Annotated in this window: 39 protein-coding genes, 1 tRNA gene and 1 riboswitch; of the genes, 29 read left to right on the top strand and 11 right to left on the bottom strand. The window is 43.9% G+C overall.

Translation table 11 applies throughout. From position 1 onward, the window contains the following. Window positions 1-74 precede the first annotated feature (74 nt). Window positions 75-149 (top strand) — tRNA-Gly (locus AC1DPK_RS29850). Between the two features lie 81 nt (window positions 150-230). Beyond that, window positions 231-827, top strand: a complete 597-nt coding sequence (locus AC1DPK_RS29845; protein ID WP_477512509.1) for a P-loop nucleotide/nucleoside kinase family protein — start codon at window positions 231-233, stop codon at window positions 825-827. 38 nt (window positions 828-865) lie between these two features. Here AC1DPK_RS29845 and AC1DPK_RS29840 read toward each other — a convergent pair whose 3' ends face one another. Together AC1DPK_RS29840 and AC1DPK_RS29835 are read right to left on the bottom strand one after the other, a co-directional pair. Then, window positions 866-2,248 (bottom strand): DUF5808 domain-containing protein, encoded by a 1,383-nt coding sequence (locus AC1DPK_RS29840; protein WP_441877559.1) that lies wholly within the window; start codon window positions 2,246-2,248, stop codon window positions 866-868. 10 nt (window positions 2,249-2,258) lie between these two features. Further along, on the bottom strand, window positions 2,259-2,654 hold the full coding sequence (locus AC1DPK_RS29835; RefSeq protein WP_441877556.1) for a GntR family transcriptional regulator: 396 nt from the start codon (window positions 2,652-2,654) through the stop codon (window positions 2,259-2,261). A gap of 196 nt (window positions 2,655-2,850) precedes the next feature. Between AC1DPK_RS29835 and AC1DPK_RS29830 the strand changes: the two genes are divergently transcribed. From AC1DPK_RS29830 to AC1DPK_RS29780, 11 genes are all read left to right on the top strand, one after another. Continuing rightward, window positions 2,851-3,846, top strand: a complete 996-nt coding sequence (locus AC1DPK_RS29830) for a Gfo/Idh/MocA family protein (protein ID WP_430057112.1) — start codon at window positions 2,851-2,853, stop codon at window positions 3,844-3,846. 105 nt (window positions 3,847-3,951) lie between these two features. Continuing rightward, window positions 3,952-4,764, top strand: coding sequence for an NUDIX domain-containing protein (locus tag AC1DPK_RS29825; protein ID WP_441877552.1), 813 nt, complete (start codon window positions 3,952-3,954; stop codon window positions 4,762-4,764). 23 nt (window positions 4,765-4,787) lie between these two features. Further along, window positions 4,788-5,597: a ribose-phosphate pyrophosphokinase gene (locus tag AC1DPK_RS29820; protein ID WP_441877549.1), complete on the top strand. Its 810-nt coding sequence runs from the start codon at window positions 4,788-4,790 to the stop codon at window positions 5,595-5,597. Window position 5,598: 1 nt separating this feature from the next. After that, on the top strand, window positions 5,599-7,083 hold the full coding sequence (locus AC1DPK_RS29815; protein WP_477512508.1) for a nicotinate phosphoribosyltransferase: 1,485 nt from the start codon (window positions 5,599-5,601) through the stop codon (window positions 7,081-7,083). A gap of 333 nt (window positions 7,084-7,416) precedes the next feature. Further along, on the top strand, window positions 7,417-8,835 hold the full coding sequence (locus AC1DPK_RS29810; RefSeq protein ID WP_441877543.1) for an RtcB family protein: 1,419 nt from the start codon (window positions 7,417-7,419) through the stop codon (window positions 8,833-8,835). Between the two features lie 203 nt (window positions 8,836-9,038). Further along, on the top strand, window positions 9,039-9,884 hold the full coding sequence (locus AC1DPK_RS29805; protein WP_441877540.1) for a nucleotidyltransferase domain-containing protein: 846 nt from the start codon (window positions 9,039-9,041) through the stop codon (window positions 9,882-9,884). Between the two features lie 40 nt (window positions 9,885-9,924). Next, complete coding sequence (locus AC1DPK_RS29800; RefSeq protein WP_441877537.1) at window positions 9,925-11,190, top strand: methyltransferase domain-containing protein; 1,266 nt, start codon at window positions 9,925-9,927, stop codon at window positions 11,188-11,190. A 5-nt stretch (window positions 11,191-11,195) separates the two neighbouring features. Then, window positions 11,196-13,781 (top strand): metallophosphoesterase, encoded by a 2,586-nt coding sequence (locus AC1DPK_RS29795; RefSeq protein ID WP_441877534.1) that lies wholly within the window; start codon window positions 11,196-11,198, stop codon window positions 13,779-13,781. 116 nt (window positions 13,782-13,897) lie between these two features. Continuing rightward, window positions 13,898-13,983: riboswitch (cyclic di-GMP riboswitch) on the top strand. 84 nt (window positions 13,984-14,067) lie between these two features. Further along, a complete protein-coding gene (locus AC1DPK_RS29790; RefSeq protein ID WP_477512507.1) occupies window positions 14,068-16,980 on the top strand; it encodes an EAL domain-containing protein in 2,913 nt (970 codons plus the stop codon). Window positions 16,981-17,114: 134 nt separating this feature from the next. Continuing rightward, window positions 17,115-17,924 (top strand): adenosylmethionine decarboxylase, encoded by an 810-nt coding sequence (gene speD, locus AC1DPK_RS29785; protein ID WP_076271701.1) that lies wholly within the window; start codon window positions 17,115-17,117, stop codon window positions 17,922-17,924. Window positions 17,925-17,931: 7 nt separating this feature from the next. Beyond that, window positions 17,932-18,801 carry an SDR family oxidoreductase gene (locus AC1DPK_RS29780; protein WP_441877528.1) on the top strand — a complete coding sequence of 290 codons (870 nt, stop codon included), beginning with the start codon at window positions 17,932-17,934 and terminating at the stop codon, window positions 18,799-18,801. An 8-nt stretch (window positions 18,802-18,809) separates the two neighbouring features. Here AC1DPK_RS29780 and AC1DPK_RS29775 read toward each other — a convergent pair whose 3' ends face one another. Continuing rightward, a complete protein-coding gene (locus AC1DPK_RS29775) occupies window positions 18,810-19,694 on the bottom strand; it encodes an SDR family oxidoreductase (RefSeq protein WP_477512506.1) in 885 nt (294 codons plus the stop codon). A 128-nt stretch (window positions 19,695-19,822) separates the two neighbouring features. On the opposite strand from AC1DPK_RS29775, the gene AC1DPK_RS29770 reads away from it, so the two are divergent. Beyond that, window positions 19,823-20,779 carry a helix-turn-helix transcriptional regulator gene (locus AC1DPK_RS29770; RefSeq protein ID WP_477512505.1) on the top strand — a complete coding sequence of 319 codons (957 nt, stop codon included), beginning with the start codon at window positions 19,823-19,825 and terminating at the stop codon, window positions 20,777-20,779. Between the two features lie 63 nt (window positions 20,780-20,842). On the opposite strand, the gene AC1DPK_RS29765 is transcribed toward AC1DPK_RS29770, so the two are convergent. After that, entirely contained in the window at window positions 20,843-21,655 is an 813-nt protein-coding gene (locus AC1DPK_RS29765) for an ABC transporter permease subunit (RefSeq protein ID WP_477512504.1), read from the bottom strand. Beyond that, complete coding sequence (locus AC1DPK_RS29760) at window positions 21,655-22,542, bottom strand: ABC transporter ATP-binding protein (protein ID WP_477512503.1); 888 nt, start codon at window positions 22,540-22,542, stop codon at window positions 21,655-21,657. Before AC1DPK_RS29760 ends, AC1DPK_RS29765 begins: the two co-directional genes overlap by 1 nt. Window positions 22,543-22,698: 156 nt before the next feature. Between AC1DPK_RS29760 and AC1DPK_RS29755 the strand changes: the two genes are divergently transcribed. From AC1DPK_RS29755 to AC1DPK_RS29725, 7 genes are all read left to right on the top strand, one after another. Next, window positions 22,699-23,304 carry a TetR/AcrR family transcriptional regulator gene (locus AC1DPK_RS29755; RefSeq protein ID WP_477512502.1) on the top strand — a complete coding sequence of 202 codons (606 nt, stop codon included), beginning with the start codon at window positions 22,699-22,701 and terminating at the stop codon, window positions 23,302-23,304. Between the two features lie 96 nt (window positions 23,305-23,400). After that, window positions 23,401-24,633, top strand: a complete 1,233-nt coding sequence (locus AC1DPK_RS29750) for an aminopeptidase (protein WP_477512501.1) — start codon at window positions 23,401-23,403, stop codon at window positions 24,631-24,633. Window positions 24,634-24,877: 244 nt separating this feature from the next. Further along, window positions 24,878-25,933 (top strand): Delta(5) desaturase DesA, encoded by a 1,056-nt coding sequence (gene desA / locus AC1DPK_RS29745; protein ID WP_441877510.1) that lies wholly within the window; start codon window positions 24,878-24,880, stop codon window positions 25,931-25,933. Between the two features lie 155 nt (window positions 25,934-26,088). After that, a complete protein-coding gene (locus AC1DPK_RS29740) occupies window positions 26,089-27,207 on the top strand; it encodes a sensor histidine kinase (protein ID WP_477512500.1) in 1,119 nt (372 codons plus the stop codon). A gap of 31 nt (window positions 27,208-27,238) precedes the next feature. Continuing rightward, entirely contained in the window at window positions 27,239-27,838 is a 600-nt protein-coding gene (locus AC1DPK_RS29735; RefSeq protein WP_441877504.1) for a response regulator, read from the top strand. Window positions 27,839-27,976: 138 nt separating this feature from the next. Continuing rightward, entirely contained in the window at window positions 27,977-29,419 is a 1,443-nt protein-coding gene (locus AC1DPK_RS29730; RefSeq protein WP_477512499.1) for a nicotinate phosphoribosyltransferase, read from the top strand. A gap of 165 nt (window positions 29,420-29,584) precedes the next feature. Continuing rightward, the gene (locus AC1DPK_RS29725; protein ID WP_477512498.1) at window positions 29,585-30,607 is read left to right on the top strand and encodes an S-layer homology domain-containing protein; all 1,023 of its coding nucleotides are present in this window, start codon (window positions 29,585-29,587) and stop codon (window positions 30,605-30,607) included. A 49-nt stretch (window positions 30,608-30,656) separates the two neighbouring features. On the opposite strand, the gene AC1DPK_RS29720 is transcribed toward AC1DPK_RS29725, so the two are convergent. The 4 genes from AC1DPK_RS29720 to AC1DPK_RS29705 all read right to left on the bottom strand — a co-directional run bounded on the left by AC1DPK_RS29720 (window position 30,657) and on the right by AC1DPK_RS29705 (window position 33,706). Further along, window positions 30,657-31,535: a tetratricopeptide repeat protein gene (locus tag AC1DPK_RS29720; protein WP_441877495.1), complete on the bottom strand. Its 879-nt coding sequence runs from the start codon at window positions 31,533-31,535 to the stop codon at window positions 30,657-30,659. A 27-nt stretch (window positions 31,536-31,562) separates the two neighbouring features. After that, window positions 31,563-32,528 carry an ATP-binding protein gene (locus tag AC1DPK_RS29715; RefSeq protein WP_477512497.1) on the bottom strand — a complete coding sequence of 322 codons (966 nt, stop codon included), beginning with the start codon at window positions 32,526-32,528 and terminating at the stop codon, window positions 31,563-31,565. A gap of 429 nt (window positions 32,529-32,957) precedes the next feature. Then, the gene (locus AC1DPK_RS29710; protein ID WP_477512496.1) at window positions 32,958-33,293 is read right to left on the bottom strand and encodes a hypothetical protein; all 336 of its coding nucleotides are present in this window, start codon (window positions 33,291-33,293) and stop codon (window positions 32,958-32,960) included. Further along, window positions 33,293-33,706 (bottom strand): hypothetical protein, encoded by a 414-nt coding sequence (locus AC1DPK_RS29705; RefSeq protein ID WP_477512495.1) that lies wholly within the window; start codon window positions 33,704-33,706, stop codon window positions 33,293-33,295. The genes AC1DPK_RS29710 and AC1DPK_RS29705 overlap by 1 nt, the downstream gene beginning before the upstream one ends. Window positions 33,707-34,000: 294 nt before the next feature. On the opposite strand from AC1DPK_RS29705, the gene AC1DPK_RS29700 reads away from it, so the two are divergent. The 6 genes from AC1DPK_RS29700 to AC1DPK_RS29675 all read left to right on the top strand — a co-directional run bounded on the left by AC1DPK_RS29700 (window position 34,001) and on the right by AC1DPK_RS29675 (window position 39,999). Continuing rightward, a complete protein-coding gene (locus tag AC1DPK_RS29700) occupies window positions 34,001-34,912 on the top strand; it encodes a Gfo/Idh/MocA family protein (protein ID WP_477512494.1) in 912 nt (303 codons plus the stop codon). Window positions 34,913-34,926: 14 nt separating this feature from the next. Continuing rightward, entirely contained in the window at window positions 34,927-35,721 is a 795-nt protein-coding gene (locus AC1DPK_RS29695; protein WP_477512493.1) for an alpha/beta hydrolase, read from the top strand. Window positions 35,722-35,937: 216 nt separating this feature from the next. After that, on the top strand, window positions 35,938-36,306 hold the full coding sequence (locus tag AC1DPK_RS29690; protein ID WP_076271901.1) for a GntR family transcriptional regulator: 369 nt from the start codon (window positions 35,938-35,940) through the stop codon (window positions 36,304-36,306). After that, entirely contained in the window at window positions 36,303-37,181 is an 879-nt protein-coding gene (locus tag AC1DPK_RS29685; RefSeq protein ID WP_477512492.1) for an ATP-binding cassette domain-containing protein, read from the top strand. Before AC1DPK_RS29690 ends, AC1DPK_RS29685 begins: the two co-directional genes overlap by 4 nt. Then, window positions 37,181-37,927 (top strand): hypothetical protein, encoded by a 747-nt coding sequence (locus AC1DPK_RS29680; RefSeq protein WP_477512491.1) that lies wholly within the window; start codon window positions 37,181-37,183, stop codon window positions 37,925-37,927. The genes AC1DPK_RS29685 and AC1DPK_RS29680 overlap by 1 nt, the downstream gene beginning before the upstream one ends. A 152-nt stretch (window positions 37,928-38,079) precedes the next feature. Beyond that, a complete protein-coding gene (locus tag AC1DPK_RS29675) occupies window positions 38,080-39,999 on the top strand; it encodes an ATP-binding protein (RefSeq protein ID WP_477512490.1) in 1,920 nt (639 codons plus the stop codon). 41 nt (window positions 40,000-40,040) lie between these two features. Here the strand turns inward: AC1DPK_RS29675 and AC1DPK_RS29670 are convergent, their stop codons facing one another. After that, complete coding sequence (locus AC1DPK_RS29670; RefSeq protein WP_477512489.1) at window positions 40,041-40,286, bottom strand: NHLP leader peptide family RiPP precursor; 246 nt, start codon at window positions 40,284-40,286, stop codon at window positions 40,041-40,043. A gap of 115 nt (window positions 40,287-40,401) precedes the next feature. Continuing rightward, the gene (locus tag AC1DPK_RS29665; RefSeq protein ID WP_477512488.1) at window positions 40,402-41,334 is read right to left on the bottom strand and encodes a hypothetical protein; all 933 of its coding nucleotides are present in this window, start codon (window positions 41,332-41,334) and stop codon (window positions 40,402-40,404) included. Between the two features lie 373 nt (window positions 41,335-41,707). Between AC1DPK_RS29665 and AC1DPK_RS29660 the strand changes: the two genes are divergently transcribed. Then, complete coding sequence (locus AC1DPK_RS29660; protein WP_076269627.1) at window positions 41,708-42,277, top strand: C40 family peptidase; 570 nt, start codon at window positions 41,708-41,710, stop codon at window positions 42,275-42,277. Window positions 42,278-42,362: 85 nt separating this feature from the next. Continuing rightward, the gene (locus AC1DPK_RS29655) at window positions 42,363-43,445 is read left to right on the top strand and encodes a Gfo/Idh/MocA family protein (protein ID WP_477512487.1); all 1,083 of its coding nucleotides are present in this window, start codon (window positions 42,363-42,365) and stop codon (window positions 43,443-43,445) included. The last annotated feature ends 231 nt before the right edge of the window (window positions 43,446-43,676 follow it).

Genomic DNA, 43,676 nt, shown 5'->3' with positions numbered 1-43,676 from the left:
AGCCAAGCGGTAAGGCAACGGACTTTGACTCCGTCATTCTCAGGTTCGATCCCTGAATCCCCAGCCATTTATATGCGGAAGTGGCTCAGCGGTAGAGCATCGCCTTGCCAAGGCGAGGGTCGCGGGTTCGATTCCCGTCTTCCGCTCCAATTTTACACATCCAAAACACCTTGCAATGCAGGGTGTTTTTTTGTTATGAATAAGACATTAATAATGATGAGGGGTTCGCCATGCGCAAATTAGTATTTTTTGTAGGCGGTGCAGGAGCAGGCAAGACGACATTAGCGAAAGCGCTGGCGAAGAGGCGCAGTGTGGCCATTATTGATATGGATACAGTGCTTAGACCGGCAGCTGTTGCGCTTATGACGCAGGCAGGACTTGATCCGAATGACCGGGATTCAAGTCTCTATAAGAAACTGTGCCGCGATTTAGGTTATCGCATTACGATGGATGCTGCACTTGAGAATATTGCTAATGACGGCGATATATTTGTAATTGGGCCCTTCACGAAAGAAACAGAGACCCCGGACTGGATTGAGCAGGAGCTCTTCGCAATCGGGGCCTCTTTATCAGACGTTGAGGTAAAGGTCGTATTCGTTTATCTCCGTGACGACAAGGTGCATTATGAACGAATTGTGCAAAGGGGATCTATACTCGATCAGTATAAGCTGGACAACTGGAGCGAGTTTAGTCCGTCTTTAGTGAGGAGAGAGCTGAAATGGAACATTCCAGCATCCTCAGTGCTTTATTTTGACAACTCCACGCCTCTAAACGAGCAGTCTTTAGCATCTCTGGATCAATTCGTGTATGGTGGAGACGCGTTCTAAAAGCACGAACATAACAGCAGTTGAGTACCGTATTAGCATTAAAGCTTGCTAGCCGTTAGTTGTTCGAAAAGCTCCTTCGTTCTGGCGGCGTCTTTCTCATTGAAAATAACGGTTAAACCGTCAAGCTGCATGGTAATGTACGGCGGTGAGTTTTTAAATACATATAGCTTGGCAGCACCCAGCTTCTCTAAGGAAAAGTTGCCACGGGCATATTCCGCTGTCGCTGTGCCATTTGTTCTAAATCCGCTTGGGAGCGTCTCTTCAAGCGTAATTCCCTTAACGTCACTTAAATTAAAGCTGTAATCATATAAAGGGTAATCGATGGACACGATGCCGTCCTCTTTAATAGTTAGAGTAGGAGCCGTATTGTCAGATTGCACAATAAAAGCAGTCAAAGGAATGACGATCACAAGGACAAGCACGATGCCGCCGTATTGAATCCATTTTCCGGCCCGGGTTGCCATATTGACCGTTGTTCCAATTCCAACACGTTTAGGAACCATGATCGTTTGATCATCCGGGTTGTAGTAAGTAGAGCCATTAATCCAGTAGTGGTCGTCATCGGCAACAATACTTTGGCCGTCTGTTTCGGCAAGGCTTTCTTCAACCGCCTGTATCTTGTTATGTACAAAAAAGATGCTGCACAGCGGCAAGAGGGATACCATGACAATACCAATCATCCACTGCGTAAAGCTCAGCGAGCTCCCCTGTGTTAAAATCATATAAGCAACAAAAGCATTAATGCTCTCAAAAACAGCAAGGCTAGGCCAAAGCATGGACCAATAACGACGTGCTGCGCGGTTAATAGCGGCGTTGATGTCGTGGTTTTTGCTGTATACCTTCGTCTTCATTTTGCCAAAGGCAGTGTAAATGACGAATAAGATCGCTGTCATCGCGAGTGAGGCAATCCCAGTCATTTTTAAGAGAACGTCGCTGTTAAACAAGGAAACGATAATTGGGACGACAGATAAAAGAGCAGGAATTAGGAACCAATAGGGAGAAACAAGCATCGATTTTTTGAGCTGCGTTACTTTGGTATCGATACGGATCACTCGTTTTTCTCCGACAAACCATTGTTTATCCCGTTTGAGAGCAGCGGCTTTATGATGGATTTTGTTGAAAGGAAGTTTGGATGTATACAAAAAAATTGCAAACCAAAGCAGCATGTAAGTAAAGGCCAGTGAAAAGTATTTATCGAGCAGGAAAAAAGGCACTAAGGTTATTAACGTAATGCCAGCATACACAAAATATGATTTTTTATATTTTTCTTGAAGCTGCTTCATTTCTGCATCCTCGAAGGCATGTGCAGGAAACGTAACGCCAAACAATATATGATTGCTTGGTAAGGCTTGCTTCAAAAAAATAACAAGAATAGTGATGTAGGCAATAGCTGCTGGAACGATTAAAATAATATTGTTCATGAAAGGTCTCCTATTCTGGCAGGGGATGATTTTTGCTCATTGCGGCTTTAAAGATGTTCGAGCAAATGTGCATAAATTGTTCTTGCTCGATACCTTTAAGACTAGCCTCAGAAATAACAAGCTTTAATTCATACTCCAGCTTTTGGCTAAAATCGGGTTGCTTGCTCCATTCGGTGCGTACCTTGGCCCCATGACGGCGATCAATAGAAATGTATCCCTCGTTTTTGAGAAGGGCATAGGCTTTGTTCACGGTCATGGCATTTACCCCTAAATCATCAGCGAGCTGTCTTACCGTTGGCAATTTCTCCCCATAATTGAGTCCGCCTACGCCAATTCCGATGACAATTTGGTTGCGGAGCTGGACGTAGATCGGTATATCACTGTTGTAGTCGAGCGTCATAATCATCGGATCACCCCTAGCAATAAAGTATCATTTGTATTAGAGATGTTAATACAGATTATACAAAATGTCAAAATGCAGCTGAATCATTTGGACAGGCAGTCCTTGGCATGGCTATAATAAACAGAAGAAGATTTTCCTCATTTCATAAAAATATAATAAGCGATTAGCCAATAAAATTATTACTCAAGGAGAGACGATTATGATCAGATTCGGCGTTATCGGTACAAACTGGATTACAGAGTCATTTATTTCTGCGGCGAGCGAGGTTGAAGATTTCAAACTAGCTGCTGTCTATTCGCGTTCGATAGAAACAGCGAGTACATTTGCGGAGAAACATAGTATTGCTGCTACATTTACGGATATCGAAGAGATGGCGGCAAGTGGACAAATTGATGCGGTATACATTGCTAGTCCAAACTCATTTCATGCCGCTCATGCGATTGCTTGTATGAAACATGGCATTCATGTGCTCTGCGAGAAGCCGATCGCTTCGAATGCGCATGAGCTGCGCCAGATGATTGCGGCTGCGAAGGAAAACGGCGTGCTGCTCATGGAGGCGTTAAAGTCGACGATGCTGCCAGGGTTTAAGGCTGTTCAAGACAACATCGACAAGCTTGGAACGATACGGCGTTATTTTGCGAGCTATTGCCAGTATTCGTCTAGGTACGATGCCTATAAGGCGGGTACGGTGCTTAATGCTTTTAATCCTGTATTCTCAAACGGAGCGCTTATGGATCTTGGCATTTATTGCGTCTACCCGCTTGTAGCCTTATTTGGCAAGCCGGATGTGATTAAAGCGACTGGTGTCATGCTGGATTCTGGCGTGGATGGGGAAGGAAGCATCGTTCTTCAGTATGAGAGCATGGATGCGGTCATCATGTATTCCAAAATTACACATTCATCGCTGCCATCGGAGATTCAAGGGGAGAACGGCAGTATCGTAATCGATAAGATCAGTGAAATAGGGAAGGTTGAAATCCAATACCGCAACGGAACAAGCGAAGATATTTCGCAGCCTTCAAATAGCAAGTCGATGTACTATGAAGCGAAGGAATTTATCGAGCTGATTAAAGCTGGACGTACGGAGTCATCCATTAACACGTTTGCAAATTCACTCGTGACGCTGGAGATTATGGATGAGGCAAGAAAGCAGATTGGACTCGTCTACCCTGCTGATGCTATAGAAACGAAATAATATAACAGGAGCGGCGTGCAGCCGCTTCTTTTTTTATATACTTATTCGTGACTAATTGCCTATTTTTCACAGCAGCCGTTGACAAAGGGATTTAATAATGTCATTATGATAATATCAAATCGAATAAATGATATGGATCGGAGTGCAGCAGCAATGGTCGAAAATGAATCCAATTACGCAGCAGATCATTACCGATCACCTGATGGCGCGCCAGCAGATATCGTCATCTTTACGATCGTAACGACTGAAAGGCAAACGCCTAAGAAGGCGCTGCCTACGAGGGAGCTGCAGGTGCTGCTGATCAAGCGGAACATATGGCCCTTTGAAGGGCAGTGGGCGCTGCCAGGCGGCTTTACGATGGAAAATGAGACGGTATATGACTGTGCTATACGCGAGCTGCAAGAAGAGACAGCGGTTGAGGACGTGCATATTGAATATTTTAACGTGTATAGCACGCCTGGCCGTGATCCAAGGGGCTGGATTATCTCGCATGCTTTTCTAGCGCTCGTAAACGAATGTACACTTGAACAAAGGGCTGCGGCTGTAGATGCATCGGATGTACAATTGTTTACAGTCGAAGAAGCGCTTCAAATGGATTTGGCGTTTGACCATAAGCAAATCTTGATCGACGCGCTGCAAGAGATTCGCAAGAAAATGCTGACTACGAAGATAGCAAAGGAGTTTCTGCCAGAGGAGTTTACGCTTAGTGAGCTGTATCAGGTAATAAAAACGGTTGTTCCTGACTTTGAGGAGAAAAATTTCATTCGCAAATTGACCTCAACGAAAAGCCGCAGCACGATTATTGAAGAGGCGACGGATACGAATGGAAATCCGAAGCAATCCAATCAATATTCGCAGCGAGCAGCGCAATTGTACCTTTTTACAAAGGAAGAGCCAAGATTGTCTATTTATAGCTGAACGCTTACGAGGAGAGTGATGTCATGCTGAAGTTTAATGGAGTAGAGCTTGGGTTAAAACAGTTTCCGAATGGGGAGACACTCATAAACGGCGATGAAATTCTAATGCATATGGCGGAATTCAACACGATCGTATGGAAATATGAGAATGATGGCGATCTGGTTAAGCTGATGTTCATCAAGAGCTATCTCGATGATCGGCGCGTTAAATGTACGTTGACCATTTATTATTTGCCGTACAGCCGAATGGATCGAGTCGAAGGTACTTCTGCTTTTACGTTAAAATATACAGCTGCCTTTATCAATAACATGAACTTTGAATCGGTAACGATTATCGAGCCGCATTCCGATGTATCGCTTGCGCTGATCGACCGCAGTATCGGCAAATATCCTACGATTCAGCTGCTTGAGCAAGTCACGAACGAAGTAGGTTTTGATTCGGAGAAGGACTATCTTTTTTTCCCAGATGCAGGGGCGCAGAAACGTTACAGCAAGGTTCAAGGCTACCAGCAGCTGGTAGGCTACAAAGCAAGAGATTTTCAGACCGGCCAAATCAAGAGTTTGGATGTCGTTGGACATACCCCGCGTGAGGGCTTTAAGGCCATCATTGTTGATGATCTTTGTTCGTATGGCGGCACGTTTATGCTTAGCGCAGAGAAGCTGAAGGCACTTGGAGCCACGCATATTTATTTACTGGTAGGACACTGCGAGCATTCGATCTATAAAGGGAAAATATTAGAAACTGATGTTATTGATAAGGTGTATACGACCGATACCATACTTCATCAAGCAGAGCATGACAAAATTCACGTATTCGCAATGGGGGGCCTATAAGATGACGCAAACATTCGTTTATCCAGCTACGCTGCTATGTGACTTTTACAAGGTGAGCCATAAAAATCAGTACCCAAAAGGAACGGAGCTCGTATATTCGACGTGGACCGCTCGCACAAGCCGACTAGATGATATTAACGAGGTTGTCGCTTTTGGCTTCCAGTCGTTTATCAAACAATATCTCATCGATTATTTTAATGAGCACTTCTTTGCAAGAACAAAGGCAGAGGTAGCGMATGAGTACAAGAGGCTCATTCAATATGCGCTTGGAGAAGCGAATCCCGATGCATCGCATATTGAGGAGCTGCACGATCTTGGATATTTGCCGATCAAGATTAAGGCGATTAAAGAAGGTGCATTAGTACCGATAAGAGTACCAATGCTGACTATTGAGAACACGAAGCCTGAATTTTTCTGGCTGACGAACTATTTGGAGACGTTGATGTCGTGCCAGCTATGGATGCCGGCTACGAGCGCTACGCTAGCTTTTGAATATCGCAAAATTTTAGAAGCCTATGCGCTGCAGACGAGCGGCGATACAGCAGGCGTACCGTTCCAAGGCCATGATTTCTCGATGCGTGGCATGGGTGCGCTTGAATCGGCGCTCGGCAGCAGCGCAGGCCATCTCCTATCGTTCACGGGAACAGATACAATACCAGCGATATTGTATTTGGAAAACTATTATAATGCGAATATAGAAAAGGAATTGGTGGGTACGTCGATTCCGGCAACCGAGCATAGCGTTATGTGCGCGCACGGGCGTGACGAGATGGCATCGTACCGCTATTTGATCAAAGAGGTATACCCAAATGGCTTCGTCTCGATCGTATCGGATACTTGGGATTTATGGAGTGTGCTTGACGTAGTCATTCGCGGCTTGAAGGATGACATTATGAGCAGGGACGGCAAGGTAGTCATTCGTCCCGACAGCGGAGATCCGGTCAAAATCATTTGCGGCGACCCGGATGGAGAGAGTGAATTCGAACGTAAAGGCGTTATTGAAATACTCTGGGATATTTTTGGCGGCACGGTTACGGAGAAGGGCTATAAGCAGCTAGATAGCCACATCGGGGCGATCTATGGGGATGCGATTACGATTTCGCGCTGCAAGGAAATTTGCGAGAAGCTGGCAGCAAAAGGTTTTGCATCGACGAATATGGTGTATGGGATCGGATCGTTCACTTACCAGTACAATACGCGGGATACATTTGGCTTCGCATTAAAATCGACGTTTACGATTGTGAATGGCGAGGAGCGCAAAATCTATAAGGACCCCAAAACAGATAATGGCGTGAAGAAGTCGCAGACAGGTCTTGTCCTCGTTACGGAGCAGGACGGGGAATTTGCCTATACTGACAATCTTAGCGCAGAGGAATATGAAGCTCGTAAAGCAGAGGATCAGCTCGAAGTAGTGTTTGAGGATGGGAAGCTAGTTCGAGATTTGACGCTGGCTGAGGTGCGCGCGAACTTATTGGCTCATTTATAAGTTATTTATCCGTGAAAATAAGATGCTCCTTCGAGCATCTTATTTTTGGTTTATTATAAATGTGTTGACAGAAGTTGGGTGATCAGATTATTATGATGTAAATCAAATGAAAGGAGGTCGATGACAATGTTCGGACTAAATTTAGAACGTAATCATGCAACTAAATATAGCAAGTCCATTTCATCGGCCTCTACGGGGCCTGTGACTATTTTCTAAAATCTTGTATGCTGCAAGCTGCAACGATTGGGAAATAAAGGCGCAAGATTAAGCCATGGACTTTTTGGGGTCCATGGCTTTTTTGTGTTCATTTGAATTTTGAGGAGATTATCGGATATGAAAGAAACGTATTATCAGCAAGTAAAGCTGCCTTCGGGGCAGGTGCATGTTTATGCAGGACCAGAGCTATTCGCGTCCTTGGATTATAAAGTGTTTGAAATGGCGAACAACAACTTACAAATACCGAATCAAGTATATATGAGCTATACGCCTGATGTGCATGTTGGCGTGGGAACCTGTATCGGTACAACAGCGGTATGGAATACGAGTGATGGCTACGTATCTCCTTCCATCGTAGGCAGTGATATCGGATGCGGGATGCGCGTACAGCTTACAAATCTGCATAAGGATGATTTGAAGGAAGTAAAGCTGCGGCGCAAGCTGGTTAAGGCTATTGAGAAATATATGCCAGTCGAGGAGCATGCAAGAGGTTACTTCTCAGATATTAGACTTGAGAATATCGTGAAGAAGGGCTTGCACGGCTTGCCGAAAAAATATATTCCTGATGCCTACACGCCGCGCAAAGCTACCTCTTTAACCCATGTGGAGAGCAGCCGCTTTGATTTTGACGAAGAGGCGCTGGATAAGTTTCCTGAAGTTGTCTGGCATCGCGCGCATCGCCAGCTCGGCACACTTGGTGGCGGCAATCATTTTGTAGAAATTCAAACGATTGAAATTGCCGAGAAAAACAGAGAAATTGCCGAAGCATGGGGGCTGTTCGACGGCCAAGTGGTCATTATGATTCATTCCGGCTCACGGGCTTGGGGAGGTGCGGTCAGTCAATATTGCAGCACGGACATTGCCAAAATGATGCGTCAGGAAGGCATAGGCACCGCTGATCCTAAGCTGCTATATGCGCCGTTATCCCATCCGCTCGGCCAAACGTATGTCAACCTCATGTACTCGGCCTTGAATTATGCGGTCGTGAATCGCCACCTGATTGCATACGCTGTCCGGGAGGCGGGCAAGGATGTGTTCGGCTCCAAATTCGAGCTGCGCACATTGTATGATCTCATGCATAACTACGCATGGGAGGAAGATCAAGATGAGCAGTCCTATTTCGTTCATCGCAAGGGTGCAACAAGAGCGCTGCCGGCAGGACATCCGGATAACCCTGAGCCGTATCGGAGCACGGGACATCCGGCGCTTATACCAGGATCGATGGGCACTGCCTCGTATATTATGGTCGGAAGCGCTGAAGGGAAAGCGAATCATTATTCCATCTGTCATGGCGCAGGACGAATCAGGTCACGGAACGCAACGAAGCAGCTCGTATCGGTAGAAGAGGTTGCTATTGCAATGCGTGTAGGCACGGATGATGAAATCGTCGTAAACCAGCGCTCTATGGAGTCGCTGGTCGATGAATCACCGCAGGCATACAAGGATGTAGATCAAATCATTGAGAGTGTAGTCAGAGCCGGGCTTGCGCAGGTCGTAGCAAAATGCAAACCGTTAGCTGCTGTCAAAGGAACCTAAATAAAGGAAAAGAAGGGGGACGAGGAGAATGTTTAACCAATATCTAGAAGTACAGTTAGTTAACGTAAATGATGAACAATCCAATTCTTTTAATTTAAGCAAAGAGAATAGCTCCACTCCTCGGACCCGTTGTTTGGTATTTGAAGGGAAGCGTGTACTGACCTCGTGTTAGCTGCATTGCTGACTATTCTTTTTCCTAGACTATGGACGATCTTGTCCATGGTCTTTTTTTTTGCAAGAAGAAGCTGAGTAAAGGAGTGTCTAGAATGACCAACATACATGAAAATATTTTGCTGGAACTGGGTAAAATCGAGCGGGAGGAACAGGTTCGCATCGTTTACGCGTGTGAATCAGGAAGCAGGGCTTGGGGTTTCCCTTCTAAGGACAGCGATTACGACGTGCGATTTATTTACGTCAGGCCGGTGGAATGGTATTTATCGATATTTGACAAAAGAGATGTAATCGAACGGCCTATAAGTGATCTTCTCGATATTAACGGCTGGGATTTGCGCAAAGCGCTTAATCTGTTTCGCAAGTCGAATCCGCCTCTGCTCGAATGGCTGCAATCACCGATTCCATACTTTACGAAATACTCAGTAGCCAAACAAATCCAAAGTGTCTCTCCGTTATCTTTCTCGCCGAAGTCGTGCATGTACCATTATCTCCATATGGCTAAAGGGAACTACCGAGAGTATCTGCAAGGCGAGCAAGTGAAAATAAAAAAGTATTTTTATGTGTTAAGGCCGATTCTTGCTTGCGGCTGGATTGCGAAGTACAACTCGATGCCTCCAAACGAATTTGATCGTTTAGTAGAGGCGCTTATTCCTGAGCAGAGCGAGCTGAGGGCTACGGTTGAACAATTGCTGCGCAGGAAAAAAGCGGGCGACGAGCTCGATTATGAGCCTAGGCTGCAAGTTATTAACTCCTATTTGGAGGAGCGAATGGTTCATTTTGAACAAATCGCACTCGAAATGGGTCAAGGGGGAACTGCGCAGGACAATCAGCTTGATGACTTGTTCCGCAGAGCATTACAAGAGGTTTGGGATTAAATAGTGTTGCTTTTAATTGATAAGTAAGGGGAAGTTAAGGATGGCTATCGTGCAAGTGAAATCGACGAACCCAAGCTTTTCGTTCGTCATTAGAAAAAACCCGGGGTCAGGCATGCTGCTGCGCGCCGTTCGCAAAGGAATGGCCTACGGCTGGTATACCGATGAAGCAACCTTCAACGTTTATTTTAAGGATGCCGACAATGAGGTTTCATACAAGCAGCATAGGCAGGACCAATTTGAGTACCTCAATGTATCGCGATATAATACGCCGCTCTTTGTACTGGGAGCGATTAATGAATTTTTTGCAGCGCCGCTTAAAGCGCAGCATTCGAGTGACACGGAGCAATACGAGCATACCTTCCATATCAATATGATTCATATTGAGCTCTTGCGTTATATTCATTTTTTTGAGAAGCATCTTACCGACTATACATTTGAAGCAGTACATCTGGCGCATAAGAGCTATTCGCTTACCATTAAGACACATAAATCGTTATATGAGCTTATGCATGTCGTTAGTGTGCTTTGTCTCTTCCTTTCGATGTTCAGCGACGAATACATCGATATTTCTGATGATGTGTTGATTAAATATGTGAAGAGTATCCAAATTATCGACGCGCCCTTTTATATACGAAGCTTGTTTGCCCGCAATTTTCTAGCTTCAAGAGACCGGTTCAAGAAATATAAAGAAGAGCTGGAGAAAACAGATCGTTATGCGGTTCAATTGGCCTTCGGCGGGACGGCTCAGCAGCGGAGAAGCTATATCGGAAGTGTGCTTCCGTTCAATAAGGCCATTCTCGATGTTGGCTGCGGAGAAGGCTTCTATGCGATTCCATTTGCATCCAAAATTGAAGACAGCTACTACGCGGTTGATATCCATGAGCCGCTGCTAGAGGTGGTAGAGCGGAAGGCGAAAGCAAAGGAACTGGACAACATCGCTACCTTTCCTTCCATTGAACATTTTCTAGAGGCTTATAACGGCGAGCAGGTGGATGTCATTTTGACCGAGGTTATTGAGCATATGAGTCTAAATGAGGCAGCTGTTCTGATACGGCAAATATGCGAACATGTTGATTTTGATTATTTTGTGCTGACAACACCTAATGCAGAGTTTAATGCTTATTATGAGCTGGAAGACTTCCGGCATGATGACCATAAATGGGAGCTTGGGCGAGCGGAATTTCAAGAGTGGCTGCTCGAAACGATTAAAGATCAATCCGTGGAAAGCCAATATGTCGCAATCGGCGATGGAGTGAACGGTATACAAACGACGCAGGGTGCGATTTTGCGGAAGAGGAGAGAGTAGCGTCAATGGAAATGAGAACGAGAGTCCATACGATTTTTATGCTGATTGGCACGACGGAATGCGGGAAAACAACCTTTGCAAATGAAGTGCTGATGCCGCAGCTGCGATTTAGGGATGACAGCAAGGGCATGAATGCGAACGTGCAATATATTTCATCCGATAGCATTAGACAAGAGCTTCTAGGCTCTGATTATGATAAATATGATCAAATCATGCTTGAAGCGAGCGATCAGGCTTTCCGCCTTTTGTTCGAGAAGCTGCGGCTGGTCACTACTTTCCCCATCAATGCGGAATTTGTTGTCGTGGATACAACAGGTTTGTCGGAGGATTTCCGGGCGAGAGTGAGGGAGGTTGCAAAGGAAAATAACTACAACCTTGAAGTCGTGCTGTTTGATTACAAGAAGCGGGATGATTATTATTCATCGGAGCGTTCGAAGAAACTGATAACGAGCCACATTAATCGTTTGCGCAAGGACGTGCTTGGTTCGCTCTCGAGGGAGAAATATAGCAAAGTTCATAAGGTGCGGGCTAAAGATTTTTATTCCCCTATGGATAAGGTTGCGAATCCGGATTATAAGATTATAATCGAGGATGCTGCTGAGTATTTGGACGTTTTTTTACCGCTGGACCAGAAGACGATTATCGTCGGTGACGTTCACGAATGTGTGGATGAGCTGAAGGCTTTGCTCGTTAGCCATGGGTTTCAACTAGAGGGCAATGTATTGGTTGAGACAGGAAAGGTCAGCGGTACAAAAGTATTGCTCGTTGGAGATTGGATCGATAAGGGAAGCCGCACTAAGGAAATCATTGATTTCCTATATACGAATCAGGATAAGTTTTTGTTTGTGCTTGGCAATCATGAAAACTTCGTCCATAAATATATGCGTGGTGAAATCAAAGGTGTGGAAGAGGAGCTGCTGCATGCCTACTTCGATTCGACTGAGGTGCTGAGAGGCGATGCTGAGCTGCTTCAGAAGTTTAATCATCTCGTATCGCTGTCGAAGCCTTTCTACAGAATGGTAGGAAAATCAGGACCATCCTATTATGTGACTCACGCGCCATGCGAGAACAAATATATTGGCAAGCTGGATGTGAATTCGATCCGTCATCAGCGCAATTTTAGACTCGACCGATCGGCGCCGATTGAAGCACAGCTTGCGTTTCTGAAGCGGGATGCAGCAGGAAACCAGCCGTATCATGTTTTTGGACATGTGGCTGCTAAACAAACATTTCGGATCAGAAATAAAATCCATTTGGATTCAGGCGCAGTTCACGGCAATCTGCTAACCTCGGTTTCTCTGTCGGTGAAGCCGACTTTCAAATCACAGAAATCGGCAATAGCCGGCATGGAAGGCGAGCTTCCTGCTCTCTTCAAAGAGGAACGCAAAGTATCGCTGCAGGAGCTGGATGATGATGAAGCCCGCAGATTGCAGTATTGCTCGCGCAATAAAATTAACTTTATTTCAGGAACCATGTCTCCTGCAGATAAGGATGAAGCGGCGGGTGAGCTGGAATCGCTGAGGAAAGGGCTGAACTATTTTATGGAGCGCGGTGTTAAAGAGGTCGTGCTGCAGCCCAAATATATGGGATCACGCTGCAATGTTTATTTGCATGCAGATATCGAGCAATGTTTTGCAGTGAGCCGCAATGGGTACAAAATAAATAAGGTTGACCTAACCGCTGTTTATGAGCGACTGCTGCAAAGATTCGGAAGCTACATGAAGGAAAACGATATATCGATGCTTCTGCTGGATGGCGAGCTTTTGCCATGGGAGGCGCTGGGAGAAGGTCTCATCGAAAAGCAGTTTAAGCCAATTGAGAAGGGGCTTGAGACAGAGCTTGCATTCCTGAAGGCGAATGGATTCGAGGAAGCGTTCGGAAAGCTTGCGCATGATTTCAAGGAAAGTGGTTTTGAAAAGGATCAGTTTCACCTTAGCAAAGGGGCTATTAATGAGAAATATGGCCTAGCCGTCTACCAAAACTTTAAACATGTTCATTCTATTCTTGAGAAAAACAGGCCAATTGATGAGCATATCAAAGCATATGAAACGTATAAGAGGCAGCTGGAGCTGTATGCCGAGGCTGGGGAGCTTGAATACAAGCCATTTTCGCTGCTCAAAATCGTATACGTAGACGGAAGCGAGCAGCTGCCAGCGTGGAAAACCTCGGAGATGTATCGTTTCCTCTCTGACGATCCATTCATCACGCTTGTTCTGTCTGATGCGGAGAGCTATGAGCTTGCAGAAAAATATTTCTACACGCTTACGGTAGACAATCATATGGAAGGTGTCGTGATTAAGCCGGAGATGCCTCAGCCGTACACGGTTCCCTATATGAAAGTGCGCAATAAGGAATACATGTCTATTATTTACGGTTATGATTATAGATTTCCGCACAAGTACAATAAGCTCATCAAGCAAAAAAATATTACGCAAAAGCTTCGTACATCATTTAACGAGTACCGGCTAGGACAGCATATGCTGGCGATTCCTTTTGCTGAAATTGCTCCAGAAAACGATGGATATCAAGCGGCTGTTGCGAATCTTTTGTTTGAGGTTGCCAAAGAGAAGGAAATAGATCCTAGATTGTAAATCATCAATATACCAAACCTCCCAAAATGGGAGGTTTTTCTACATCATTCGACCTATTATGAAATTGGTTATGGTATATATCGGAATAATATGGAATACTGGTATATGTAAAAAGTCCTAGTAAAAAGCAAAGTTGTCGAAAGACAATGACGCAAAGCCAACAGGCCTAAAGGAAATTTCCAAAGGTGGCTGGGTTGCCAAAAGGATGAGTGATAACATACCTATATCCTCTCCTTAAAAACTTCAGGTTACCGCCTACGTTATGAATAAGAGGGGATATTTAGCAATGAAACAAATGATTAAACGTTTTAATGGCAATGTTAATGTTGGTAGTTTTAATATTGTTCAAAAGTTAGCTAATTTAGGCTACTGGGAGTTTGACCATATTCGCAGAGAAGCATCCTGGTCGAATCAAATGTTCGAAATATATGGTATGAAATCTGATTTCTCGATGACGATTGAACAATTTTTTGAGTTCGTGCATCCCGAAGATCGTGAGCGCGTTAATGAGCAGTTCCACCTTGCAATTGAATCAAAAAAGGAAAGCGTTTCCGAGTACAGAATCGTTCGTCAGGGCGGTGAAGTTAGACATGTGGTGGAAAACATTACGTTCATACGGAATGCCGAAAACGAGATATTGTTGACGATAGGCATGATTCAGGATGTTACGGAAAATAAAAAAATACAGCATCGCCTCACACTAGAAGAGCAGCTTTATAAATCGATATTTGAAAACAATCCTGATGCTGTCTTTTCTTTAGACGCACAAGGGCGTTTTTTGTCATGCAATTCAGTGCTTGAGCAACTTTTTGGATATACGAAAGAGGAAATTATTAATGATAGTTTTCATAAATTTGTAGATGCCGCAGCGCTGGATAAAACGATTCAATATTTTGAGCAAACGGTCAAGACGCTGAATCCTCAAAACTATGATACGACAGGCATTACGAGAACAGGGCAAACGGTCGAATTTAATGTGACCAATATTCCAATCATTATTAATAAAAAGCTTATCGGTGTCTACGGCATTGCCAAGGATATTACGCAGCAAAAAATGATTGAGCAGTCGTTGACTGAGACCGAATTAAAATACCGCAGTATTGTCGAGCAATCCATTGTCGGTATTTTTGTCGCGCAGAAAAACAACTTCGTTTATTCAAATGATCAGCTCAATAAAATGTTCGGTTATGACTCCTTGATCGGTATGGATATTATACAGACGATTCATCCCTCAGACCGTGAAGCCGTCGTTAATCAGCTAACGAAGTTACAGGAGGGGCAGTCTTTATCTAATTTCTGCCACAGAGCCATTAAACAAGATGGGACGAATATTCATTGCGAAGTGCACTATAATCAAGTGTCAAATATGGGTGAGCAAGCGATCGTTGGCGTAGTCCTTGATATTACGGATCGAAGCAAGGCTGAGGAATTAAATCAATATTTGGCTTACCACGATTATTTAACGGAGATGCCAAATCGCAGAATGTTTGAAGACCAGCTAGATAAGCAGCTAAGGGTAAGCGAGTATTTTAAGCAGAGGCTGGCGATCATGCTGATTGACGTGGATCGTTTCAAATATGTAAATGATACGCTGGGGCATCCGATTGGGGATGAGCTGCTGAAACAAATCGCCTTCCGATTGATGAGCAATTTACGTGATGGCCAAACCGTATTCCGACTTGGCGGAGACGAATTTGCAATTATTATAGCTGATGTAAAGCAGCAAAACGAAATTAAGGATATGGCAGCTACTATTATTRGGCTTATCAATGAGCAATTTTTGATAGAAGGATATGAGCTGAATGTAACTGCAAGTATTGGAATCAGTCAATCGCCTGGCGATGGGAGCTCGGTGGAGCAGTTGATGAAAAATGCGAATGCGGCTCTTTATCATGCGAAGTCCAGAGGCAGCAACCAATCACAGTGCTATTCCGCTTCTTTAAATGTGCAATCATTCAAATTATTTTCACTCAGCAATGATTTGCGTAAAGCGCAGGAAAGAGGAGAGCTGTTCCTTCATTATATGCCTCGCGTACATTCGCAAACGATGGAAATTGTTGGCGTTGAGGCGCTGCTGCGCTGGAATCATCCGGATTGGGGATTGGTTGCTCCGTCTGAATTCATACCGATCGCAGAGGAAACGGGGCTTATTGTATCGATAGGAGAATGGGTGCTTCGCGAAGCCTGTATGCAGCATAAACGGTGGCAGAGCTTAGGCCTGCCTTCGGTTACGCTGTCGGTTAACTTTTCGGTGCAGCAGCTTCTTCAGCAAAATATATTGCATACCATCGATCAGATCATCGAGGAGACAGGAATTTCCCAAGATCGATTGGAAATTGAAATAACGGAAAGCTCCTTTATTAGCAATGAGAATGCGGTGACTGAATTGCTGCTGGAGCTGAAGAAAAGAAAAATCAAAGTATCGCTTGATGATTTTGGAACCGGCTATTCCTCTCTTTATTTATTGAAGCGCTTGGCACTCGATACGATCAAAATTGATCGGTCATTTATCGAGGAGTTGATGACGGATCGTAGAAATAAAAGCATTATTGAATGCATTATTCAATTGGCTGGCGAACTGGGCATGCAGGTGGTGGCCGAAGGTGTTGAAACGAAGGAGCAGTTCAACTATTTACGCGAGCAGCGATGCGATGAAATCCAAGGTTATTATTTCAGTCGTCCAGTAGAGCCGGACAGCATCGTACAACTTTTGAGCCGAAGATCTTGTAAAGAGCCTGCTTTATTTATGCCAAGTAAAGAGGTGCTCGTTAATCGGAGAAAAAGCTTTCGAATCGATTTGAAGCATTGTCTATTGGCAGAGATGACCATTACGATGTTCAAAGGTAGCAGTGTGAAGCTTGGGAGTACAGAGGTGTTTGTTCGAAACATCGGACCAGGCGGGCTCCGGTTTATTGTTGGTGTGAAGTTGCCCGTTAACAGCGATATTCTCTTGATGTTTAAGACGAAAATTCTTAATCAAATGTATGTGCTATTCGGATTTATCGTCTGGTACAATGAACTGGGCAAAGACATTTATGAATATGGTGTGCAATTTCAATTAAAAGAAAAGCAGCAGGATGAGCTCGTCAATACGCTTAATTTCCTAGCCATTAAGCAGCGTGATGGCATGCTTCCTCAAACACAGGTGTATGTGGGAGATCCGATACTCCGGATTAAGGAATTGAAAAAACATAATTAAAAATGAGATGGAAAAAGCATTTTACATTCGGTAAAACCGGGGCGTGAAATGCTTTTTTTGTGCAACATAAAAGTTTTGCCGCATCGGTCTTTGGGTAAAAGGAAATAGTAGTTATTGAAAAGGAGGATGTGCGCTTGAAACTTACACCGGAACAAAGAATTCAGCTGCATGGCTTTAATAATTTAACGAAGTCACTCAGCTTCAATATGTATGATGTGTGTTATACAAGAACGAAAGAAGAGCGTGAAGCATATATCGCCTATATAGACGAACAATATAATTCGGATAGGCTGACGAATATTTTGGAAACGGTATCGGATATTATTGGAGCGCATGTGCTTAATATTGCAAAGCAGGATTATGAGCCGCAGGGTGCCAGCGTTACTTTGCTCGTATCGGAAGGGCCGGTAATTGGCGGACCCAATGAGTCGTTTGAAGAATCGCCGGGTCCCTTGCCTGATTCCGTAGTGATGCATTTGGATAAAAGCCATATAACGGTTCATACGTATCCGGAGTATCATCCGAACGAAGGGATAAGCACGTTCCGCGCAGATATTGATGTATCGACCTGCGGCGAGATCTCACCGCTTAAAGCGCTGAACTATCTGATCCATTCATTTGATACCGATATTATGACACTGGATTATCGTGTGAGAGGTTTCACGCGCGACATTAATGGTTATAAACTTTTTATTGATCATGATATTAACTCGATTCAGAACTACATACCGAAGAAGGAATCTCTTTTGTATGACATGATCGACGTTAATATTTATCAAGAAAATGTGTTTCATACCAAATGCAAGCTGAAGCAATTTGATTTGAACAACTATTTGTTCGGCTATACGAAGGATTCGTTGTCAACCATAGAGCAAGAGGAAATTACGAGAAGATTAAAGACCGAGATGGATGAAATCTTTTATGGAAAAAATATAAGGAGCTGATTTTCTCATGTCTAAATCGTCATCACAAAAAAATATTAACCCGCCGCAGCACCAAAACCGTCAACCGGGCATTGAATCCGAGATGAAGCCGCTGCCGATTTTTGAATCGGATTCATATAAAGCGGCAGGCAAGCTGAAAGGGAAGACAGCTATTATTACGGGTGGAGATAGCGGCATTGGCCGCGCGGTAGCCGTTGCTTTTGCCAAAGAGGGCGCGGATTTAGCGATCGTATATTTGAATGAGCATGGCGATGCAGAGAAGACGAAGGAAGTTGTAGAGAAAGCTGGCGTGAAATGTTTGCTTATTGCTGGCGACGTCGGCGAAGAGGATTTTTGCAAAAGTGTCATCGAGCAGACGATTAAGGAGTATGGCAAGCTGGATATTTTGGTGAATAACGCAGCAGAGCAGCATGTGCAGCAGAAGCTTGAGGATATTACGTCGGATCAGCTGGTGGCTACGTTCCGAACGAATGTGTTCAGCATGTTCTATTTGACGATCGTCGCTTTGCCGCACTTGAAGGCATCCAGCTCCATTATCAATACGGCATCTATAACGGCATACAAAGGCAATCCGACGTTAATTGATTACTCCGCTACAAAAGGAGCAATCGTTTCCTTTACGCGCGCATTGTCAGTAAATTTGGCTGAGCAAGGCATTCGTGTTAACGGTGTAGCTCCCGGACCGATCTGGACGCCGCTTATTCCAGCGACATTCGATGAGCAGTCCGTAGCCACTTTTGGCTCAGATACACCGATGAAACGACCAGGACAGCCGCATGAGTTAGCAGCTGCCTATGTCTACCTAGCTTGTGATGATTCCAGTTATATGTCAGGCCAGATGCTGCATATTAACGGCGGAGAAGTTGTAAACGGGTAAAGTAGGTATTACAAGAAACCATGCTGCTTCGCATAATTTCCCCAGTGCGGCTGTCTGCCATCGACGTCGGTTATGCCGAACTCATCAGACAGCTGCCAGCTCGGGAATACTTGTCCGGATCTTTCAAGCAAATCGCTGCTTGCTGCAAGAGCTGCGATTCCGCGTCCAACAAAATATGGCGTTTCCGATTGGCTGAAATGCTCGGCATCTGGCTTGCCGCCATGCACAGCATCAAGCCACGTTTCTTCCGTTACTTCAAAATGCTCAAGCATTTCCTCAGAACGAAGGAAGCCGGGGGTTACAGCAACAGCCGTTACTTCATGGGGCTTAAGGTCAGCTGCCATTGCCGCGGCAAGATGTATAGGCGAAATTTTGGCCAAGCTATAAAACAAGCTTCCGCGATAACGGTAATCGATTCCGTCCGTTACTTCAATAATTAGTCCCTTTCTCCGTTTCACCAGCAATGGAGCCCCATAATGACTCGTAATGAGATGAGCTTTTACGGCACGTTCTTGCATTAGCAGGCCCTTGCTTAACGAATGCTCCCAAAATGGCTTTCCCCATTCTGTTAATTTTTCTCCTCCCCAAATGTTATTGAYCAGCACATCCAGTTGTCCATTTTGCTCCTTGTTGATTTTCTCGAACAAAGCCTGAACGTCCGCTTCAACTGTATGGTCCACTCTAACCGGGATGCCCACGCCTCCTCGTGCAGTGACCAATTCGGCTGTTTCTTCAATCGTTTCCGCTCTGTTCAAATCGGAGGCTTGGCCGCGAATGCTTCTTCCTGTGCAGTAAACGGTGGCTCCTGCTTCTCCAAGACTTACTGCAATACCGCGTCCAGCTCCTCGTGTAGCTCCAGCAACGACTGCGATTTTTCCCTCTAATGGTTTCATTGTATCTCTCCATTCCGATTTCTATGGTTTACTCTTTGTCAGTTTAGCAAACGATATACGACAGCTACTGTCATATATTCATGCTACAATGAAAAAAACGAATGAGAACGGCACAGGAGGCCTAGCATATGAGAGCAGGACGGTTAATTGCCATCCTATTATTGATGCAAAACAGCGGGAAATTGACGTCAAAAGAACTTGCGGAAAAGCTGGAGGTATCCGAGCGTACCATCATTCGTGATATGGAGTCGCTTAGTGAAGCGGGCATTCCGGTTTATGCGGAGAGGGGAGTGCACGGAGGATGGGTTTTATCCGAGGGGTATCGAACCAATCTAACGGGTATGCATGCGGATGAATTAGTGTCTGTTATTGTGGGCAGTCCATCTTCTTTGCTGAGCGATCTAGGAATTGCGAGTCATTATGAAGCGGCTGTTCAAAAAATACTGGCTGCCTCTCCTGCTGAAGTGAGCAAAGGGGCAGCTCTTATGAAGCAAAAGATTCATATTGATGGAGCGGGCTGGCATCAGATGGAAGAGTTAATGCCATTCTTGTCGATTGTGCAGGAAGCCGTTTGGGAAGAACGATTATTGAAGATTCGCTATCATCGCGAGGACGGTATCGCCGAGCGAATCGTCTCTCCGCTTGGACTCGTTGCTAAGCGCAACGTTTGGTATTTGATTGGCGAAGTGAACGGGGAGAAACGGACCTACCGAATCTCAAGATTATTGGATGCCCTTATGCTGGAGGAGCGTTTCGAACGCCCAGCAGACTTTGATCTGGCTCAGTACTGGGAACAGTCCATGGGTGAATTTAAGCAGAGACTGCCGCAATATCCAGCTGTTATTACTTTTCATGATACGGTGCTCTCTCGGCTATCCAAAGAACGATATGTGAAAATCGTAGAAAGCAGCCCTTCGCTGAAAACGAGTTGGTCATCGGCGCGAGTTGAATTTCAAGGATTGGAATCGGCGTGCGAAATTATTTTAAGTTATGGTTCACGAATAGAAGCGGTTGAGCCTGCAGAGCTGCGGCAAAAAGTGATGGCTGAGGCAATGGCCATCAACCGTCTATATATCGAATTGTAAAAAAAGAGGATGCCCGACGATGGGCTTCCTCTTTTTTGGCGTGTCACGATACTTATTAAGGCATTACAACGGCAGGTCTCGTTTGCTGAAAGTGAGGATACCCGCCATAAAGCCAGCAAGACCGATCAAGAAGAGTATGACCAAAGCGAGTACCGGGTCGCTGCTGCCGCTTGCGATTTCGCTTGGCCTATATAATGAAAAGAGGGAGAAATACTTTAACCAGTTTATATTCGCGCTTATTTTGCCGAGCATATCGAGTCCGAACATGCCGAATGTAATGACCCCTGAGATGCCTAGTGCTTTCTTTTCATCGCTAGAGAAGGCAGAGATGAAGAAGGAAATTCCCCCTACTGCAAAAAATAACATCCATGCAATCACATTCAATAAAATGAAGCGGGAACCGTCAAATTCGTATCGATCACCGATAAACAAGACATAGCCAATAAAACCTGCAGCTGTCGTAACGATCATAATCAGCAGCAGCCCAGCGATGAGCACACTCGCTTGCGTTGCGGCGATACGCTGTCGAGACGTCGGTGTGGACAGCAGATAAGCCATGGAGCCTTGATCCACCAGCCTTGCCATTAGGCCCGTCGACAGCATGATGCTGAAAATAGAGAGCAGGAGAGGCAAAATGAGTCCGTAATACTCTCCCGAGATGAAGGCCTCCATGCTGCCGAAGCCGGCTTGGACGCCGAAAGCATTCATAAGCCCTTCGGGCAGAGCCGACATAAGCTCGTTAAGTGCTCCTGTGTTTTGCGCGATGCCGGGATACAGCCAAAACATGAGCAAAATGTAGAAGGCCGAGCCGAAGGCGTAGTTGCTTATTCCTTTAAGATTGATCTTCATCATTTGTTTGAAAAGGGGAGCATTCATCAGACGAGCTCCTTCCGGTCATAATAGTGCATGAATACGTCCTCAAGATTTTGTGCGGTGATATCGAGGCTGCGAATAGGGTATTTGGCCGTCTCTCGAATCAGCTCGTTATAATTGCCCTGCACGGCGACTGTGACCCGTCTGCCATCGTGTGATTCGATAGGCACTGTGCCCGATAACACGAACAGATGAGCATCTGTGGCTTGCTCGAAAACAATCTCAACCAGCTTGCGCTGCATGGACTGAAGCTCATGTATGTTTTTGACGGTCATCACTTTCCCGTCCTTTATTATGGCGGCGCGGTCGCAGGTTCGCTCGATTTCGGTAAAGCTATGGGAAGACATCAGAAAGGTCGTTCCTTTCGCCTTCTCTTCGAGAACAAGCTCAATAAATGTCTGCTGCATGAGAGGATCGAGACCGGAGGTAGGTTCATCGAGAATGATTAATTCGGGATCATGCATGAATGCGGCGACAATTCCGACTTTTTGCTTCATGCCTTTGGACATCTTCCGAATCGGCGTGTTGACGTCGAATTGCAGCCGTTCAATTAGGCTCCGGCGCTTGGCTGAGCTGTCCATTCTCTGCATAGAGGAGAGAAATTCAAGAAAAGCTTTTCCTGTCATTCCTTCGATAAAAGCGATTTCCCCAGGCAAATAGCCAACAAACTTCTGCACGGTTCCTTGTTTCGCCCAGGTATCGAGTCCCTTTATGGATACGCGTCCATGATCCGGCTTCATAAAACCCATGATGTGACGAATAGTCGTCGATTTGCCTGCACCATTAGGCCCCAAAAAACCGAACACTTCACCTTTGTTTACCGTGAATGACACATCTGTAATGCCGCGGCCATTCCGAAAAAGCTTAGTCAGCCCCTTAACGATTAACATATTCCGCTGCACCCCGCATTTATAATTATGAAATTATTTTATTATTTGATTTCATTATTTATGATAATTTCGTTAGGATTAGAAGTCAATGGGTTATGAAATATAGATGTGCTATAATTTCATTAAATTAAAATAGACGTGATTGCAGGAGGCAGTATGAACGGTTTCGAGAGAAGGAAGGAATTAATCAAGGAGAAGATTAAGAAGACGGTTTTAGACATGCTCAAGACGTGGGAGCCCAAAAAAATACGAATCGCGGATATTGCAGCGGAAGCTGAAGTATCTCAAGTGACGATTTACAATTATTTCGGCAGTAAGGAAGCACTGCTTAGCGAGGTATTCAAACAATTTATTGATAAGAGCATTACCGATTTTGAAACATTCATTCAAGGTGATCACTCTTTAAAGGAGATCATTCAATATATCGTGTTTGTAGATAAGAAAGCTTATCGCGCCTTTACTCCTGAATTTTTCACACAGTTCCTGATTGATGACGAAACGAATCAATATATTGAAGAGCTTTATCGAACAAAGGGAATGCCGCTCGTCGTACAATTTGTAGAAGAAGGGAAAAGGAAGGGCGAGATCTCGAAGAAGGTATCGACTCCGACCATTATCGCTTATATCAATATGCTAAAAGAGCAATCCCACATGTTCCTAGATTTGGCGAAGCAAAGCGAACAAGTAGATGATTTTCTTGATGAGTTTATTCATCTCTTCTTTTATGGTATTTGCAGCTCTGGACCAGAGTCTAATTCGTAGGTCCATGTTATTTGACTATGGGCTTGTATATTCGATACAATTTAGGCTGCAGCATGTTTGTACATAGAGGTATTAATGAAGGGAGAATACGAGATCATGAGTGGATTTGAACATCATTTAGATACGTATGCAGAGTTGATTGTAAAAATTGGAGTGAACGTACAGCAGGGCCAAGAGGTATTCGTTACAGGAGCTGTCGATCAAGCAGCACTCGTTAGACTTGTAGCCGGCAAAGCCTATGAAGCAGGCGCGAGCAACGTCCATGTGGAGTGGACTGACGATTCATTGTCCAGATTAAAATATGAGCAAGCAGCAGACGAAGTATTTGCACGTTACCCCGAATGGGAAACGGCAAAACGCAACTCGTTTGTGGAACGCGGAGCAGCGTTTATCTCCATCGTTTCATCAAGCCCAGATTTGCTGAAAGGCATCGATTCAGGACGTATTTCCAGCTTCCAGAAAGCTTCTGGCCAAGGCTTGCAGGAGTTCCGCAGAGCCATTCAATCGGATAAAGTAAGCTGGACAGTAGTTGCGGCAGCGAGCAAGCAATGGGCAGCGAAGGTATTCCCGGAAGCAGGGGAAGAGGAAGCGGCCCAAAAGCTGTGGACAGCTATTTTTGAATCGGTTCGTTTGCATGCTGAGAACCCTGTCAAAGCGTGGGAAGAGCATAATGCGAATCTTCACAGCAAGGGCGAGACGCTCAACCAGAACCGTTTTCATAAATTGCATTATACGGCTCCTGGCACGGATCTTACGATTGAATTGCCGGAGAAGCATATTTGGGTCGCTGCAGGCAGCACGAACATTAACAACATTCCTTTCATGGCGAATATGCCGACCGAGGAAGTGTTTACAGTTCCGCTAAAAACAGGCGCAAACGGTTATGTATCCAGTACGAAGCCGCTAAGCTATGGCGGCAACATTATCGATCGTTTCAAGCTGACGTTTGAAGCCGGACGTATTGTGAAGGTAGAGGCTGAAGAAGGCCAAGACATTCTGCAGAAGCTTGTAGACATTGACGATGGCGCGCATTACCTAGGCGAGGTTGCACTCGTTCCGCATGAGTCACCGATTTCACAGTCGAACATCTTGTTCTATAATACGTTGTTTGATGAGAATGCATCTAATCACCTGGCAATCGGCAGCGGTTATGCTTTCAATATCGAGGGCGGCAAGTCGATGTCACCAGAAGAGCTTGCTGAGAATGGCGTAAATGCCAGCATCACGCATAATGATTTTATGATCGGCTCAGCTGAAATGGATATCGATGGCATCACGAAGGATGGAAAGGTTGTCCCTATCTTCCGTAAAGGAAATTGGGCAATTTAATTAGGGTTAGCAAATAAAGAGCTATCTGGAAGAGGCGAATGCTTCTTTTGGGTAGCTTTTTTCTGATTTATGGGTTCTTTTACATAAATAAGACAACTTCCCAGATGGCTATATGACAAATGTCATGCCATCGTATTGACGTTTATGACTACAATGACCTGACAGTTTTCTTTACAATAAAGTTAGAATACTGCGTTAGACGTCCGGGATACTCTCCAAGCGTCATATTGAGGAGGAAAATGCGATGACAGAGCTTAAACATGCTCACTTGAAAAAAGAAGTTGCCCCATTTGAGAAAACGGATTTAAAGTCGAGTATCAGACAGCTTATTAACACCTTAGTGCCACTCGTTCTGCTCTGGTATGCCTCTTACTATAGTCTTTCCATATCGTACTGGCTTACTGCTCCGTTGGTGGTGCTTACTTCTGGTTTCGTCATTCGTACCTTCATCATCTTTCATGACTGCTGTCACGGATCGTTTTTCAAAAGCAAAAAAGCAAACGATATCATAGGTACAATTACAGGCGTTATTACGCTTGTCCCTTATAGACAGTGGAAAAATTCACATTCTATCCATCATGCAACAAGCAGCAACCTCGATAAACGGGGCGTTGGCGATTTGTGGATTTTAACGGTGGAAGAATACGCAGCAGCGCCGCTTATGCGCCGGTTTGCCTATCGTATGTATCGTCATCCGCTAGTTATGTTTGGACTTGGTCCAATCGGTGTTTTTCTTATTCAATACCGCTTTAATGTTAAAGGTGCTAGACGCAAGGAACGGATGAACACTTATTTAACAAATGCTTTGATCGTAGGCTCTTACGCGCTTCTGATCTGGGCAATCGGTTGGCAAGCATTCCTGCTTGTTCAAGGTCCTGTGTTTTTTGTATCGGGTCTGCTCGGCATATGGTTGTTTTATGTACAGCATCAATTTGAGGATTCTTATTTTGAGAATGAAGACGAGTGGAGTTATGTGAAAGCTGCCGTTGACGGAAGCTCTTACTACAAGCTGCCTAAAGTGCTGCAATGGATTACAGGCAACATCGGCTTCCACCACGTTCATCATTTGAGCCCAAAGGTTCCGAACTATAACTTGGAAAAAGCGCATAATGCAACGCCGCCGCTTCACAAAGCGACGACGATTACGATCAGCGAAAGCTTAGAATCGCTCCAGTTCCGTCTTTGGGATGAATCAGACAAAAAATTTGTCAGCTTCAAAGGGATCAAGCATCGTCTTCGTAAAGCAAAAGCATCATCTGAGAAAATAAAAGCGACACAAGCAAGCTTGAAATTTAAATAACTCCATTTAAACATACACCAGAAGCCACGCCCTTACAGGCTGGCTTCTAGTGCATATAGCATCAAGGAAAATAAATACTTGAAATGTTGTATATGCTAAAATGATTATAAAATAATCATAACCATCGTATGGCATGGGAAAAAGGATGGACGACCATGAACAAGTGGTATCAGATTTTTCAGAAAAACACAGGTCTAAGCCCATATGTTTGGGTCGTCTTCTGTATTTTGCCTTTTTATTTTATTTTTCGATCGTCTTCCCCTTATGAAGCCGTATCCGGTATCATCATGATTATTTTATTTTTTATTTGTTACCGGCTATCGTTTGTGTCTAAGGGCTGGCTAGTGTATTTCTGGACCAGTGTGCAAATTATTATATCGATTGCGATGACCTTATTGTTCAGTTATGTTTATTTTTCGATATTTCTAGCTTTTTTTATCGGACATATTCAGAATCGAGCTGGATTTTTTACTTTGTATACGATTCATATTGTCAGTACGTTCGTAACGGTGAATTACGGATTTGCTACACAGAACACGTTGTTTTTTACACAGTTTCCGTTCATACTCATCAGTCTCATCGTCGTTATTCTGCTTCCCTTCAACACGTACAACAAAAACAAGCAGGGGCAGCTCGAAGGGCAGCTTGAGGACGCGAATAAGCGGATATCGGAACTTGTAAAGCTTGAGGAGAGGCAGCGAATCGCACGTGATTTGCATGATACACTGGGACAGAAGCTGTCGCTAATCGGTTTGAAGAGTGACCTCGCCGGCAAGCTGATGGTTAAGAACCCAGCGCAAGCCCAAGCGGAAATCAATGATGTTCGCCAGACGGCGAGAACCGCGCTTAAAGAAGTGCGGGAAATGGTTACACAGATGCGCGGGACGAGAATTGAGGATGAAATGTTTCGGGTAAAGCAGATTTTGAAGGCAGCCGAAATTGAATTCGAGCTCGTGGGAGAATTGAAGCTTGGTACTGCGAATTTGCTCACTGAAAATGTTCTCAGCATGTGTTTGAAGGAAGCGGTAACGAATGTTGTCAAGCACAGCGGAGCAACGACGTGCACCGTAACGATCCAATCATCGCGTACAGAGCTGTCACTGAAGGTGCAGGACAATGGTGTAGGAATTCCTGAGGAAGCTAGAAACTGCGGAGGCCATGGTCTTCAAGGCATGAAGGAGCGTCTTGAGTTCGTGAATGGAAGCCTAGATATCATTTCGAATGATGGTGCGACGCTCATTATTAAGGTGCCAAACGTTATTAAACAAATGTAATGATAAGCTGAAAAGGGAATTGAGGGATAATATGATCAGAATCGTCATTGCCGAGGATCAGCGTATGCTGCTGGGCGCCCTCGCTTCCTTGCTTGACTTGGAAGAGGATATGAAGGTCGTCGGAAGAGCAAGCAATGGAGAAGATGCCATAAGTCTTGTGCATGAGCATAAGCCTGATATTTGCATTATGGATATTGAAATGCCGGCCAAGACAGGGCTTGATGCTGCTGAGGAGCTGAAGGGACAGGGCTGCAAGGTCATTATTTTGACGACATTTGCAAGATCCGGTTACTTTGAGCGTGCTCTCAAAGCGGGAGTTAGCGGCTATTTGCTTAAGGACAGCCCAAGCGAGGAGCTTGCCAATTCGATTCGCAGCGTCATGGCTGGACGACGGATCTTCGCATCGGAGCTTGTAGATGAGGCATACGGACAAGAAAATCCGTTAACAGAGCGCGAGAAGGAAGTGCTTGTGCTCGTAGCAGATGGGAAAAACACGAAGGAAATTGCAAGCGAGCTGTTTATTACGACGGGTACCGTTCGCAACTATATATCTGTCATTCTTGATAAGCTTGACGTCAGCAACCGCATCGAGGCGATTACTCGGTTTAAAGAAAAGGGCTGGTTCAAATAATGTACCGGTACAAGAGCACCGAAGTGAAAATATGATGCGTTATTGAGCGGAGCTATTCGATCTCAACGGCGCTTTTTTTGTTTTCAAGAGTTAAAGGAACGGGTATTGGAGAGAGTACTAGGGAAGGGAGTTAATGGGATGAGTTATACAAATTTGACACTTCATACAGATAAGTACCAAATAAATATGATGTACGCGCATTGGCTGCAAGGAAGCAAAGATGAGAGGGTCGTATTTGAGGCGTATTTCCGCAAGCTTCCCTTTAATAACGGCTTTGCTGTATTCGCAGGTTTGGAGAGAATTGTGGAATACATTCAATCGCTTCATTTCGGAGAAGAGGAAATTACATATTTGCGTACGCAAGAAGAGAACTACAAAGAGGAGTTTCTTGATGAGCTGCGCAGCTTTCGGTTTACAGGCAATATTTATTCGGTAGAGGAAGGAACGCTCGTTTTTGCGAATGAACCATTGTTCTGCGTTGAGGCACGCGTATTTGAAGCACAGCTCATAGAAACGGCTATCCTCAATATGATGAACTATCAGACGTTGATCGCGACAAAGGCTGCTCGAATTAAGCAGGTTGCTCCAGATGACGTATTGCTTGAGTTCGGAACGAGGCGTGCGCAAGAGGCAGATGCAGCGGTTTGGGGAGCAAGAGCTACTTATATTGCGGGCTTCCATGCGACGTCTAATATGAGGGCTGGCATGCTGTTTGGCATTCCTGCCAAAGGCACGCATGCTCATTCTTGGGTGCAGGGGCATGATACGGAGGAGGAAGCATTTCGAGCTTATGCGGAATCGCTGCCTGACTATGTAACTCTACTGGTAGATACGTACAACACGCTCAAAAGCGGAGTTCCCAACGCGATTAAGATCGCCCATATGCTAGAGAGCCAGGGTAAACGAATGAATGCGATCCGCCTTGATAGCGGCGATTTGGCGTATTTATCACAAATGGCGCGGAAAATGCTCGATGAAGCTGGCCTGCCTTATGTGAATATCGTTGCCTCCAGTGACTTGGACGAAGCTATTATTTCTAACCTAAAGTCGCAAGGCGCAAAGATTGATGTATGGGGTATCGGTACGAAGCTGATTACCGCAGCGGATCAGCCTTCACTCGGTGGTGTGTACAAGCTTGTCGCGCGCGAGAAAAACGGGAGCTACGAGCCGGTTATCAAAATTTCAGCTAATCCAGAGAAGATATCCACACCGGGGTTCAAGCAGCTTTACCGTATCATTAACACATCAACTGGAAAAGCAGAAGCGGATTATATTACGCTGAGGGATGAGCAGCATGTAAACAGGGGAGAGCGAATTAAACTGTTTGACCCGGTTCATTCTTATATCCATAAATTTATTACTCATTATGAGGCGATAACATTATTAAAGCCGATTTTTACAGATGGCGAATTAGTATATAATATGCCGAGCTTAGATCAAATTCGAAGCTATCATAAGGGACAATTTGAACTATTTTGGCCGCAATATTTGCGTAAGCTCAATGCGGAAGCGTACCGCGTTAATTTAAGTGAAGCGACGTGGGAGCTAAAGCGGGAATTGATACAGAAGCATCAACAATAGCAACAGTATGAATAAAGGACATTTGCCGCACTGAAAGTGCACAAATGTCTTTTGCTATTTATTGTATAGGTTTTATAAGCAGCGGTTTTGTCGAAAATGAAGGGAAATCCACTGGTATTGTTGAATTAATAGCAGATACATTTCATTAAACATGGAGGTACTGGTATGAAAAGAAGGGAAAAAGCTGTTTTGATATGGCTGACAATCTGCTTAATGACGTTTTCATTCGTAATGCCAGCTGCTGCAGCTGAGATTTCGAAGGATAAGTATACATATTCGATTTCGAAGAAATCGGGCGAAGTGAAAGAGACGCTAACGTTCAATGATCTAGGAGATGTATATAAGGATGTTACAATTACTTCGATACTCGTTCCAGAAAAAGCAGTTCTGAGCTATACAGCAAAGGTTGATACTAGCGTTGTTGTATTTGGTTATAGCTTGGTAAATGGTGTTTTGGTTTCGAGTCCAGTACCTTGGACGATAAACGGCAAGAAGGAGCTCGTTAATGCTTTACCAGCTAATACGACGGGAACAGTAACCTTTGATTATGGCGTTCCCTATTATGAATTGTTCATCTTAGATGAGGCAACAGGCGACAGGGCAAGCTACTTCTTTAAGATTGACACGAGTGCAGCCGTAGGCGATCAACCTGATGCTTGGGCAAAGATAGAGGTAGATGAAGCGATATCAGCCGGGCTTATTCCAGCGGAGCTGCAAAACAACTACAAGAAGCTAATCACACGTGCAGATTTTGCGAAAATTATTATTAAACTGCTTGAAGTGGAGAAAAGCCAGACGATTGATGAGATTTTAGCAGAAAAACAAGTTGTCCTGAGCGATAATCCATTTACGGATACGAAGGTTAAAGAAGTAGTAGCTGCTTATTTGATGGGTATTGTCAAAGGTAAAGGAAATGGTAAGTTTGATCCAAGCGGAAGCATCACGAGGCAAGAAGCAGCGGTCATGCTTACGAACACAGCTAAGGTGCTTGGTTATAAGGTTCCAGCTGACGCTTCAGTATTTGCAGACAACAGCATCATAGCAAGCTGGGCTAAGCCGAGCGTTGATTTTGTGTCGATGCATGATGTCATGAAAGGCATTGGAAACAATAAATTCAGCCCAAAAGGCACGTATACGCGTCAACAAGCTTATATAACGATTATGCGGCTGGATATAGTGCTTAAATAATATAGGCATGGAATCGAGTTGAGAAAAAAAGAAGGTGAGCACAAGCTGCTCACCTTCTTCGTTTCCAGCCAAACACTTTTACATGCACGAGCAGCCTTGTAATCCAGTGCGTCGCGACATAAAGAATAATAAATAATATAACGAGCGGCTTAAAGACAATCCAAATCACAATCCAAATGAGAAGAACCTGCCAGGGCTTTAGCTTTTTCAAGAGATTTCCCGGCAAAAGCATGATCCGATAAAATTTATAATTTTTTTGCAGTCCTTCGAGAAACTCCTGACGAATTTGTTTGTCTTCAGGATCTAATCTAATCGCGTTCTTGAGCATGAGCAGATAATCATCGTAATCGTTCCGTCTTTCTGCTGACCATGCCAAATATAAGTAAACCATATCAGACTCAACATCAAGCCGCAAAGCTTGATTAGCCAGCATTTTTGATTCGGCAAAATGATTCAACAACGCTTCGTTATAGCTTAAGTTAGCGAGATACAATGAATTTTCAGGAGAGATTTCAAGTCCTTTCAATAGCAAATCCCGGGCTTCTTCATACCTTCTCGTTTTATTGTATATGTTAGCCAGCAAGAAATAATAATGTGGTTCATAAGGATCAATTCGCTGTCCTTCGGCAATCGATTCCAAGGCTGCTTTCCAATTTTCCATCGAATAAAAAGCATTGCTGCGAACAAACCAGGCTAATTCATTTTCCGGGTCGCGTTGAAGCGATTGTTCGGTCCAGTGAAGGGCTTGATCCAGATTATCCATGTATAGACTAACTTGCCCGAACAGTGCATAGGCATAGGGGTCCTCGGGAGTATCCTGAATTAGCGCAAGCGCCTCAACAGAAGCTTCCTTAAACTTTTTCCAACCCATGAGCTGTTGTATTCGCTCGTACCGTTTACTGGTCATTTCCTCTTCTATTTCCATCATAACTATGTCTACCTCGCTATATCGGATTTATTTCAAACCGCTTTGTTTCATATAATCGAGAACGATTTGATAGTCCTGATTAATATCGCTGAACGTAGCATAGTTTTTGGCTGTGGCAAACCAATCGAGAGTAGTCGCCTTTCGGTTTTTCGCAGCTTTTTTCAAATCGTCCTGCGATATGGGCTGAATTTCTCCAATATCGAGTGTACGCTCCAGTGCGCTCTCTACGGCATCCTTCACGATTTGCTCCAGATCCGCTCCTGAGTAATGTTTGGTCTCCTTCGAGATTTTATTTAAATCAAGCGAGGAAAGCGGCTTTCCAGCTAGCTTTAGCTGCAGGATGGTTGTACGCTCCGATTCTTCAGGCGGCGGTACAAAAATCATATGGTTAAACCTTCCTGGTCTGCGCAGTGCGGAATCAAGGTACCAAGGCGTATTCGTCGCTCCGATGACAAATACTTGATCATTGAACGTACGAAGTCCATCGAGCTCCATTAGAAGCTGATTGACAAGTATGCGGTCATGATGCTGACGCATCTGATTGCGGCTGCCGCCCATCGCGTCAAGCTCATCAATAAAGATGACGCACGGTTTATTTTCCCGAGCTTTCTCAAAAATGTCATGCAAATTGTTTTCGCTTTGACCGACGTACATGCCTAGAATAGCTTGCAGCTCAATGTGCATGAAATTAGCATCTATTTCTCCAGCAACCGCTCGTGCAAGAAAGGTTTTGCCGCAGCCTGGAGGCCCGTAGAGCAGAAGGCTGCCGCCCGCTTCTTTGCCGTAGGCTGCAAACAGCTCAGGCTGCTTCAATGGCAATATGAAATTCATGCGTATTTTTTTCTTAACATCCTCAAGCCCGCCTACGTCCGCAAAGGTTTCCTCAGGCTTTTCGGATTCAACTAAATCTTTACCGTTATTATCAAATCGAAGCACCTTCAGCTTACTGCGGCGTCGATCAGCAAGATCATCACGGTCGTTATGGTCGGACATGGTCATCATCCTTTTTAAAACAAATTTGCTACTAGTGTACCAAATTTTGAGAGTTTACAGTGTGTTTTTATATAGAAATGTAATAGAGTAGGATTTCTCTTGTGAATTTTATGGATTCAACTTCCAATACATCTCAACTGGACAATGTTGTTGGGAATAGCTCTAGAAATTAGCCCTATTTCCGCCAAGCAGAGCAAATTCGCAAAAATAGAACTAAAAACTAGTCTAATTTTCATTACTTGTCCTCCAATATGCTTCAAATGCACGAAGTCGTTGGGAATAGCTCTAGAAACTAGCTCTATTTCCGCCAAACAGATCAAATGCGAACAAATAGAACTAAAAACTAATCTAATTTTCATAACTTACCCGCCAATATGCCTCAAATGCACAATTGTTAGTAGCGAGCTAATGTGTTTATTATTTCTAGGTTTATATAATCAATTGAGCAACTTTCGACGATATGCGGTAGGTGCGTATGCGTGTATGCCCAGATGCTTGCTCGAGCAGTCCTTGCTGCAGCAGATGCTGCAAGTATTTACGTGCTGTGCAGTGGCTGACACCTAGCAGATGCTGCGCTTCCTTGGGAGTAAAGGTTGATCCCCGCTCACGTTGCTGTCCCCATCTTAGGAGTTCTCGATAGGATGCAGGTAACGGTAGAGCCAACTTTTCGGAGCTTCCGAGACCATACAATTTCCCGAGCAACTGTTGAAGAAACTGCTGGCATTGTCTAGGCCGCTCACCGATGTCGTCATAGGAGAAACGCACTACAATCCAGTTATCCAGCACAAGCTGGTTTTGGCGAAAGCGATCATCTGAAAATTTTCGTCGAGACGCTTGTTTGTGATGCGGCCCGTATCCGTCAATTTCGATAGAAATTCGATATGGTGGGCGAACATAAGCAAAGTCGAGAAAGCGGCTGCCATAGCGATAATCATTGATCCCATATTCAGGATGCAATAGTCAAAGCTGCCGAGTACAGGCCACCATATATGAATTGCAAATAGCTGCTCGCCATGATCATCGCGCTCTTCTAATCGGCGTCTGCGTTCACTCTTAGTTTTGCGCAGTTCAGAATGCATCGCAATCCACCTCGTGTATGCTTGTTTCACTGTGTCCAAATGAACCAATCCACCTTCATTCCCACTAACAGATACAAAACGATTCACCATACGTGACATCCCACCCCATCCTCATAAAATAAAAAAAAACCGCCCCACCACGAACAAATGTCCGAAGTACGAGCGGTGTGCTTCACCTAAATGAATTGTAGCCGAGCAGCGTTCAACTGTCACTAGACTTAAACAACCTATTCGCATGAGTAGCTGGATTTATTTTTCAGGTACTATAATTTTCGTATTCAAATGCCAGCCCACGCAAATAAGTGTATAGTTTAGGGAGCGAGTTAAATGGATTATTGCTAATAGCTTGATGTATTCCTTTTAATAATGAAACTTATGAAGAGGTGGTTGAAAATGACCAAACCGCGTATTGGTATGGTTGGACTTGGAGGAATTGCACAAAAAGCCTATCTTCCTATTTTATCGAAAGCTGTAGACTGGAATTTTGTTGGTGCTTTTTCACCTAATGCAGAGAAGCGTGCAGTAATTTGTGAGCAGTACCGAATTTCATCCTATGGAAGCTTACTTGAGCTGGCTGACCGCTGCGATGCTGTTTTTGTACATAGCGCTACTGACACTCATTATGAGGTAGTGTCAACTCTGCTCAAACAGGGTAAGGATGTATATGTGGATAAACCGCTGGCAGCTACTTTGCATCAGGCAGAGCAGCTTGCGGAGCTCGCAGAAAAGTTTGGCCGGAAGCTGATGGTTGGCTTTAACCGTCGTTTTTCTCCTTTATACATAGAAGCAAAGAACCGAATGACAGACACGGCATGGGTTCGGATGGAGAAACATCGGACGAATTCAGTTGGTCCACAAACCGCAGATTTTACGATGCTGGACGATTATTTGCATGTAGTTGATACAGCACGCTGGCTTGCAGATGGGAAGGCGACTGTGATGAACGGCGTCGTTAATGTTAACGAGCATAATCAGCTGCTTTATGCACAGCATCACTACAGTACATTCGGTGGTTACACGTTATCGACTGCGATGCACCGACATGCAGGAACGAACTTGGAGCAGCTCGAAATTGTATCGGCAGGCGAAATTATTCGTGTAAAAAATATGAGTTTGCTCGAAGTAGAGCGTGACGATACAGTAACACAAACGTTGCCGCCATCTTGGCAAACGACTCTGAAACAACGAGGTTTTGAGGATGCTGTTCTTCACTTCATTCAATGTATCGTACAAGATAAGAGTCCAAGCGTGAATGGTGAAGAAGCTCTGGAATCACAAAAGCTGCTAATGAAGATGCTGGAATAAAGGGAGTGCACGAAATGAGTCACGATTCAAAGGCATTGGCAAAACCGAAGCAAGCGCGAAAAAAGAGGGTGCTTATATGGACGTTAGCCATTGTTTTGGTATTACTATTGTCACTGGCTGTCGCGTATCAAATGATGGTTTATTCACCATCTGCTGAGGCAAAAGCTGCCATGAAGAGCGATGAACAAGTTACGGTCAGCATTGGACAAGCAGGCTATCGCTTTGAACCGACCGCTGGAGCAGCCGGGATTGTTCAGCCTAATGTTATTTTTTATCCAGGTGGATTAGTAGATCCAAAAAGCTATGCACCTTTAGCTCACAAGCTCGCTGACGCTGGCCACCGTGTATACATTGCAAGTATGCCGCTTAATCTTGCTTTAATGGGGCAAAATAAAGCGGATGATTTTATTGCTGAGCATCCAGAGGAAAGTTACGTTATAGGCGGCCACTCGCTTGGCGGTGTTTTTGCTTCACGATATGCTGCGGAGCATTTGGATCAACTTAAGGGTATCTTTTTCCTTGCGGCCTATGCAGAAAAAGCTGGAACTCTTGAAGATGCTAAGCTGCCAGTATTGCAAGTCACTGCGTCTAATGATGGCGTGTTGGATTGGGAGGCATGGGGCAAAGGAAAACGGTATATGCCTAGCTCAACGCAGTATGTCACGATTGAAGGAGGGAATCATGGTCAATTTGGTTCCTATGGCACGCAAAAAGGGGATCGACCAGCAAGCATTAAGCCGGAGGAGCAGCTGGAGCAAGTAAGCAAGGAGCTGATCGGATGGATGAAGGGAATTCAAGCAACCAAATAACGGACTGTCCAGTTACTCGGACAAACGTACTGCTTATCATAAGAGGACAAGAAGCTGTCTCACGGTTAATACCCGGAGGCAGTTTTTTTTGTTCTCAACGTTTAGCCTCAGAGGTCTGTATCACATGCTGTAATGAAATAGGCTTGACATTTATTGGTCACGGTTGTATGGTTAGTTACATAACTAATGAACCATGTAACCTAAAGGGGTGATGACGTGTTTGATGATCGAAGTCCCATTTACCAACAAATAGCAGACAAAATTAAAGACGACATCATAAGCGGCATTTTGCAAGAAGATGAGCAGGTCATGTCAACAAACCAGTATGCTGCGTTTTATCGTATAAACCCTGCTACAGCAGCGAAAGGCTTTCATTTATTGACGGAGGAAGGCATTTTGTATAAGAAAAGGGGAATCGGCATGTTTGTAAATGGCGAAGCTAGGCAATTGCTGCTGGCACAGCGCAGAGATCGTTTTTTCGAAGAGGTCGTCGATCAAATGCTTGCGGAAGCTGAGAAAATTGGTGTCCCTCTTGCAGATATCATTGGTCGCATCGAACAAGTGAAAGGGAGGACTGACGTATGACGCTAGGTATCGAAGTGAATCAATTGGGGCAGCGTTATGGATCATTTTCAGCGCTACACAATATTTCGTTCAAGCTCGAGGGTGGCAAAATATACGGTTTGCTCGGTAGAAATGGTTCTGGAAAAACCAGTCTATTATCGATTATAGCATCCTATCGACAGCAATCAGATGGTGAAATATCGATAGATGGTGAAGCGCCATTCGAAAATGCACGCATCATGGAGCAAGTATGCTTTATCCAAGAAAGCGGCCATATGCCGGACACTTTATACGTTCGTGACGTATTAAAGCTTTCGGCTAGCTGCTGGCCCAATTGGGATACAAACTATGCGGATCGACTCATTCGTCACTATGAGCTCCCGATTAAGAAACGTATATCTACCCTTTCGAGAGGAATGAAGTCGGCGCTTGGCGTGACGATTGGCCTTGCTAGCCGCGCACCGGTTACGATTTTTGATGAGGCTTATCTTGGCATGGATGCTCCGTCCCGCTATACCTTTTATGAAGAGCTGCTTAATGATTATATGGAAACGCCTCGTACTTTCATTTTATCTACGCATTTAATTGAGGAAGTAGGCAATTTGTTTGAAGAGGTGCTTATTTTGGATAAAGGTCGCCTAATCATGCATGAGGAAACAGATGCGCTGCGGGCGCGCGGCTCATCTATAACTGGACCGAGTGAAAGCGTGGATCGTTTTGCAGAAGGATTGACGGTGCTTGGGGAGCAGAAGCTTGGTAAAACGAAGTCAGTTACTGTGTTCGGAGAGCTCACTGATGTGAAGCGCAAGCAAGCATTAGCAGCAGGGCTTGAGCTTGGTCCTGTATCACTGCAAGATTTATTCGTTCATTTGACGAAGAAAAGAGGGGATGAATAATGAGCAGCAAGAGAAAACATCCCGTGCTTAATGTGGCACAGCATATGATGTACACCTTTCGTTGGACGATCTTTTTTTATTGGGTCATATTTATTCTGATCTATATTGGTATAGGCGTTTTAACGAATGCTGAGGCTATAGTAGGACCTGATTTTGAAGGGCAAGAGGTTTGGGAAAGCACGACCATATCGCCGAGAGTATTTCTGCTTGTCATTGGCATACTGCTGACCCCTGCATCGCTCGCAAGTTTTGTTTCCAGTGGAGTAACGAGAAAGCACTTTATTGGAGGTGTGAGTTTAGTACTAGTCCTATTTTCAGCTATATTCGCCCTTATATTAACGATAGGGTATCCTGTCGAGCAGTTCATTTATGACAAGAACAATTGGACATTAGAGCTGAACAATCCGCATTTGTTTTCTTCTTCTTTAGAGCTCGGCTGGATCTTTTTTGAATATTTCTGTTTGTTCTTTGCCTACTTTGGCAGCGGTTGGCTCATTGGCTCCGGATTTTATCGATTTAATTGGAAGATAGGCGTACTAATTTCAGTTGCTGCCCTGCTGCCAATGATGGCGATGGAGGCTGTTCTATCGTCAGACTGGATAGGCAATCTATTGCAAACGGGATTAGAGGTAGAACGAGCATCGCTAGCAGCAGTCATTATTCTTGCCTTTGCTGTCATGCTGTGTATTGTAGCCTTGAATTTTATGATGCTTCGCCGTGTATCGATAAGAAAAAAGTTATTTTAATCCAAGTATTCAAGCCGTTTCCAAAGATCGTAATGATCTTTGAAAACGGCTTTATTTATTTTGTCAACAACCAAATTTTTGAAGGAGGCTTATCGAACATTGTCGAAATATAGTATGATATGAGCATTAACATTATCGAGTTTTTGAGGTGTATGATGAAAGTACTACGTAAATTTTTGTTGATCTTCGTGTTTTTGCTCTGTATTGTTACTCCTTTTTTTGCTACGGCTTCTTATGCTGCTACTTTCCAAGCATTAACGAATGAACCAAATATCAGGATAACAGAATGGGAAATGATCTGGGAGGAGAATCCATCTGGAATTTCGGATCATAGTGAATTTCTGGAGAAAAAAGGCGCTTGGATCCCGTTTACCTACGGCGATCCATTACCTACTAAGCCTGCTAATATTACATCGGCATGGTTGAGATTTAAACTACCTGAATTTTACTTTTCAAGACCCGCTCTATTGATTAGCAGTCTTACTGCGAAGGATGTAATGATTTTTATTGATAATGAACTCGTATATAAGTCTGATCGTAATTATCCATATAATAGGAATGAGATTTTATTATCTTTAAGCTCGTATGAATCTAATAAAATGGTATACGTCTTTCTTCATACAGATGCAGACTGGCTAGGATTAAAGAAGCAAATCTTAGTTGGCGAGAATCAAACGCTCAGTAAAGATTTTTTGAAGCACGATATGCTGGATGTTGTATTGGGAGCAGCCCTTTTGTTCGTTTCATTGGCTATGTTCCTTATTATTATTTTTTTGAGAAAACCATATTTAGCTGGATGGAGTTCTCTGTGCGTAGTTATTTTATCAATCGGTTTAATGATCCTCTCATATTCACCTTATCTACATACTATATACGGGGAGTATGGATTTTATATTTACTATCTATTCGATTTAGCATCAAGCCTATTGATGCCTGCTATTTATTTCTTTTTCGAAAAGATTTTTGGAAGAGGCCCTTATGGGTTAATATTATTGTTTAGAAGGCTCCAGGTTATTATTTTAATTATAACAGTTATATTATTGTTTGCTTCTTTTATATCAGTTGAGATCAAAACTATGTATACTATGGTTACTATAATATCTTTCGGTGGCTCAATAATAATTGGGAATTTGCTTCTCGTCGGCTTGCTTATAAATTATTGTTTTCAAGGAAATAAAGAAGCTATTGTTTTAACGACTGGCTTCGGAATCTTCTCAGCAGTCGGGGTATCCGAAGTTATTTGGTATTTTATCAAGGGTATGAGCTATGATTTGTTTTTCTGGAAATGGGGCATTCTTAGTTTTATTGCTGCACTTGTTGTGATTCTTGCAAGGAGAATTTTAGAAAACTACGAACAGGTTGTTAAATATTCAAAACAACTTGAAGTGTTTAACAATGATCTTCAACGGTCTGAAAAAATGGAAATCATTAGTCAGTTAGCAGCTTCAGTAGCTCATGAGGTTAGAAACCCGTTGCAGGTGACGAGAGGTTTTTTACAACTTCTTCGTGAGAAAACTACGAACGATAAGGAACAAAGTTTTATGGTACTTGCAATAGATGAATTAGATCGCGCATCAGAGATCATAACTGATTTTCTTACGTTCGCCAAACCACAGCTTGAACAAACAACGCTTTTAAATATTTCAGAGGAGCTTCAACAAATTGAAGGTATACTGGTTCCTCTTGCTACAATGCAAGGTGGAGTAATCAATGTTGAGTTGGCAAATGACTTATTTGTAAGAGGTAATTCATCAAAATTTAAGCAGGCTCTAATAAATATTATTAAAAATAGTATTGAAGCACTGGACAAAGAAGGTGTTATATTAATTAGAGCTTATATGGATAATTCTAATAATGTCGTTATTTGTATAAAAGACAACGGTGAGGGAATGAATGAGGCTGATCTCGCAAGATTAGGAGAGCCGTATTATTCGAAGAAATCAAAAGGAACTGGTTTAGGGCTGATGGTTACTTTCCGAATTATAGAGGTAATGCAAGGGAAGCTTGAGTTTTTTAGTAAGAAAGGTTTAGGAACCGAAGCAATAATTCATATCCCATCTGCAGAAAAATAGCGCTGGTTGCTTTTAAAACCAGCGCTTTTTTTTATTTTTATTTATTGCCACATAGCGCCTTGTGCTTGGATCGCTTCTTCTTTAATTGTTGTTGGGTTTTCTGGAATTACCAAGTAGTATTTATTAGCCGATTCTTCAACAACCTCTACTTCGATTGTATCCGGAACATCGATTCCGAAAGCTTCTTTTATTGCTTCTTTCGGATTGGCGATAAGTTGTTTCTTGAATTCGGCATCTTCCCAAGCTTTTTGAATGATTTGATCTTTTAACGATTGTACATTGGACACAATAATCACCCTTCCGAATATGTATAAGTTTACCATACTCAGTCTATCATGCCCGTTCGACAAATTCTATATGAATTTTCAATTATTCGACAATTAATAGATTATATAGTACCTATTAAACTGAAATTTTATACAAAAAGTAGTTAAATCCGCCCTCCAGCAGCAACTTTTTGTTTGATTCTATCGTCTCATGGGTATGGTTCAAATGTTTTAGTATAAAACTATGGAATGCGACTAGCTCACTAGATCCCGCTTCCAATTCGATTAGTCGTTTTTCATTATCAATTGCAAGTTGAACATAAGGTCCGAGGCATCCTCGAATAAAGATTTCATTTTCAACCTTTTGTTCAGTTAATGCTTCTTCCGCAGTTCTATTTGCGGTGATCATCGCAAGCAGGCCATTATAGCTGCCTTCAGCCAGATCTTCTTTCCAATCCTGATAGTCGTCAGACATCTGAAGCGACATCAGCACAATATCGATGGCGAGCTCCATCTTCTCAATGAGCTCTGGGCGTTCTGCTAACAACAACGCGCCAGTGCTGGCGATTTTGACGGGACCTGCTTTGCCAGCTGTGCGGATGGGGTCGTTTATAAAGTAATCATCGCGATCCTCGTTGGTTACACTCTCGGCCCAGTTCGTTACATAATGGTCGTAATACGCCCAAAATGGTGAAGCTGAAGGGAACAGCTCACGGAATACACGGAACATTTCGAGCATGAGCAGGTTGCCTAGAGCAAGCTGTTCCTTCCAATTTGATGCCGGCATGCTGTCCATCACGTCATCCTGAATAAAAAAATAAAGCATTCCATATACATTAGCTAATGCAAGCGCTTCGCATTGCGAATCATTAATTCCGCTCGGCTCTTTCATCCAGAAGGGGAGAAGGCTGCATATGTAATCCTTATTGCTGTCATGCTTCACAGGATTGAACTTATGCGCATAGGCCAGACCAAGGCTGCCGAGCGGTGCTGGGAAAGCTGCAATACGTTCTTCGGCTTTGGCATAAACAAGTTCCAGCTGTGTGGTATAGCGAGTAAACCATTCCATTTAAATGTCCTCCGCTGCAATAGAATGTAAGCCAAACGACCATACTAAATTAAGATTTGGTGCATATAAATAGTATATGAACGGTGTCAATCTTTTCCTACTATATCATTTTTGGAAAAAGAAAATCTTAACATATTTTTAAGCATGAGGAAGAAAAAACGAAGTCTGTATTGAGTAAAAGCAGAAAATCCAGTAAAATGGATTAAGGTTATAAAAATAGGTGAAGTTAGTAGATGATCCTCTGTCACGCTATGCTTACAGAACTGGACTTAGGTCGGGGATGAATCTATTACCTGAGCAGGTTTAGAATTTAGTTCTCCTGCATTAAAGTTAATACCTAGATGAGAGTTCTTTAATGTGGAGGTAGTATGGCATGAATAGAGATGTTGAAATTTATGTTCTCTTAACGAATACGGGAACCTTATTTTCCAAGACAATTAGATGGTACACTAAAAATATGCTGAATCACGCTTCAATCGCATTTGACAGAGACTTGAATGAGGTCTATAGCTTTGGCAGAAAAAATCCGAACAACCCATTTTTTGCGGGATTTGTGAAAGAGGATGTACGAGGCGAGTTTTTTGAGAACTCAACCTGCGCTTTGTATAGATGCACGATTAGTCATTGCGCCTATATAAACATACGAAATCAAATTCATTACATGGAGAAAAATCGCGATCAGTATAAATACAATTTGCTAGGCATGTTAGGCATCATGCTTAATATTGAGATGAAACGAGAGTACGCATACTTTTGCTCGCAGTTTGTAGCCTCTGTTTTTGAGGAAAGCGGCGTGAATCTTGTTAATAAACCTTCCTTGTTCGTAACACCTGCTGATTTGGAGAATACAACGCTGCTGGAGCTCGTTTACCATGGTAAGCTGCAAGCTTATACAGGTGTTCAAGAGGAAATAAAGGCAACTGGAACCTTCCGCACTGCGTAAAGAAGATCTCACGTGTTGAGATCTTTTTCTTTTTTATAATGATCATTATGACGAAAACGGATTACATCCAGGAGGCTGGTTCACGATGTCTATTATTAGCTTTGGAATAGTTGGCGGAGGCTGGCGCGCAGAGTTTTACATACGTATCGCCAAAGCATTGCCGGAGAAATTCAACATTCATACGATACTTGTTCGTGACGAGGAGAAGGGGCGGCTGCTGGAGGCAAAATGGGGCATTCGTACGGTTCGCAATATGGCTCAGTTTACGGCTGAGTCCAAGCAGTTCAGCTTCGCTGTTGTATCTGTCCCGCGAACAGCGGCTCCGGCTATTATCCAAGAGCTAGCTGAACGGCAAATTCCAGTGCTGGCAGAGACGCCTCCGGCTGCTGATTTGGAAGCACTAACCGACCTGTATCAATCGCTGCCTAAGGATGCAATGGTACAAGTAGCCGAACAGTATTTATTTCAGCCGATGCATGCGGCTCGGATTCAGATTGCCCGCTCCGGGAAGCTGGGTGAAGTATCGCAAGCACAGGTATCTGCTGCCCATGACTATCACGGGATTAGCTTAATTAGACAGCTTCTTGGCGTCGGCTTCGAGCATGCCAGCATCATTGGACAGACCTTTGAATCGAAGATCATGCAAGGGCCAAGCAGACAAGGTGATCCGCTTGAAGAACGAATGGTTCAATCTGTGCAGCGAATTGCAACGCTCCGATTTGGCGACAAGCTGGCTGTATATGATTTTACGGGGGATCAGTACTTCTCTTGGATACGGCGCAGCCGCATGCTCGTAAGAGGCAGCAAAGGTGAGCTAGTAGACTCAGAAGTCAGCTATTTAAAAGATTACGCCACGCCCATTCATACGGAGCTTCGCAGAGTCGATACCGGTCAGCACGGGAATTTGGAAGGTTATTATCATCGCGGGGTTATTGCGGATGGCGAATGGCTTTACCAGAATCCAGTTGCTCCCGCAAGGCTTAGTGATGACGAGATCGCAATAGCGACTTGTTTGCTGCGAATGGGGCTGCTCGCTTCCGGTAAAGGAGCTTCCTTCTATAGCCTGGCAGAAGCAGCACAGGATCACTACTTGGCGCTCCTTATGGGGGAAGCAATGGCTTCGGGACAAACGGTGCATACGGAGAAACAAGTTTGGATGCCAGAATAGTCATAATTACCAATTAGGACAATTAGCACTAAACAAAATTGGTACCAATTACATGCAGGTGTAAGTCTTCGGCTGTGCTAAAATTGTTTTATAAGTAGAAGACTCGTAGTCACTATTTTTGTGATAGAGTCTTTTTTTGTTTTGAATATTCGGAATTTTCTGGAAATTATTATTTTTTTCTTGGAAAAACATATTCGATTTATTAATTAATGGGTAATCAAGTTATAAAGG

The organism is Paenibacillus sp. 01T424 (genome assembly GCF_056398745.1).
This window is presented reverse-complemented; position numbering and strand designations above follow the sequence as displayed.

Coding starts and splice junctions, on each gene's coding strand:
- AC1DPK_RS29845 (WP_477512509.1), top strand. CDS start 231: ATGCGCAAATTAGTATTTTTTGTAGGCGGTGCAGGAGCAGGCAAGACG.
- AC1DPK_RS29840 (WP_441877559.1), bottom strand. CDS start 2,248: ATGAACAATATTATTTTAATCGTTCCAGCAGCTATTGCCTACATCACT.
- AC1DPK_RS29835 (WP_441877556.1), bottom strand. CDS start 2,654: ATGATTATGACGCTCGACTACAACAGTGATATACCGATCTACGTCCAG.
- AC1DPK_RS29830 (WP_430057112.1), top strand. CDS start 2,851: ATGATCAGATTCGGCGTTATCGGTACAAACTGGATTACAGAGTCATTT.
- AC1DPK_RS29825 (WP_441877552.1), top strand. CDS start 3,952: ATGATAATATCAAATCGAATAAATGATATGGATCGGAGTGCAGCAGCA.
- AC1DPK_RS29820 (WP_441877549.1), top strand. CDS start 4,788: ATGCTGAAGTTTAATGGAGTAGAGCTTGGGTTAAAACAGTTTCCGAAT.
- AC1DPK_RS29810 (WP_441877543.1), top strand. CDS start 7,417: ATGAAAGAAACGTATTATCAGCAAGTAAAGCTGCCTTCGGGGCAGGTG.
- AC1DPK_RS29805 (WP_441877540.1), top strand. CDS start 9,039: ATGGACGATCTTGTCCATGGTCTTTTTTTTTGCAAGAAGAAGCTGAGT.
- AC1DPK_RS29800 (WP_441877537.1), top strand. CDS start 9,925: ATGGCTATCGTGCAAGTGAAATCGACGAACCCAAGCTTTTCGTTCGTC.
- AC1DPK_RS29795 (WP_441877534.1), top strand. CDS start 11,196: ATGGAAATGAGAACGAGAGTCCATACGATTTTTATGCTGATTGGCACG.
- AC1DPK_RS29780 (WP_441877528.1), top strand. CDS start 17,932: ATGTCTAAATCGTCATCACAAAAAAATATTAACCCGCCGCAGCACCAA.
- AC1DPK_RS29770 (WP_477512505.1), top strand. CDS start 19,823: ATGAGAGCAGGACGGTTAATTGCCATCCTATTATTGATGCAAAACAGC.
- AC1DPK_RS29765 (WP_477512504.1), bottom strand. CDS start 21,655: ATGAATGCTCCCCTTTTCAAACAAATGATGAAGATCAATCTTAAAGGA.
- AC1DPK_RS29760 (WP_477512503.1), bottom strand. CDS start 22,542: ATGTTAATCGTTAAGGGGCTGACTAAGCTTTTTCGGAATGGCCGCGGC.
- AC1DPK_RS29755 (WP_477512502.1), top strand. CDS start 22,699: ATGAACGGTTTCGAGAGAAGGAAGGAATTAATCAAGGAGAAGATTAAG.
- AC1DPK_RS29750 (WP_477512501.1), top strand. CDS start 23,401: ATGAGTGGATTTGAACATCATTTAGATACGTATGCAGAGTTGATTGTA.
- desA (WP_441877510.1), top strand. CDS start 24,878: ATGACAGAGCTTAAACATGCTCACTTGAAAAAAGAAGTTGCCCCATTT.
- AC1DPK_RS29740 (WP_477512500.1), top strand. CDS start 26,089: ATGAACAAGTGGTATCAGATTTTTCAGAAAAACACAGGTCTAAGCCCA.
- AC1DPK_RS29735 (WP_441877504.1), top strand. CDS start 27,239: ATGATCAGAATCGTCATTGCCGAGGATCAGCGTATGCTGCTGGGCGCC.
- AC1DPK_RS29730 (WP_477512499.1), top strand. CDS start 27,977: ATGAGTTATACAAATTTGACACTTCATACAGATAAGTACCAAATAAAT.
- AC1DPK_RS29725 (WP_477512498.1), top strand. CDS start 29,585: ATGAAAAGAAGGGAAAAAGCTGTTTTGATATGGCTGACAATCTGCTTA.
- AC1DPK_RS29720 (WP_441877495.1), bottom strand. CDS start 31,535: ATGATGGAAATAGAAGAGGAAATGACCAGTAAACGGTACGAGCGAATA.
- AC1DPK_RS29715 (WP_477512497.1), bottom strand. CDS start 32,528: ATGTCCGACCATAACGACCGTGATGATCTTGCTGATCGACGCCGCAGT.
- AC1DPK_RS29705 (WP_477512495.1), bottom strand. CDS start 33,706: ATGTCACGTATGGTGAATCGTTTTGTATCTGTTAGTGGGAATGAAGGT.
- AC1DPK_RS29700 (WP_477512494.1), top strand. CDS start 34,001: ATGACCAAACCGCGTATTGGTATGGTTGGACTTGGAGGAATTGCACAA.
- AC1DPK_RS29695 (WP_477512493.1), top strand. CDS start 34,927: ATGAGTCACGATTCAAAGGCATTGGCAAAACCGAAGCAAGCGCGAAAA.
- AC1DPK_RS29685 (WP_477512492.1), top strand. CDS start 36,303: ATGACGCTAGGTATCGAAGTGAATCAATTGGGGCAGCGTTATGGATCA.
- AC1DPK_RS29680 (WP_477512491.1), top strand. CDS start 37,181: ATGAGCAGCAAGAGAAAACATCCCGTGCTTAATGTGGCACAGCATATG.
- AC1DPK_RS29675 (WP_477512490.1), top strand. CDS start 38,080: ATGATGAAAGTACTACGTAAATTTTTGTTGATCTTCGTGTTTTTGCTC.
- AC1DPK_RS29665 (WP_477512488.1), bottom strand. CDS start 41,334: ATGGAATGGTTTACTCGCTATACCACACAGCTGGAACTTGTTTATGCC.
- AC1DPK_RS29660 (WP_076269627.1), top strand. CDS start 41,708: ATGAATAGAGATGTTGAAATTTATGTTCTCTTAACGAATACGGGAACC.
- AC1DPK_RS29655 (WP_477512487.1), top strand. CDS start 42,363: ATGTCTATTATTAGCTTTGGAATAGTTGGCGGAGGCTGGCGCGCAGAG.